The sequence below is a fragment of the Pseudomonas silensiensis genome, from assembly GCF_050434865.1.
GTDB lineage: Bacteria > Pseudomonadota > Gammaproteobacteria > Pseudomonadales > Pseudomonadaceae > Aquipseudomonas > Aquipseudomonas fluorescens_W.
The window spans coordinates 1-44,214 of sequence record NZ_JBNDJH010000039.1 but is presented as its reverse complement, the minus strand read 5'-3'; the positions used below and the strand labels follow the sequence as shown (position 1 = coordinate 44,214).

The window sequence follows — 44,214 nt, the reverse complement described above, 5'->3', positions numbered from 1 at the left end:
CCCCGGCTCCCCGCGGCGCGCCGCCTCATTTTTCTCCACTCCAAGCTTTTTGTGGGCGCCCCGTGGGGGGCGCGCGCCCCCCCCCACCCCCCCCCCCCCCCCCCCACGCCTGGCTCCTACAGTTAGTAGATGGTGTCAGATACGGAACTGACCCACCAGTTTGCCCAGGCGCTGACCGAGGTCGGCGAGGCTGCGGGAGGTCTGTGCACCGAGTTGGGTTTCGTCGGCAACGCTGTCCACGGCTACGGCGATCTGATGCACGCTGCGGTTGATCTCTTCGGCCACGGCGGTCTGCTCTTCGGCGGCGCTGGCGATCTGCGCGTTCATCGAGTTGATGGTGCCGATCAGCTGGGCCATGGTATCGAGCGAAGCGCCGGCCTCGTTGGCCTGAGCGGAAGTCCCATCGCCGGCCTCGCTGGAACGGCGCATTGCTTCCACCGCCGACTGAGTGCCGGCCTGCAGGCGATCGATCATGCCCTGGATTTCCTGAGTGCTGATTTGCGTGCGGCTGGCCAGCGCTCGAACTTCATCGGCCACCACCGCAAAACCACGACCGGCTTCACCGGCACGGGCGGCTTCGATGGCGGCATTGAGCGCCAGCAGGTTGGTCTGCTCGGCAATCGAACGGATCACGCCGAGCACGCTGACAATCGACGACACGTCTTTTTGCAGACTGTCGAGAGACACGCCACTGCTGCGGATATCGTCCACCAACGCATGAATCTTCACGATGCTGCCAGCCACCACACGCTTGGCAGCCTGGCCTTCTTCGTCGGTCTGCTGGGCAGCCACTGCGGCGTTTTGTGCGCTTTTCGCCACTTCCTGAGCAGCGGCGGACATTTGGTTGATCGCCGTGGCGACCTGATCGGTCTCGTGACGCTGACGCTCCATGGCCTGATCCGAGCGCTGCGCCTGATCGGAGACCTGATTCACCAGCCCGGTCAGTTGCGAGGTCATTTCGGTGATCTGGCGCACCAGGCCGTGGATCTTGTCGACGAAGCGGTTGAACGAGCCGGCCAGTTCGCCGAGTTCATCCTGGCTGGTGATGGTCAGGCGACGCGTCAGGTCGCCCTCGCCCGCCGCGATGTCATCAAGGTTGGCTTTCATCAGGTTCAGCGGACGCAGGATCGTGTTGGCCAACAGCATCCCGGCGGCGGCGATCACCAACAGCACCACGGCGGCGATTCCGACGATGCTCAGCACCACGCCTTGCATGCGCTCCTGAACCTTGATTTCGACCAGTGCCACTTGGGCTTCGATGCCGTCGAGGTTGACCGAGGTACCGACCGCCATGTCCCACTTCGGCAGGTATTCGGTGTAGCCCAGTTTCGGCACCAGCACTTGGGTGTTGCCGGGCAGCGGTGAGCTGTATTGCAGGTAGTGGGTGCCGTCCTTGGCGACTTTCACCAGGTCGCGGTTGACGTAGACACCGTTCGGATCGCGGTTGTCCTTGAAGCTCTGGCCCACGCCTTCAGGGCTGTTGGCCTTGAACAGGCGCACGGTGTTGGAGTCGTAGCCGAAGAAGTAGCCGTCCTTGCCGTAGGTGATGCTCGACAGCAACTTGACCACTTGGGCCCGCGCCGCGTCATCACCTGGGGCGGCCGCGTCGTAGAGCGGTTTGATCGTGGTCATGGCCACGGCGACGTAGCTTTGCAGCGTCGCCTTGGCATCGCTGAGCAGGCGCTGGCGAGTTTCCTCGACTTCCTTGCGGGCCTGCTCCTGCAGAATGAACAACGTGGTCAGGCTGATGACCAAGGCAAAGAGCAACACCGGGAGGACGGCAAGGGACAGGACTTTAGCCTTCAGGCTCATGCGCATGACGGTTCACTCTTTTGATTTTATAGGCGTGGTTAAAGGCTTTAACGGCACGCCGGATCAAAAGTTGAATCCGCCCCCTGTACGAGCCTGTGTGGCGAGCGAGCTTGCTCGCGCTTGAGTGCGCAGCACTCACAAAAAGGGCCGCTACGCAGCCCAGCGGGAGCAAGCTCCCTCGCCACAGGCCCGTTCCCACCGGGGGATCATCAGTCAGAGGACCATCGCCGCCACCCAGCCGAACGCCAGCAGCGGGAGGTTGTAGTGCAGGAAGGTCGGGACCACGGTGTCCCAGATATGGTGATGCTGGCCGTCGATGTTCAGACCGGAGGTCGGGCCAAGGGTCGAGTCCGAGGCTGGCGAACCGGCGTCACCCAAGGCGCCGGCAGTGCCGACGATGCACACGATCGCGATCGGGCTGAAACCCAACTGTACGCACAACGGCACAAAAATCGCGGCGAGTATCGGCACCGTGGAAAACGACGAACCGATGCCCATGGTCACCAACAGCCCGACCAGCAACATCAACAACGCGCCAATGCCTTTGCTGTGGTCGATCCACGAGGCCGAGGCTTCGACCAGTGTCTGCACCTGACCGGTGGCTTTCATCACTTCGGCAAAACCTGAGGCAGCGATCATGATGAAACCGATCATCGCCATCATTTTCATGCCTTCGGTGAACAGGTCGTCGGTTTCACGCCACTTCACAATCCCCGACACCGAAAAAATCAGAAAGCCTGTCAGCGCACCGATGATCATCGAATCCAGCAACAGCTGAACGATGAACGCCACCGCGATGGCCAGACCGGCGACCATCAGGCTCAACGGGTTGTACTGCACCGCGACCTGTTCGACTTGCTCGATCTTTTCCAGATCGTAGACGCGCTTCTTGCGGTAGCTGACAAACGCTGCCGCGAGCCCGACGACCATGCCCAATGCCGGAATCCCCATGGCATGAGTGACGTTGATGCCGCTGATGTCCACACCGCTACGGGCGACGTTGGCCAACAGGATTTCATTCAGGAAGATGTTGCCGAAACCCACGGGCAGGAACATGTACGGCGTAATCAGGCCGAAGGTCATGACGCAGGCAATCAGTCGGCGGTCCAGTTGCAGTTTGGTCAGTACATATAAAAGCGGCGGTACCAGCAACGGAATGAAGGCGATATGTATCGGCAGAATGTTCTGCGAAGCGATGGCCACCCCCCACAGCAAACCGATCAACAGCCATTTGACCTGACGGCCACCGCTGGCGTGCTGGCGGTCGACCATCAGCAAGGCTTTGTCGGCCAGGGCGTGTGCCAGGCCGGACTTGGCAATGGCCACTGCGAAAGCACCAAGCAATGCGTAGGACAACGCGACCGTCGCGCCGCCACCGAGGCCGCTGTTGAAGGCTTTTAATGTTGCCTCGATGCCCAGGCCACCGGTCAAACCACCCACCAGGGCGCCCACGATCAGCGCGATCACTACGTGCACGCGGGACAGACTGAGAATCAGCATGACGCCGACCGCGGCAATTACAGCATTAATCATCGTTACCTCAAGGCAAACGGAAAGAGTCCGGCCGACAGTCTGCAAAGAGCCGCCAGCGGATTGAATGAGAGGGTTTTATTAGAGGGCGCGCACTGTGCCGCAGCATCCACGCCTTGTCAAAGCGATCACGATCCCTTGTAGCAGCTGGCGAAGCCTGCGTTCGGCTGCGCAGCAGTCGTGAATTCAGGCGACGGGGTGTGCCAGAAGTACCGTATGCGCAGGTTTTACGACTGCTTCGCAGCCGAACGCAGGCTTCGCCAGCTGCTACAGGTTTGGTGTGATTGCTTATTTAATTGGGAGGATAAAGAAAGCCAAATCGCGGCCGTTACAGTGCAAAGTCTCAGATATTTATCGAATAAAGGACGTCTCCATGTCGCTCAGACAACTTTCCATTCAATGGAAAATCACCCTGCTGGCCGGGCTGTGCCTGGCCGGCATCGTGACCCTGCTGGTGGGTCTTTCGCTGTATCGCATGGAGCACAGCTCCGAGATGGTGAAAGCATCCAGCATGGAGATGCTCACCGAAGCGGCCCAGGCCCGGATCGAATCCCAGGGTGAAAACCAGGCGCTGGTGATTCGCCAGCAGTTCATGGACGCCTATCAATATGGCCACGGTTTTTCGCGCCAGGTGCTGTTCCTGCGCGACCAGGCCGAGAAGCGCTTTCTCGATGCCTTTGACCTGCGTGAAGACCTGACGCGTCAGGTCAAGTCGGCCCTGCAAGCCAACCCGGAATTGCTCGGCCTCTCGCTGGTGTTCGAAGCCAACGCGCTGGACGGCAAGGACGATCTGTTCGCCGGCCAGGCCGAGTTGGGCAGCAACGACAAGGGCCGTTTCGCGCTCTATTGGTCGCAGCCGACACCGGGCAAGGTAACATCGATGGCGCTACCGGAAAGCGACATGGCCGACACCAGCACCGGCCCCAGCGGCGAACCGGCCAACGCCTGGTTCACCTGCCCGCGCACGACGCTCAAGCCCTGCGTGATCGAACCCTACTTCTACGTGATCGATGGCCAGAACGTGTTGATGACCAGCATCGTTTTCCCGCTGATAGTCAACGGCAAGGTCATCGCTTCGCTGTCGGTGGACATCAACCTCAACAGCCTGCAAGCCGTCAGCCAGGGTGCGAGCAAGAAGCTCTATGATGGCCAGACCAACGTCAGCATCATCAGCCCGGTCGGTTTGCTGGCCGGTTACAGCCCGGACGCCAGCAAGCTCAGCCAGCGCCTGGACACCGTGGACAAGACCAACGGTGCCGAGCTGATCCGCATGCTCGCAACCAGCAGCAAGACCGAAAGCCTGCACAACAATCAACAACTCAAAGTGCTGTCGCCGTTCCAACCGATTCCCGGTGGCAAGTCCTGGGGCGTGTTGCTTGATGTGCCGGAGAAAGTCCTGGTCGGCCCCGCTGAAGCGCTGAAAAAACAACTCGATGAAAGCAACACCGCCGGCACCCTGGTAGAACTCAGCCTGGGTGTACTGGCCGCGTTGATTGGCCTGTTGCTGGTGTGGCTGATGGCGCGCAGCGTGACCAAGCCGATCCTGGGTGTGGCGCACATGCTCGAAGACATTGCCAGCGGCGAAGGCGATCTGACCCGCCGCCTGGCCTATGACAAAAAGGACGAACTCGGCCAATTGGCCGGCTGGTTCAACCGCTTCCTCGACAAGCTGCAACCGATCATCGCCGAGGTCAAACGCTCGGTGCAGGACGCGCGCAGCACGGCCGATCAGTCGTCCGCCATCGCCACCCAGACCAGCGCCGGCATGGAACAGCAATACCGCCAGGTGGATCAGGTCGCCACCGCTTCCCACGAAATGAGCGCCACCGCCCAGGACGTTGCTCGCAGTGCAGCGCAAGCGGCACAGGCGGCGCGGGATGCGGATCAGGCCACCCGTCGCGGTTTGACCGTGATCGACCGCACCACCGCCAGCATCGACAACCTCGCCGCTGACATGAGCGCGGCAATGGTTCAAGTCGAAGGCCTGGCGGCCAACAGCGAGAAGATCGGTTCGGTGCTGGAAGTGATTCGGGCCATCGCCGAACAGACCAACCTGCTGGCGCTTAACGCCGCCATCGAGGCCGCTCGTGCCGGTGAAGCCGGACGCGGTTTTGCCGTGGTGGCCGATGAAGTGCGCAACCTGGCACGCCGAACGCAGGAGTCTGTCGAAGAAACCCGTCTGGTGATCGAGCAACTGCAAAGTGGCACTCAGGACGTGGTCGGCTCGATGAACAACAGCCATCGTCAGGCTCAGGGCAGTGTCGAACAGGTGGGTCAGGCGGTGACAGCGCTACGGCAGATTGGTGAAGCGGTGACGGTGATCAGCGACATGAACTTGCAGATCGCCAGTGCCGCTGAAGAACAAAGCGCCGTGGCCGAGGAGATCAACAACAACGTGGCGACGATTCGAGATGTGACGGAGTCGTTGTCGGGGCAGGCGAATGAGTCGGCGCGGGTGAGTCAGTCGCTCAATAGCCTGGCGAATCAGCAGCAGAGTTTGATGGATCAGTTTCGGGTTTGAGAACCACCCCTCACCCTAACCCTCCCGAAACGTCGGACCGCCCCAAGGGGTAGAGGGGACTGACCGAGTTGTTCTTAGAGCTACATCGACCTGAAATATCGAGTCGAACTCAGGATCTGAAAGCGCTGGAGATCGGCTCCCTTTCCCCCTCTCCCCATTGGGGAGAGGGCTGGGGTGAGGGGGTGGCTTTCAGCCTCAGCGCCGAGGTAGCTCAACAACCACCCTCAACCCACCCCACTTACTCTCCTCCAACCGCAACACCCCGCCCCACGTATCGACGATGTCCCGCACAATCCCCAATCCCAACCCGTGCCCATCCGTTTGTTCATCAAGCCGAGTACCCCGGCTGAACACCTGATCGCGCTGGTGTTCGGGAATCCCCGGCCCATCGTCTTCCACGCTCAACTCAAACCCTTCGGGCGTCTCGACCACGCTGAAACGAACCTCGGCGTCCGCCCACTTGCAGGCGTTGTCCAGCAGGTTACCGAGCAGTTCGAGCAAGTCCTCGCGATCCCAGGGCAGTTGCAAACCGGCCGGTGCTCGGTAGCTGAGGTTCAGATGCTCACCATGAATCATGTTCAACGTCGCCAGTAACCCAGGCAATTCCGCATCGCAATCAAACAACGCCCCCGGCAACGCATCGCCGGATAACCGTGCGCGATTGAGTTCGCGGTTGAGTCGCTGCTGGACCTGTTCCAGTTGCGCCTTGATGACCTTGCGCAGTTCCGGCTGCGCATCGAGCTTCTCGCTTGAAGCCAGGCTCAACAACACCGCCAGCGGGGTTTTCAAGGCATGGCCGAGGTTGCCCAGGGCATTGCGCGAACGCTTGAGGCTGTCTTCGGTGTGCGCCAGCAAATGGTTGATCTGCGCCACCAGCGGTTCAAGCTCTACCGGCACCTGATCATCGAGTTGCGAGCGCTGGCCTTGCTGCAACTGGGCGATCTGCTCACGCGCCTTTTCCAGCGGGCGCAAGGCGCGGCGCACGGTGATCCGTTGCAGCAGCAGAATCAGCAGCAGTCCCGTCAGACCAAGGCCCAATCCGACTTGACGCATGCGCTGGAAACTCTCGCGCACCGGTGTGTAATCCTGGGCCACGCTGATGGAAATCGATTGGCCGAGCCGTCGATAGTCCGAACGCAGCACCAGCAGTTGCTGCCCTTCCGGCCCCAATTGCAGGTTGCTGTGCAGGCCGGCATGGTCGAGGCGCGGCAGTTCCTGATCCCACAGCGAACGGGAGCGCCAATGGCTGTCGGCAAAATCGATGCGGAAGTAATGACCGGAAAACGGTCGCTGATAGGCCGGCGACAGATGCCGCTCATCCAGCTGCAAACCCTGCGGCCCACGCACCAGCGCCACCAGCAGGTTTTCGCTGTCGTCGCGCAACCCGGCTTCGAGGTAGCGTTGCAAACCCATTTCGAACAGCCACAGGCTGGTCTGCGCCAGCACCAGGCCGACGATCACCATCACGCTGATCAACCCCAGGCTCAAGCGGCGCTGGATTGACCTCACCGGGCTTGCCCGCCGAACAGGTAACCCTGGCCGCGACGGGTTTCGATGACGCTGCGCCCGAGTTTGCGCCGCAGGTGGTTGACGTGGACTTCGAGCACGTTGGAGTCGCGCTCGGTTTCACCGTCGTAGAGGTGTTCGGCGAGGTGGCTTTTGGAAAGAATCTGCTCGGGGTGCAGCATGAAATAACGCAGCAGGCGGAATTCCGCGGCGGTGAGCTGGATGTCAGCGCCGCCGCGGGTCACGCATTGGCGGCCTTCGTCCAGGTGCAGTCCGGCAGACTTGAGCGTCGGCTGGTTGGCATGGCCGTGCGAACGGCGCAACAGCGCCTGGACGCGCAAGTGCAGTTCTTCGGGGTGGAAAGGTTTGGTCAGGTAATCGTCGGCGCCAGCCTTGAGGCCTTCGATCCGTTCGGCCCAGGAATCTCGGGCGGTGAGGATCAGCACGGGCGTGGACAGACCACCGGCCCGCCATTGCGTCAGCACCTCGAGCCCCGACAAACCCGGCAGGCCGAGGTCGAGGATGATCAGGTCATAAGGCTCGCTGCTGCCCTGATACACCGCGTCGCGGCCGTCGGCCAGCCAGTCCACGGCGTACCCCTGCCGGTTGAGGCCGGCCATCAGTTCGTCGGCCAGCGGCACATGGTCTTCCACCAGAAGCAAACGCATCGATCAATCTTCCCTGTCTTTCAGTAACTGGCCGGTGGTGGCGTCGAGGTCCAGTTCGCGGACCACACCTTCGGCGGTCAGCAACTCGACTTCATAAACGTAGACGTCGTGTTTCTCTTCAAGCTCGGCTTCCAGCAGTTTGGCCCCGGGATAGCGGTCCAGCGCGTGCTGCAACAGCTGCTCCAGCGGCAGGATCACGCCCTGCTGACGCAGGCGCAGGGCTTCGTCCTGATCCAAGTCGCGAGCCATGACCACCGAGCAAAAAGCCAGGAGCGCCAGCGCCATTCGACCGCTGGTGCATAGATTTACCTTCATTACGTATCCTGATGATCCTTGAGAATCTGCCCGCTGACAGCGTCCAATTCCAGATCCCACTCAATGCCCTGAGGGTCGCGCAATTCCACCTGATAGATGTACTTGCCGTACTCTTCTTCCAGCTCGGTTTGGGTGACGGTAGAACCAGGGTGTTTGGCCAGAGCGGTGGCGTTGAGCTTCTCGAAAGACACAATGGTACCAGCGTCACGCAGTCTCAGGGCTTCGTCGGGGCCGAGGTCGCGAGCGTGGGCGATGCTGGCGGTCATGCCGATGATGGACGCGGTGAACAGGGCAGTCAGGGTTCTCATGGGGTGTCTCCGTATTTTTTTATGTGTTGCCTACGGGGGCCACCTTAGTGATCCGAACTTAACTGAAACTGAATTGCCATCATTGGATATAACAACTCCCCCAGGGGATTCATGCACTTATAATCCCCCGCTTGCCCGCATTCGAGACCGGTATGACCGCTATCCACATCAAGTTCCCCTCGCTGACGCTCAAGGCCGGCCCTCGCGCCTTGGCGCGCATCCGTGCAAACGGTTTGAGCGCCGCCGATGTCGGCACACTGCCGGGTGCTGCCGGTGGTCCCAAGGCGTTGGGGATTCAAGGTCTGGACTTGGCGTTGTTCGGTGAATGGCTGCCGGCGGCACCGCGGGAGCGCTCGTTGATCGGCGCGTCGGTGGGTTCCTGGCGCTTCGCCAGCGCGTGTCTGCCGGATGCCGCCGAAGGTATCCGCCGTCTCGGTCACCTCTACACCGAGCAGAACTTCGCCAAGGGCGTGACCATGGCGCAGATCAGCCAGAGCTCCCGGCGCATGCTCGAGGAGCTGCTTGATGGCCGCGATGCCTCGATTCTGGACAACGCTCATTACCGACTGAACATCATGGTGGTCAAAAGCCACGGCCTGCTGGCGGACGATCATCGCGGTCGACTGGGGCTGGGCCTGTCATCGGTGATCGCCGACAACCTGCGCGGCCGGGCGCGGCTGTCGCGGCATTTCGAGCGACTGATCATTCACGATCCGCGTCTGGCACCGCCGGTCAATGCACTCAACGATTTCCCCTCGCGCTTCGTTGCGCTGAATGCCGGCAACCTGCGCCAGGCCTTGCTCGCGTCAGGCTCTATCCCGATGGTGATGGAAGGCGTGCGTGACCTGCCGGGTGCCGGTGCCGGGACGTTTCGCGATGGCGGTCTGCTGGACTATCACCTCGACCTGCCCTACAGCGGCAACGACATCGTGCTCTACCCGCATTTCACCGACCGGGTCATTCCCGGCTGGTTCGACAAAACCCTGCCGTGGCGCCGCGCATGTTCTGCGCGTTTGCAGGATGTCCTGTTGCTGGCGCCATCGAAGGATTACCTGGCGCGCCTGCCCTACGGCAAACTTCCGGACCGCAACGACTTCAAACGCTTCATGGGTGATGCCCCGAGCCGGCAGAAATACTGGCGCATGACGATGGATGAAAGCCGTCGCATGGGCGATGAGTTCCTCGAACTGGCCGCCAGCGGTCGCCTCGGGGAGCGCTTGCTGACCCTTTAGTCAGTGTTTTCCCGCAACGCCAAACACAAACTGTTAAACTCGCCGCCTGCCCACATCGCCGCGGCGATCGCCACCTGACAGAGCTGAAACCACTGTGGAAATCTTCAAAGAATTTACCTTCGAATCCGCCCACCGCCTGCCTCACGTGCCGGAAGGCCACAAGTGCGGCCGCCTGCACGGTCACTCGTTCAAAGTGGCGATCCACCTGAGCGGCGACCTCGATCCGCACACGGGCTGGATCCGCGATTTCTCGGAAATCAAAGCGATCTTCAAGCCGCTCTACGAGCGTCTGGACCATAACTACCTGAACGACATTCCCGGTCTGGAAAATCCGACCAGTGAAGTCCTGGCCAAATTCATCTGGAAAGAATTGAAGCCTCTGCTGCCGGAGCTCAGCGCGATCCGTATTCACGAGACGTGCACCAGCGGTTGCATCTATCACGGTGAGTAAACCGATCTAAAAGACAATGCAAAATCCCACAGGGGGTAATGCGTTTCGTCAGCGAATATAAAAACAGCCTTCAATGGCTGTTTTTTTATGCCTATGCTTTTTGGCTCCCCCACGCCAAGAGGACACCCCCAATGACTGACTGGCCGCTGCCTCAGACCTATCGCTTCAACGGGCGCTCCGTTCGCTACGCCGTACGGGGTGACGGTCCACCGTTGGTGTTCGTGCATGGCACGCCCTTCTCTTCTTACGTGTGGCACCGGATTGCGCCGCACTTCATCACCACCCATCGGGTGCATTACTTTGATCTGTTGGGGTATGGGCTATCGGAGAAAATCGAGGGCGATGTGTCGCTGGGTGTGCAGAACGACCTGTTGGCTCACTTGCTCGATCACTGGGGTCTGGAGCGACCAGATATCGTCGCTCACGACTTCGGCGGCGCCACCGCTCTGCGTGCTCATCTGCTGAACGGCAAGGATTACCGCAGCCTGACGCTGATTGACCCGGTAGCGCTGACACCCTGGGGTTCGCCGTTTGTGCAGCATGTGCGTCAGCATGAGGCGGCATTCAGTGGCCTGCCCGATTACATTCAGCGGGCGATTGTGCCGACCTATATTCGCGGGGCGATCAAGCGTGAAATCCCGGACGACGAACTCGCGCCTTACGTGCAGCCGTGGCTCGGCGATCCGGGGCAAGCGGCGTTCTATCGGCAGATTGCGCAGATGGACGAGCGTTATACCCGTGAGGCCGAAGGGCTGTACCCGACGATTCGTTGCCCGGTGCAGATTCTGTGGGGGGAAGACGATCAGTGGATTCCCATTGAGCGCGGGCAGGCGTTGCATCAGATGATTCCGGGGTCGCGGTTTCAGGCGATTCCGAATGCCGGGCATCTGGTTCAGGAAGATGCGCCGGAAGCGATTGTCGCGGCGTTGCTGCGGTTTCTGCCACCACACAAATCCCCCTGAAGAAACCAACACCCCCTGTAGGAGCGAGCCTGCTCGCGAAAGCGCCGGGTCAGTCGACCTCAGTGTTGAATGTTCAACCGCTTTCGCGAGCAAGCTCGCTCCCACATGGGGTTTGTGTTCCTTCAGGTGCACTGCTTTCGAGCCCCTCCCCGCGCCAAATCTCCCCGCTCGGCTATAAATAACTACACCACCCCACGCTTGGCACGACCACTGCAACACGCCCCCGCGTCACTCATTCAGCAAGGAACGCCCCATGACGCAGAACGATCCCGGCAACGATTACCCCCTCAGCGAAGTCCCGATGCATGCCCGCAAAGGCCTGGCCTCTACGGCCATGGTGCTGCTGGGTTTCACCTTTTTTACTGCAACCATGTTTGCCGGCGGCAAGCTGGGGGTGGCGTTCAGTTTCGGCGAAATGATGGCGGTGATTATCGTCGGCAATCTGCTGCTGGGGATCTACGCCGCAGGCCTTGGCTACATCGCCTTCAAGAGCGGCCTGAACTCGGTGTTGATGGGGCGCTTTTGTTTCGGTGAAGTGGGCAGCAAGCTCAGCGACCTGATCCTCGGTTTTACCCAGATCGGCTGGTACGCCTGGGGCACCGCCACTGCCGCCGTGGTGCTGGGCAAGTATTTCGAATTGAGCGAGGGCACCGTTCTCGGGCTGATGGTGCTGTTCGGCCTGGTGTTTTGCGCGACCGCGTATGTCGGTTATCGCGGTCTGGAGATTCTGTCGTACATCGCCGTACCGGCAATGATGTTGCTGCTGATGCTGTCGATGTGGGTCGCCACGGTGAAGGTCGGCGGGCTCGACGGTTTGCTCGCGGTAGTCCCGACGGGAACACTGGACTGGTCGACCGCCATTACCCTGGTATTCGGCACCTTTGTCAGCGGCGCAACCCAGGCGACCAACTGGACGCGTTTCTCCCGTTCAGCACGCGTCGCGGTGCTGGCGAGCCTGATCGGTTTCTTCATCGGCAACGGCCTGATGGTGTTGATCGGTGCTTACGGTGCCATCGTCTACCAGCAACCGGACGTAGTTGAAGTGTTGCTGTTGCAAGGCTTCGCCATGGCGGCGATGGCGATGTTGCTGCTCAATATCTGGAGCACCCAGGACAACACCATCTACAACTTCGCCGTCGCCGGTTGCAACCTGCTGCGCACCGGCCGTCGCAAAACCGTAACCCTGGCGGGCGCGGTGATCGGCACGTTGCTGGCACTGCTGGGCATGTACGACATGCTGGTGCCCTACCTGATTTTGCTGGGCACTGTGATTCCGCCGATTGGCGGCGTGATCATGGCGGACTTCTTTTACCGCTATCGTGGTCAATATCCACGTCTGGCCGATGCCCGCTTGCCGGCGTTCAACTGGTCCGGCCTGGGCGCCTACGCGGTCGGCACCGTTGCGGCATTCAGTTCACCGTGGGTCGCGCCGCTGGTAGGGATTGCTGCTGCCGCGCTAACGTATGTGTTACTGACCGGCGTGCTGGGTGCCCGTACTGCCAACGCACCATTACAAGATCTATAAAAGGATTCGCCTGATGCACATCATCAACGCCCGCCTGCGCAACCAAGATGGCCTGCACGAGTTGCACCTGGAAAACGGCCTGATCAGCAGCATCGCCCGCCAGACCGAAGCGCCGACCCTGGGCCCCGATGATCTGGACGCCGGCGGCAACCTGGTGGTGCCACCCTTCGTCGAGCCACACATTCACCTCGACGCCACGCTCACCGCCGGCGAGCCGCGCTGGAACATGAGCGGCACGCTGTTTGAAGGCATCGAGTGCTGGGGCGAGCGCAAGGTGACGATCACCGAAGAGGACACCAAAACCCGCGCCAGGAAAACCATCCAGACCCTCGCCGCCCACGGCATCCAGCACGTGCGCACCCACGTCGACGTCACCGACCCGCAGCTCACCGCGCTCAAGGCGATGCTCGAAGTGCGCGAAGAAAGCCGTCACCTGATCGACATGCAGATCGTTGCGTTCCCGCAGGAAGGCATCGAGTCGTACCGCGACGGTCGCGAGCTGATGGAAGAAGCGATCCGCATGGGCGCCGATGTGGTGGGCGGTATTCCGCATTTCGAGTACACCCGCGATCAAGGCGTGAGCTCAGTGAAATTCCTGATGGACCTGGCCGAGCGCACCGGTTGCCTGGTGGACGTGCATTGCGATGAAACCGACGACCCGCACTCACGCTTTCTTGAGGTGCTGGCCGAAGAAGCCCGAAGCCGCGACATGGGCTCGCGAGTCACCGCCAGCCACACCACGGCCATGGGCTCTTACGACAACGCTTACTGCGCCAAATTGTTCCGCCTGCTTGGGCACTCGGGGATCAGTTTTGTCTCCTGCCCCACCGAAAGCATTCACCTGCAAGGGCGCTTCGACAACTTCCCGAAACGCCGTGGCGTGACCCGCGTCAACGAGCTGCTCGAAGCCGGGATGAACGTGTGTTTTGGCCAGGACTCGATCGTCGACCCTTGGTATCCGCTGGGCAACGGCAATATCTTGCGGGTGCTCGAAGCCGGCCTGCACATCTGCCACATGCTCGGTTACCGCAACCTGCAAAGCGCGCTGGACCTGGTCACCGACAACAGCGCCAAGGCGATGAACCTGGGTGATCGATATGGACTGGAACGCGGGCGGCCAGCGAATTTGCTGATTCTGTCGGCGGACAGCGATTACGAAGTGATCCGCAGCCAGGGCCTGCCGCTGTATTCGGTGCGCGATGGCAAGTTGTTGATGAAACGGCAGATGCCGGTGGTGGAGTTCTTCGGCGATCAGCGCTGAGATTTGCGTTGATTTGGCCATCGCGGGCGACGCTTGCCCGCGAAGGCAATCTCAAAATCACTCCATCAACCGCGCTGTGCCGAACAACCTGACCCGACTCAACTCCCCCGACTCTTCCTCCAGAAGAATCGGCGCCGTACCGCCGGGCATGACCACTTTCACCTCCCCTGCACTGACCCAACCCACCCGCCATGCGGCGCAGGCCACCGCACTGGCGCTGGTGCCCGACGACGCCGTCGGCCCTTCTCCACGCTCGAATACCCGCGCGTCGACTCGCCCTTCTGACTCAAGCATCGCCCATTGCAGATTCACACCCGCAGCACACGGCTCCCCTGCCCCGGTCGGCACGGCGTAAGCGACACGCGTCAGCCCTTCGGACAGCCCCGGTTCGCGCATCTGCTCATTGCCCGGCAATGCATCGGCGCTTTCTAAAAGCGTCACACAATGTGGATTGCCGATGCGCACGAACTGGCTTCGAGACCAGGCGGGATCGAGCGCCGACAACGGCTGCACATGGCTGACGTCGCGACCGTTCAACAACACACCTTCAACCCCTTTAGCCCCCACCGCGTCCGGTCCGAACGAAGGTTTGCCCAAATCCAGCCAGAACCCTTTCACACCCTCGACCTCGGCCGGTTTCACCGACGTGTCCACCGGTGAAACCGCATCAGCCTTGTCGTGATGAACCCGGAGCAAACAAGCCTCGGTCCCCGGCAGCAGCCCTTGCTCATTCAGGGCCTGAGAGAAAATCGTCAACCCGTTGCCACTGCGCTCGGCCAGGGTGCCGTCGGTGTTGACGATCAGCAGGTCAAACGGTGGCGAGTCTTGAAACGGTCCGATCAGCAAGCCATCGCAGCGATGCGACTTGGCATTCGCCGGCCGCGAATGCGACGGCCATTCGCAGAATGCATCCACCGCTTGCCGGCTCCAGACCGCCCGGGACGACGCAGCCTGCCCGGCCGTTGTCGGCAAGTCGACACCGGCGCGACGCACCGCTGCGGGAGATACCACGCCATAAATATTGCCGCGTGCATCGTAGAACTGCGCCATGTACCGGTCCTTTTTTATCTCTTGGGGCGGTGCCCACTCTAATGCTTCAGCAGGCCTGCAATCACGCTTCATGTCTGAAAAAGCATCCTTTTCAGGGAGAAAGTGTCGGGCCAGGGTTCGCGCCGACACACCACTGACTGCCGCGCTCGCGATGGAGGGTCAGGCTGTGCAAGGATGTCACCCTGCCTCACCGCGAACTGGGCGGACGCTGATCGAACCCTCACCGGTGAGTCACTGTCCCTTGGGTACGCGACGTTTTTTGCCAAGGACTGATATGACCAACCTCAACACTCAAACCGCATTTGTTCCCGGACGCCTGGAACAGATGTCCACGCGCATCGCCTTTTTCATTGCCGGATTCGGTATCGCTGCGTGGGCGCCGCTGGTGCCCTACGCCAAGGCTCGGGCCGGGCTGGATGAAGGGACGCTCGGTTTGCTGCTGTTGTGCCTGGGGGTGGGGTCGATTCTGGCGATGCCGATGGCGGGGCTTCTGGCCACGCGTTTCGGTTGTCGCCGGGTGGTGAGCGCCGGGGTGTTGCTGATCTGTGCGGCCCTGCCGCTGCTGGCGACGGTGTCGTCGATTCCGGCGTTGATGGCTGCGTTGTTCATGTTCGGCGCGGGCCTTGGCACGGTGGATTCGACGGTGAACCTGCAAGCGGTGATCGTCGAACGGGCCAGCGGCAAGACTATGATGTCGGGTTTCCATGGGCTGTTCAGCCTCGGCGGGATTGTCGGTGCGGCGGGCGTCAGCGCCCTGCTCGGCTTCGGGGTTTCACCGCTGGGGGCGACGCTGGTGGTGATCGTGATGCTGCTGATCGCACTGGCCAAGGCCGCGCCGCACCTCTTGCCTTACGGCAGCGAAAGTTCGGGGCCGGCGTTTGCCGTTCCCCATGGCATCGTGCTGTTCATCGGCGGGATGTGCTTCATCGTGTTCCTCGCCGAAGGCGCGGCGCTCGACTGGAGCGCGGTGTTCCTGGCGCAGGAACGCGGGATCGATACCGCTTATGCCGGGCTGGGTTACGCGGCGTTTGCGCTGACCATGACCGTCGGCCGTTTGACCGGTGATTCGATCGTGCGTCGTCTCGGCGCTACTCGGGTGATTGTGTTCGGTGGGTTGACGGCCGCAGCGGGCCTGTTTGTGGCGACTTTCGCCCCGAGTTGGGAAGCGGCGCTGGTGGGATATGCATTGTTGGGAGTGGGCTGTTCGAACATTGTGCCGGTGCTGTACACCGCAGTGGGCAAACAGACGGTGATGCCCGAAAGCGTCGCCGTGCCGGCCATTACCACGCTCGGTTATGCCGGCATTCTTGCGGGACCTGCGTTGATCGGATTTATCGCCCACGGCAGCAGTTTGAGTTTTGCCTTCGGGTTGATGGCGGTGTTGCTGGTGGCGGTGGCCATTGGCGGGAAGGTGTTGAAAGTCTGAATTGTGGCGAGGGGGCAACCCCCCTCGCCACGTGTTTGTTAGAACCCGACGCTGGCCTGCACAAAGAACGTGCGCGGTGCGCCAATGTACATCCCCGAGTTGTTGTCGCTGGAGCGGGTGAAGTATTGCTTGTCGAAAATGTTCTTCACCCCGGCGCCGACTTTCAGGTTCGAAAGCGTCGCGCCGAAGTCATAGCCGCCGCGTACGTTCCAGGTGACGTAGCCCGGGATGTCGCCGTACTGGCCGTCGGCGGTGCCTTCAGTGATGTAGTTGTTGGTGAAGCTGCCGTCGGCGTTCACGGCAACGCCCGGCGAACGCTGCTTGGACTGGGCAAACGCATCGAGGTTGTAGGTCCAGCGGTTGATGTCGTAACGCAAACCGGCAGTCGCCACCTGACGCGAGTAGAACGGCAGGTCACGGCCCTTGAATCCCGGGATCTCGCCTTCATAAACGGCACGCGTGTAGGTGAAACCAGCGTTGGCGGTCAGGCCGTCGAGCCGTGGGTCCAGTGCCGCCATGTCGTAGTGCACCGAGGCTTCGAGGCCCTGGTGCGTGGTCGCGCCGAGGTTGGTCCAGCCCGCATCGTTGCTGATGTATTGCAGCTCTTTATCGAAGTCGATGTAGAACAGCGTCACTTCCCCGCCCCACACATCATTGTTGTAGCGCGTGCCGATCTCGTAGGTCTTGGCCTTTTCCGGTTCCAGGCCATTGGCAGGCTCGTCACCCGAGCCACCCTGGCCGAGCTGGAAATACTGCAGGCTGCCAAACGAGGTTTCGTAGTTGGCGAACAGCTTCCACTCTTCCGACACGTGATACATCACGCTCAGGGCCGGCAGCGGCTCGTTGCTTTCGATGCTGCGGTTCTTTTCCAGCACCGGTTTGCCAGCGGTGTCGAGCACCGGGCGGTCGTGCCAATCGGTGCTGATGTGTTCAAAACGGATGCCAGGGGTGATGGTCCAGTTGCCGACGTCGATTTTGTTATCGACGTACACCGAGTTGGCTTCAGTGCCGCCGGTGCGGTCCTGATACACATGGCCGTCCGAGCTCTTTGTCGCGACCGGCTCGTTGTTGACCAGCGCCAGGCGGCTCGCCTCTTCGTGCATGCCTTCCTTGAGGTAGCGATAACCGACACTGACTTCCTGGGTAGTCGGGCCGACGTCGAACACACGGGACACTCGCGGTTCAATCCCGAAGGTGTAGTAAGTACGCGGGAACGAGCCGAGGGTTTTCTGATCGCGAGCGGCGATGTTGCTGCCACGGAAGCTGTCGGAATAGTAAGTCAGCACTTCGGCCTGGGTGCGGTCGTCGATCTGCCGCGCCCACTTGAACGAGACGTCCTTGCGGCGTCCGCTGAAGTTGTCGTTGTTGCGGTCGGACTGGAACGGATCGGCGTCGTACTGCGCCTGGGTCAGGCCGCCGGGCATGTCGGCGCTGGCGTCGTAGTAGTGAAAGTTGAGGCTGAAATCGTCCACATCGGTGGGTGCCCAGTGGGTCTTGAGGATCACGTCGTCGATGTCGTTACCGTTGTTGCGCTCACGGTAACCGTTGCCGTTCACGCCCGAGTACAGCAGCGCCATGCCGAGACCGTTGTCCGCGGTGCCGCCGAGAAACGCCGTGTCGATGTGCTTCCAGCCACCGTGCTGGGAGGTTTCCAGGGTCGAGCCGATTTCACCGGTGGCTTTCTCCGGAATCGCGCGAGTGACGAAGTTGATCACGCCACCGACGTTCTGTGGCCCGTAACGCACGGAGCCGGCGCCGCGAACCACGTCGATGCTGTCGAGGTTGCCGGAAGAAATCGGAGCCATGGACAATTGCGGCTGGCCGTACGGGGCGAACGCTGCCGGTACGCCGTCAATCAACACGGTGGAGCGTGGCGACAAGCGCGAAGTCAGGCCGCGCACGCCGACGTTCAGGGAGATGTCGCTGCCGCCGGTGCCGTTGGCGTCCTGCACTTGAACACCGGGCACGCGCTTCAGTACGTCGCCGACGTTCATTGCGCCCTGCTCGATCATTGCCTCGCGGCGAATCACCGTACGCGCGCCGGGGTGGTTCTGCACCACGGCGGCATCGGCATCGCCGAGCCAGTTGCCGACCACCTTGATGTCGGTCACGCCCAGCTCCAGCGGGCCGTTGGCAGCCGACGTCGGTGCCGGCATCAACGTGACCGAACCTTCGTCGATCTGGTATTGCAGACCGCTGCCTTGCAGCAACTGGCGCAACGCGTCTTCTGGAGAAAGATTGCCGTCCACCGCCGGGGCCTGTTTGCCGGCGACCAGCTCAGGGCTGAAGAACACCTGCAGCGAGGTTTGCTGGCCCAGTTCACTCAAGGCCTGACCCAGGGGTTGCGCCGGGATGTGAATCGCGTCGGCGGCGAACGCCTGGGGCAGCGCCGTGCTGACGGCCAGGGCGAGAGCGAGGCGCAACCAAGGTGATTTGTTGTTTTTAGCGGTGGATTTCTTCACGTCGAACGTAGTCCTGTGGATCGCAAGAGTGTGCGCCTGTTAATGCAAACCAGTTGCAGTTGGACAGGAAGACGATCAACTGGAAAAAAACCTGAATTTATTTTGAAATTATTTCCTGACTGCCGTCATCGAGGGTGCGCACGGCCACCGGCAGAATGCTCGGCAAGGCCTTGAGCAGTGCGTCGGTGTTGTCGGACTTGAACACGCTGGTCAGGCGCAAATTGCCCACTTTGTCGTTGCCGACGGTGAGCGGTTTCTCCCGATAGCGCGACACTTCCTCGGCGACGTCGCTGAGTCTGGCGTTGGTGAACACCAGTTTTCCGCTGCGCCAGGCGGTCAGCTCGGCAGGGTTGACCGCATAGGCAGCGGCCACTTTGCCGTCGGCATCAATGTGCGTACCGAGGCCGGCCGTGAGGCTGATGAAATCGCTGTCCGCCGCTGAATGCCCCTGAACCTTGACGGTGCCCTGCTCCACCACGACCCGGGTTTGGGCGGTGTCGCGGCGCACATCAAAACGGGTGCCGGTAACCGTGACCTTGCCGCTGCCCGCCTCGACCACGAAGGGCCGGCGGGTGTCGTGCTCGACGCTGAACATCGCTTCGCCCTGCGTCAGCTCGATGCTGCGGCGGTCGTTTTCATAGCGCACCTGAACGCGGCTGCGGCTGTTCAGGTCGATCACCGAACCGTCCGGCAACGCCACATGACGTCGCTCGCCCAGGGCCGTAGAAAATTCGGCGGTGTAGATCGCCGGGTGATTCAAACCGCTGAACAATCCCAACACGAGTGCGACGGCCAACACACTGGCGGCCACCGCATAACGCACCAGCGGGCGACGTTTGCTGCACGCAGGCGCGGTTTCACACAAGGCTTGCAGACGCGCCGCCGGCAGCAAATCCGCCGCCGCCCACAAGCCCTGGAGCAACTGGAATTCGTCGCGGTGTTGAGGGTGCTCGTTCAGCCAGGCTTCGAAATGTCGATGCTCTTCAACTTTCACCGCAGGTTCCTGCAAACGCACAAACCACCGCGCAGCCTCGTCGCGAACCGTTGTTTGCCCGCACGCACAATCACGAGTATCCATCATGGAAGTTCCTGTTTGGCTGGGGATGAGAAGGCACCGCCGATCATGGCTGCAATCCGTCAAGGCGGTCGCGCAGATGCCGCAGCGTGCGGATCATATACTTTTCCACCATGTTCTTGGACAGTCCCAGGCGTTCGGCGATTTCCGCCTGGGTCAGGCCTTCGATCTTCTGCCAGACAAACACCTTGCGGCAGTTGACCGGCAACTCAGTGAGCGCCCGTTCGATGGAGTCAGCCAACTGGATCGCATGCATGAAATGCTCCGGGTCGCCCGACGACGACACACTGTGATCAACCGCCTCCGACTCCATGGCGCCCCGCCGATCCTCCCGCCGATACCCATCCACCGCGATGTTGCGCGCGGTCTGGTGCAAATACGCCCGAGGTTGTGCAACCGTCGCCGAATCGGACTCAAGCACCCTCACGAAGGTGTCGTGGGCCAGGTCCTCGGCCTGCTGACGATTTCTCAGGCGACGGGTCCAGGTCCCGACCAACTCTTCGTAATGCTCGAAAAAGCCGTGTCTGCGGGGCAGCTTGGGGGTCATTGCGGTGTGCTGTGAAGACGGAGCGTGAATAGTAATGCTTCCTATTAACTTGAAGCAATGGATTCCAGACCGCCGCTATACAGGTTTTTGCGCCCCTGCCAATCCGCGGTGACCCTGTTTGTAAAGGGGCGCCCAAAGGCGCCCTTTTTTCTACGCTGAAACCTGCCCCTGCAATCGTCGTCCGACTACATCCATCAAATCACAGCCATCGCGTAGCGAAGTCACCAACACCCGCGCCAGTTCACTGTGGACGCCCTCGCCAAACGCAATGCTCTCCAGCAGTTGCGTTGCAGTACGAATGCGATAGGCCGCGGTTTCATGTAACACGTCCAGTGGCGCTTCAGTGTCGATCAGCAATGATGGGATGTTGCAGTCGATGCCAGTGATAGGCATGTATCGATCCATGATGAAAAACCTCCATTGGGTAAAGACACACGATTATTCAGCGTTGGCAGTTGGACGGCGCTTCAGACGATCCCCGGGGTGGCTCCAGGTTGTCCAGCGCTCGATTGACCAGCAATTCGCCCAGCGCGGACAGTTGCTGAATACCCACAATGACATGGCGACGAGGGCCTTCCAGTTCCCGGGCGAGATCGGTGGCCATGACACTGAGGGAGGCGAGGGTTTCAGAGGCGTGACAGAGGAGGGATTCAGTGTCGACATCCGGAATGACGGTGAAGAAATAGCTGGCAGATGTGGGACGTGTGTGAGTGCGCAGGGGCACGCTGACGAGTTGTTCGGTGACTTTGGCGGGACTGGATGAATCGACGGTGTCATTGAGGGAATCGTTTGGTGATGCCGCGGATTTGGTGGCGAATTTTTTCATAACAGAGCTCCTTGCAAAGTTGAAAAATGCAAGTCCCACGCTGTTGACCGGGACTAGGTTGGCTACTGTACGCGTGTTATCGGAGAGGTAAAATTATTAATAATAAATTTAACTTTGTTAATCAAACAAATGAACATCTGTGCAGGAAAATGATTATAAGTGGTTAATATTCGTACATTCCGAAAGATTCGATAGCTACAAAAAAATAGACGATATCTTCCGCTGCTAACGGTGCCCCACATGAAACCCCCATTACTTCCTAATTTCTGTAAGAAATTTCGGTGATGCTCCCCCTGCGCCCCCGCCGCGAAACATTATCTAACGTTTGCCAACGTGCTTACGACATTATTTTGCACATAATTCAGGCATGCAGGATGTAGGGCTCTCTGAAAACAAACCACCATCGTTACTCAGCTGTATCGGGGAGATTTTCTCTAGCAAAAAAAAAAAAAACAAACGGTGATTTTTAATGCACAGAAAAGAAAAAACAGAAACATTGAAAAACAATATTAAATACTTGATAAAGAGTCGCGGCGAAACTCAACTATCACTGTGCAACTCCATTGGCTTAACCAGAACTACGATATACAACATTTTGGAGGGCAAGGTTGTAAACGTCCAACAGTCTACAATTCGCAAGATCTCTGATTTTTTCGGAGTATCCTATAAAGAAATAGAAAGCATAGATTTTGAGAAGAAAGAGATAATAGAAAGTAGTATTTCCCTTCACGGAAACATGAATCCAGCCGCAGTCCCCATAATCAAAGAAAGTTTGCTTATTCAGAGTTTGGACAAAAGAATCGGTGAGCTAGCGACACTTCACCCCTTGACATATTATTTCGGTGCTGCGTGCAATTTAATCGGAGTGCTTCTTGAGAGCGAAATCAGTGGGACCAATGAACCTGGAGACCTGTTAATAATAAATAAGGGACTTCTGAATAGCGAGAGAGAAAAATTAATATATAACAAGACTACAAAAAAGTTATTTATAGCTAATGGCTGCATTCCTGCTTCTGATGTTTTTTGTGTAGTTGGGGAAATCGTTGAGGAAAGGTTTAATGGTTAACATGGGCGAGATCGAGAACAACAAATACAAATTATTAGGATTTGAAAACGATAAAAATTTGGCGATAATCATGATTCTCCCCACAGGGAAAATTATAAAAATAACGCTGAGCGAGCTTTTAAAAAGCGAGATACTGGACAATTTAAACAAAGCAGAAATAAAAAGCGTGTATAGGAAGTTTTATTCTCGTGGAACGGCACTGACCGCATACGAAGTAAATGATCGCCACGAAGGAGCGTGGATTATTTTTGTCATATTAAATCTAATACTTTTTACGCTATACATCTTTACGAACTTCGCCACGGCAAAATTGTTTTATCTAGAGCAATTTAACGTTGTTGTCACCCCAGGTGTCTTCCTGTACCCATTGACATTTTTAATAGTCGACTTATTGAACGAATTTTATGGATTCAGACTTGCAAGAAAAGCTATTTTGTTTGCATTCATAAGTAACGCTTTTATTTTTATTCTGCTAAGCGCCACTAGCTATCTTCCTGGACTGCCGAGTTGGAAGCTTGATACTTCCTATGGCGAACTCATTAGCCATGTTTCATCCGTATTAGTGGCATCGTCCGTCTCATTTCTTTTTTCCGAGTACGTAAACTCTTATTTGCTATGCAAAATAAAAGAGCTTACAAACTCCAAACTTCTTTTTCTGCGAGTATTTTTCAGTACTTTCTTCGCAGTGATAATCGACAGCTTCCTTTTTTGCTTTATTGCGTTTTATGGAACCATGCAAAATAGCGAGATACTACACATAGTCTATGTCCAAATAGCGATAAAAATGTGTTTTGCTATTTTTAATATTCTACCTGCCTACGGCGCAAGATCACTATTTAAAAGGTACACAGCTCGAATCCAACCTGCATAAAACCAAGGGGAGTTAGCAGCTAATACCTCCCCTCCCAAATCAGCAAGCTTCACTTCATAAGCCTAGTTTGATTTTCAGACTGCTTGTGATTTCTGCTCTGCCCTCCAGAAACTCACTCAATCCTTTTGCACGAAGACCACAAGCATCACAGTCGCCGCACCCACTTCCCATTATCCCGTTATAGCAAGTCAACGTATGGTAACGAATCAAATCCAGCTGCTTATGATAATCAGCCAAGGCCCAAGTCTCAGCTTTATTAAGCCGCATAAGCGGCGTCTCGATTCGAATCTTATAATCCATCCCCAACTCAATGGCACTGTTCAACACCTTAACAAACTCATCACCACAATCCGGATAACCAGAGCTCTCAGTTTCACAAACACCTGTGATGACCGCTTCAGCACCCACTTGATAGGCATAAATAGAAGCCAACGTTAAAAACAGAATATTCCTGCCAGGCACGAACGTATCAGGCACACCGTCCCCCGTACTCCTCGCAATTGGAATGTGGTCGCGCGTCAAACTGCTAATGGCCAGTTCGTTTAGTAATGAAGTGTCTAATACTTTGTGCACCTTCACGCCAAGCTGTTTTGAAAGCTGTTGCGCCACTTCGATTTCCGCACGATGGCGCTGGCCATAATCGAAGGTAATGCAGTGAATTTCATCGTACATCGGCAATGCGTGGATCAAGCAAGTGGTTGAGTCTTGTCCACCGCTGAAAACGATAACGGCCTTTCTGGTCATGGTTCGTTCTTCCTTGGGGGGCTCGGCAGGGTGCCGGGGCCGTTGACCCTACCGGGAAGCTCAAACTCTGGGTGTGGGAGGTTTCCGAAATGACCGTCTCCGGTTTCCGTTTGTGTCGGTTCTTTGCTGGATTTCGAGGATTTTTCCAACGAGTCATCACCGATGACCCGATTCAAACGCTTGATGATTTCTCCCATCAACTGGTCGCAATCCATCAATCCCACCGCCTCCCCCGCGCCCTAGATTAACTCCCAGAACAAGCAGCCGTGGCGTGCGGCCAATCACTGTGGAGATCACCCCCCATGCAAAGTTTCCAAACCCGCAAACAGCAAAGCCCCGTTGACGGCTGGGACCATCAGGACCCGAAAGAGGCCTTCACCTTGCCCTCGCGTTATTTCTTCGACGAGCCCCTGTTGAAGGCCGAACGCGACAACATTTTCATGCGCGCCTGTCACGTGGCCGGGGCTGTCGATAAAGTGCCTTCCCATTCAATGCCAGGCACTTTTTTCATGTGTAGTTTAAAAGGCACAGAAAACTGGAAATCCCTCATCACAATGCTTTGAGCATATGCTGGATGGCTTTGTGACCGGACCTGGGGGCTTCGGTAAAAAAGTCCGCGATAAGTGACGCGAACTTTTGGGTATTCAGGAAAGACTCATTCATTGTCAAAGCTGTGTCGTTGATCGACACCATGACATAAGCACTCTGACCGCTGCCAACGAAACCGATAGAAGCGTGATCATTGCCATGATGCAAAATCACTAAAAGAGAGTCCTTTGCGATCGGGCACTTTTCGACTTCCCATTCCGGCGGCTCGTTCCTGTCAAAAACCTGCGCAAGCCTGGATAAAAATGAAGTGCGACGAGTCGCCTCGTTCTGCAACTTCTGTTTCGCTAAAATCAGCACTTGGCTCCAGGCATCAACATCGTAAGAAATATGATCCGGACACCTCTGACATTCATACGAGCGTGGTTCGGCCGCCAAATAGGTGCCACAGGTCGACGGGGGAGACTCGTACCTAAAACCATTGGAAGCGCACATTTCCTCTTTGTACTTACTCAGGAATTTTCTGACAGTAGCGACAGAAGAGCCCGATATCAGACCCGCATCTTCAGCCCCGGTTGGAAGATCAAGGTAAAGGTCATCCAGGACCAATGATCTTGAGGACAGGTCAAAAGGCGAACCATCATTTATCCAGTTAACATCCGATCGTTCTGCCCCGCCCTCATCAAACTGCTCCAGCAATGCTACGAGTTGATCTCGCTGAACGGGGTCAGCCATTATTTCAGAGAGCAACACCGCGGATGCTGCGTAACCACTTTGCGTTTCCAGATCGGCATCGAGCCCCTTCATCTCGCGAAGCGCGTAGGCAAGCTCGGCCTTTGAAATTTTAGGTCTGGCATCATTCATAAAATTTACTCTACCTCCCGGTAGTCTGTAGCGCAAAGCAGGACCATGACCGCCTATCGCCGTGCGTCATAGCGAGCAGAAAACGCCTGAGCATCTGCCCCGTTGAAATGGAAATATTCATCTGGGCGACTCCTGCGCCATACCACCGTGACGCAGCCGTTGTTGGTCGAGAGGCGGCGCATTTTGCATCCGGCTTCGTAAAAATCGATGAGTTTCCTACCTCCTTTGGGATCTGCATGTAACAGCATTTCTCCGTCGTCGCCTTCGTCCAACGCAGCTTGAATCGTGCAATCAATCAGCACCTTGGCAACACCACGAACCGCTGGCTGCCCCAAAAACTGCTCATAAGCTTCTGACGGCGCATCGGAAAGGTACCAAGTGAAAGCGCGCTGCCGCTCCACTCCCTCGACGTTGCAATGCAATTTCGGAACGATGGATAGCATTCCTATCGGAAACTTTTGCTCACCTTTCGACACGACAACACACATTGCCTTTCCCTTTTCGGAGGAATTACCCGGCAACTTGGTGAGGTAGTTATGGATCGCCACAAGTTTTAGATACGCTGGCCAGCGCCATCCAACGTCAGCACGAACTTTCCTGTTCGTTGCGCCATCATGTGAATAATTGCTATTGACGAGAGGCTGAACCTTTTCGTGCCATTGCTTCGCCAACGCGATTGTCATTGGGACGACGCAGATTTTCACCTGAAAGGGTTTCCCAAAAGTGTCATAGGCTGGCAGAGAGGAAATGGGCCGTTGTAGCGGCATAATCGAGCTTCCTTGCAAGTTCGGTTTTCGAAATCCCTGAAAATCGATTTGAACCACATTGGCAAAATTCCTGTTTTGCGCATGATTCAAACCTGCGAATAAAGCTAGCACAGGCGGCGAAAGCTCACGTTCATACGCATTTTTTCCAGATGTTTCGTACGCCCTGGCCTCCGCACACGTAATAGCGAATGATCATCCACAGGGTGTTTACTTCATCCTTGTCAGCAGCCATGCCAACGCGCCACACAGCACCAAGGTTTCACCCAACGCCTGCCCCCTCGCGGCCGGGCTGAACATTGGCTACAGCGCCTTCGACCTGGGGTTTGCCAGTGACAGCGCGTCCATCGCCTTCTTCAAGGACATGACCGGCATCCCCCCGGGCAGCTGGTTCAAATAAGCACCTGACGACCGGCACAAAAAATCATTTGCCACAAAATATTACCTGCGTCATATTACACGCGTAATAAAGACCCGTTTCCCACAGGTAATCTCCATGACCAGCATGCCCAGCCTTGAACCCGACCTTGCTGTCCCGGTGAGCACACCCAAGCCTCCCCTGCTCAAACGGTTGATCTTGCTCGCTGCGGTCATCGCTGCCCTGGTATTCGCCGGGCTGTACGCGACTCACTGGTGGACCGCCGGCCGTTTCATCGAAGAGACCGACGACGCCTACATCGGCGGCGATGTGACGGTGATCGGGCCGAAAGTCGCTGGGTACATCGAAGAAGTCTTGGTCACCGATAACCAGAAGGTGAAGGCCGGCGATGTGTTGATTCGCCTCGACTCCCGCGATTACCGCGCCAACCTGGCCAAGGCCGAAGGTGCGGTGGCCGCCGAAGAAGCGCTGCTCGCCAACCTCGATGCCACCGAACAATTGCAACACGCGGTGATCGGCCAGGCCCGCGCCGGGATCGATGCCGCCGGTGCTGAAACCGCCCGTTCACGGGATGACGATGCTCGCTATAAAAAACTGGTCGGCAGCAATGCCGTCTCGGTGGAAAGCGCCCAACGCGCCAACGCCACCTTCAAGACCGCCCAAGCCCTCAGCGCCCGGGCCCAAGCTGAACTGCTGGCAGCGCAACGTCAGCTGAACGTGATCGAAACCCAGAAACAGCAAGCCCGCGCCGCGCTGATGCAGGCCCGTGCCGAACGTGATCTGGCGCAATTGAACGTGGGTTACACCGAACTGAAAGCCCCGGTAGACGGTGTGATCGGCAATCGTCGGGCGCGAGTCGGCGCGTATGCCCAGGCCGGTTCGCAACTGCTGTCGGTGGTACCGGCCAGCGGGCTGTGGGTCGATGCCAACTTTAAGGAAGATCAACTGGCGAGGATGACGCCGGGGCAACGGGTGATCATTCATGCCGACGTGCTCTCGGGGCAGGAATTCCATGGTCATCTGGACAGCCTCGCGCCGGCCAGCGGCTCGCAGTTCAGCGTGCTGCCGCCGGAAAACGCCACCGGCAACTTCACCAAAATCGTCCAGCGGGTGCCGGTGCGCATCGTGCTTGATCCGGCCGATGGCGTGCTCGGCCATCTGCGTCCAGGCCTGTCGGTCACCGCTGAAGTGGACACTCGCCAGGAACCTGCAACCCCGGCCGTGGCCAGCGCACCATGAGCCGCGCCCTCACCGTCCCCGCGCAACCGTTCAATGCCGCCGACATGGCGACGGCGACCAAGGTGTTCGCCTTCGCCACCATGTGCATCGGCATGTTCATTGCGCTGCTGGATATCCAGATCGTCTCGGCGTCGTTGCGTGACATTGGCGGCGGACTCTCGGCCGGCACCGACGAAACGGCGTGGGTGCAAACCAGTTACCTGATCGCCGAAATCATCGTGATTCCGCTGTCTGGCTGGCTGTCCCGAGTGTTCTCGACTCGCTGGCTGTTCTGCGCATCAGCAGTGGGTTTCACCTTGGCCAGCCTGCTCTGCGGCGCGGCCTGGAACATTCAGAGCATGATCGCCTTCCGCGCCCTGCAAGGGTTTCTCGGCGGTTCGATGATCCCGCTGGTGTTCACCACCGCGTTCTTTTTCTTCACCGGCAAACAACGGGTGATCGCGGCTGCAACCATTGGCGCGGTGGCCTCTTTGGCCCCGACTCTGGGGCCGGTAATCGGCGGCTGGATCACCGATGTTTCTTCCTGGCACTGGCTGTTCTACATCAACCTGGTGCCGGGGATTTTCGTCGCGGTGGCGGTGCCGATGCTGGTGAAAATCGACCAGCCGGAATTGTCCCTGCTCAAAGGTGCTGACTACTTGAGCATGGTGTTCATGGCGCTGTTTCTCGGCTGCCTGGAATACACCCTCGAAGAAGGCCCGCGCTGGAACTGGTTCAGCGACAGCACCATTCTGACCACGGCATGGATCAGCGGACTGGCCGGCCTGGCGTTCATCGGTAGAACCCTGCACGTCGCCAATCCGATCGTCGATTTACGCGCCTTGAAAGACCGTAACTTCGCCCTTGGCTGCTTCTTTTCGTTTGTCACCGGGATCGGCCTGTTCGCCACCATTTACCTGACGCCGCTGTTTCTCGGCCGGGTGCGTGGCTATGGCGCACTGGACATTGGTCTGGCGGTTTTCTCCACCGGGGTGTTCCAGATCATGGCGATTCCGCTGTACGCCTTTCTGGCCAACCGCATCGATCTGCGCTGGATCATGATGACCGGCCTTGGGTTGTTCGCGTTGTCGATGTGGGATTTCAGCCCGATCACCCATGACTGGGGGGCTAAGGAATTGATGCTGCCGCAAGCGCTGCGCGGGATTGCCCAGCAATTGGCGGTGCCGCCAGCGGTAACGTTGACCTTGGGTGGTCTGGCACCGGCGCGGCTCAAACATGCTTCGGGGTTGTTCAATCTGATGCGAAACCTGGGGGGCGCCATTGGCATCGCCGCGTGCGCGACCATTCTGAATGACCGTACCAACCTGCACTTCACCCGGTTGGCGGAAAACCTCAACAGCACCAACGAAGCACTGAATCAGTGGCTGTCCCAGGTCGGCAACAACTTCGCCGCCCTTGGCCAGAGCGGCGATGCCGGCGTCACCGCCAGCCTGCATCAACTCTGGCTGCTGACCTATCGTGAAGCCCAGACACAGACCTACGGCGACGCGTTTCTGATGATCATGGTCTGCTTCATCATCGCCACGGCGATGGTGCCCTTGATGCGCAAGGTGCAACCACCGGCCGCGCCGTCAGCAGACGCTCATTGATCAGGCTTGAGGCATTTTGCGAAAGCCCACCGCCAAGCGGTTCCAGGCGTTAATGGTAGTAATGGCGACGGTCAGGTCGACCAGCTCCTTCGGGCTGAACTCGGACGCCGCCAGTTCGTAGTCTTCATCCGGCGCATGAGTCTGGCTCAGCAGGGTCAAGGATTCAGTCCACGCCAGCGCCGCACGTTCACGCGGTGTGAAGAACGGCGTCTCACGCCAGGCCGACAGTGTGTACAGACGGCGCTCGTCTTCACCGCCCTTGCGGGCATCGGCGCTGTGCATATCCAGGCAGAAAGCGCAGCCGTTGATTTGCGAGGTGCGCAGTTTGACCAGTTCGATCAGGTTCTTTTCCAGCGGCAGCTTCGAAACAGCGGTTTCCAGCGCGATCATGGCTTTGAGGGCGTCGGGGGAAGCGGTGTAGAAATCGATGCGAGGTTTCATGACGGGCTCCAGCTACAAAAGTGGGTGTGGAGCTACGTTAATCCCGCGCCGGCCTGCGGCAAATAGCCAATTATTGGGAAGTTGGGGAAGCCAATGACCGCTTGAAAATAATCTAGATGGGTAATTGCCATCACCGCACCGACACCACTAGAATGCGATTAATTCCTGATAACGCAGCCGGGACGCCGGAAACGAGTACCTCCTCCTCATGTCGTCCTCTTCCGAAATGCCTTTGCCACCGACTACTTCGCCGAATTCCGAATCGCGTTGGCAGCTGGAATCCTTATTGTGGGAAATGCCGGAACAGGCGCGCGAAGCCTTTCTGCTCGCCCAGATTCATGGACATGGCCGCGCCCGGATCGCAGCGCGGCGGTCGGCGCACAAAAAACCGCTGACGCGTCGACAAACCCTGGCTTATCTGGCCTTGCTGTTGATCGCCGGCCCCGTCGGCATGATTTGGCAACACGCGCCGTTCGAGTACTGGAACAGTCATGACCGTACCCTGGTCGGCGCACCGCTCGTTCGCCAGGCGCCTGCCGCCGACTCACTCGATTGCACCCGCGCCCATGACCTTCAAGCCCCTACGCTCGATTGCGCAGCCACTGCAAAAATCCCTTCTTCGCCACAACCTTAGGCACTTCCTGGGTCAACGTCTGAGCCTTGTTCAGCCGGAAGTCCAGCAATGCCTTCATCGCTTCGCTGATGTCATGTCGCGCATCCAGGCACGGTTTGAGGTATTCCTTCTCGATCCGGTACAAGCTGCAGAACGTCTTGGCACTGAAGTCCGCCGGCATCGCCGTATCCGACAAAATCCCGCCCTCGCCGATCACCTCCCCCGGCCCCATGCGCCCGGTTTCGAACTTGACCCCGCCACGGCTCAGCTCCACCGACACCACACCTGATTCGATGATGAACAAATGATCGCTGACCTCCCCCGCCGGCAGGATCATTTCACCCGCGCGGAAGTTTTGCAGGGTCATGTTCTGGCTGAAGGTGTCTTTCTCTTCCTGACGCAGGGTCGAGAAAATGCTCGACGCATCCAGCAATGCCCGTGGCCGTGAGAGGTTGGCAGGTGCAGTCGGTTCGACGCTCGACAACAGGCTGACGCCGCTGGCCTGCAAGTGCCGGTACGCCAGGTCGAACAGCAGATTACGGACCATGCGTTTCTGGTCCATGGAGACCACGAAACCACTGATTTCGTACTCCACGCCGGTGGCGCTGGAACCTTTTAACGCGACACACGGCGCCGGTTTGTTCAGCAGATAACGACAGCCCTGCATCGCCCGTTCCAGCGCGTCGATCACTGTTTGCGGGCGCGCATGCGGGCTCAGTTGCAGGCTGATGGATACGCCGAAAATGTCACTGGGCCGGCTGAAGTTGATGATCTTGGCCTTGGCCGCCAGGGAGTTGGGAATCACCGCCATGCTGCCTTGGGACGTTTGCAGGCGTGTCGCGCGCCAGTCGATATCGATGACCCGACCTTCGGTGCCGTCGATCGAGATCCAGTCATCCAGTTGATAGGGCTTGGTGGTGTTGAGGACGATCCCGGAGAACACGTCGCTGAGGGTACTTTGCAAGGCCAGGCCGACGATGATCGCCAACGCGCCGGAGGTCGCCAATACGCCTTTGACCGGCAGATCGAGGACATACGCGAGGGCGGCGATGATCGCGATCAGGAAAATCACCGCGCCGAGCAAATCCTGGAGCAAGCGCCCGGTGTGCCCGACCCGTTGCATCATCACCGCGCCGATCAGCACCGTCAGGGTGCGCGCGCCGAACAGCCACCAGCCGATCTGCAATCCTGTCGCCGCCAGGTGCAGCGGGACGTTGTCGGCCCATGGCGCCGTCTCCATGGGGTTCAGGCCTTCGTTGAACAGCAGGACACTGAACAACGAAAAAATCACCAGCCGCACAAACAGTTTCCAGTTGCTGCCATTGGCACTGAGCAGGCGCCACAGCCCCAGGTCGATAAGGATCAAAGCCATCGCGCAGATCAATGGGTGATCGGTAAGCAGTGACAGCATCAAGCAACTCCAGCCATGTACGGATGGGCACAGTGTAGGAGCAATTGGTGGCCTGAGAACAACACAAAACACTGTGGGAGCGGGCTTGCCCGCGATGGCGGCCTTTCAGTCAACATTGCAGTGACTGATCGGTCGCTATCGCGGGCAAGCCCGCTCCCACAGGTGATGTGTGTTGTCAGGGTTACTTGCTGTTAGTCAGCGCGTTGTAGCTGGTAAACAGGTTGCGGTAGTCCGGGATGTGGTTGGAGAACAAGGTGCCCAAGCCTTCCACATCGTTGCGCCAGTCGCGATGCAGCTCACAGGCCAGGCCGAACCAGGTCATCAACTGTGCGCCGGAGGCCGACATGCGGTCCCAGGCCGATTGACGGGTCAGTTCGTTGAAGGTGCCGGAAGCGTCTGTCACCACGAACACCTCGAAGCCTTCAGCCAGTGCCGACAGCGCCGGGAACGCCACGCACACTTCGGTTACCACGCCGGCGATGATCAGTTGTTTCTTGCCGGTGGCCTTGATCGCCTTGACGAAATCTTCGTTGTCCCAGGCATTGATCTGGCCAGGACGAGCGATGTACGGCGCGTCCGGGAATAGCGCCTTGAGCTCGGGCACCAGCGGACCGTTAGGGCCGGTTTCGAAACTGGTGGTGAGGATGGTCGGCAACTTGAAGTACTTGGCCAGGTCAGCCAGGGCCAACACGTTGTTCTTGAAACGGTCCGGCTCGATGTCGCGCACCAGAGAAAGCAGACCCGCCTGGTGATCAACCAACAGAACGGCGGCGTTATCCTTGTCGAGACGTTTGTAAGAGGTAGTCATGGGAGTAATCCTCGCTTTTTATCGATGCCGAACGGGCCGGCGTGAGAGAAACCTGATAGTTCGTTAAAACGCGGCCAAGCAAGGGTAGTCGCCCACGCCCGACACGCCACAGCGTTACAACAATGAGTTCATCAGCTCATCCGACCGAACCGGCCTGACTGGAAGTCAGCGAAGGCCTGGTGGATTTCCTGCTCGGTGTTCATTACGAACGGACCGTGACCGACGATGGGTTCGTCGATCGGCTCGCCACTGAGCAGCAACACGACGGCATCGTTATTGGCTTCCAGGCTGAGCTGCTGGCCAGTGCGTTCGAACAACGCCAACTGCCCTTCGCGCACCAGTTCCACACCGTTGACCTGAACCGTGCCACGCAACACTACCAGTGCCGTGTTACGACCTTCGTGCAGGTCCAGGGTCAGCAACTTGCCGCCGTTGAGGCGCAGGTCCCAGACGTCAATCGGGGTAAACGTACGCGCCGGGCCGGTGTGGCCGTCGAACTCACCGGCGATCAAGCGCAGGCTGCCGGCCTGGTCCTTGAGCGGGATGCTCGGGATGTCGCCATCGAGAATCGTCTGGTAACCGGCGTCGGCCATTTTGTCCTTGGCCGGCAGGTTGACCCACAGCTGCACCATTTCCAGGGTGCCGCCGGTTTTGGCGAAACCTTCCGAGTGGAACTCTTCGTGGAGAATCCCGGAGGCTGCGGTCATCCATTGCACGTCGCCTGGGCCGATCTTGCCGCCGCTGCCGGTGGAGTCGCGGTGCTCCAGTTCGCCCTTATAAACGATAGTCACGGTTTCGAAACCGCGGTGTGGATGCTGACCAACGCCACGACGCTCGGTGGTCGGGGTGAATTCAGCGGGACCAGCGTGATCGAGCAGCAAAAACGGGCTGATGTGCTTGCCCAGGTTGTCGTAGGAAAACAGCGTGCGAACCGGAAAACCGTCGCCGACCCAATGGGTCCGCGGGCTGGTGTAGATACCGATGATGTTTTTCATTCCGCCTCCGAATCTGGTGAGTGACGCGATGGACAAAGCTTAAAACTGAACCCTTTGATGCACTAGACTGCAAAAATCAGCCTTAGCGTTCTATATGGAGAACGATGGTGGAAGACCTCAACACCCTCTACTACTTCACCCAAGTGGTGGAGCACCACGGTTTCGCCCCGGCCGGTCGGGCGCTGGACATGCCCAAATCGAAGCTCAGCCGGCGGATTGCCGAGCTCGAAGAGCGCCTCGGTGTACGCCTGCTGCACCGCACCAGTCGGCATTGTTCACTGACGGAGATCGGCCAGGCCTATTACCAGCGTTGCCTGGCGATGCGCGTGGAAGCGGAAAGCGCTGCCGAACTGATCGAACGCAACCGCTCCGAACCCCAGGGCCTGGTGCGCATCAGTTGCCCGACCGCGCTGCTCAACTCCTGGGTCGGGCCGATGCTGACCCGCTACATGCTCAAGTACCCGCTGGTGGAGTTGTTCATCGAGAGCACCAACCGCCGGGTCGACCTGATCCACGAGGGGTTCGACATCGCCCTGCGGGTGCGCTTTCCGCCACTGGAAAACACCGACATGGTGATGAAGGTACTGGGCAACAGCACCCAGTGCCTGGTGGGCAGTCCGGCCTTCGTGTCGCGCCTGTCATCACCGGCCTCCCCGGCCGACCTCAGCGGGTTGCCGAGCCTGCATTGGGGCGCGGCGCAGCGTGAATATCAGTGGGAATTGTTTGGGGCCGATGGCGCCAGCGCGGTGATCCGGCATGCGCCACGAATGGTCACCGATGACCTGTTGGCGTTGCGTCACGCCGTGGTGGCCGGAATCGGCATCGCTCACCTGCCCAGCGTGGTGGTGCGCGATGACATTGCCGCGGGCCGGCTGGTGGAACTGGTACCGGGCTGGGCACCGAAATGCGGGATCGTGCATGCCATCTTCCCGTCACGCCGTGGGCTGCTGCCGTCGGTGCGCGCATTGATCGACTTTCTGGGTGAGGAATTCAGCCACAGCGATATTGCTTGAGGGACACGACACGCGGGGCTGGCGGAGTTTTTATTTCGGACATAATATCGACCTGGATTACAACCATAATATCCATTCCAGCCCGAGGACATGCCCATGCAAAGCCCGAACCGCGAAGCCACGCTCGCCCAATGGATCGCCCAGGAACAAGCCATGCGCGATCGCCTCGCCGGCCCGGGCAGTCTGTCCATGGCCGAGGTCAGCGCCCTGTCACCCGCCGAGTTTTTCGAAGGCATCGGCAACGGTGAACTGCCCTCCCCACCTATCGGCACGCTGATGGACTTCATACCGATCGAATGGTCCGCCGGAATGTTCATCTTTCAGGGCACGCCGGATTCGCGGCATTACAACCCGTTGGGCAGCGTGCATGGCGGCTATGCCGCGACTTTGCTGGATTCGTGCATGGGCTGTGCGATTCATACGCAACTGAAAAAGGGTCAGGGTTACACGACGCTGGATTTGCGGATCAGCTATGTTCGTGCGTTGAACCATGCCAGCGGACCGGTGCGGGCCGAGGGCAAGATTATTCATCTGGGGCGTTCGACGGCGTTGGCCGAGGGGCGGATTTATGACGTGGATGGGCGGTTGTATGCGACGGGGTCGACCACCTGCATGATTCTTGAGAATCGGGGATAGCGCTCAAGATCACAAAATCGCAGCCTCGTTTCACTCGACAGCTGCTACAGGGGATTGCGTACGCTGTAGCAGCTGTCGAGTGAAACGAGGCTGCGATCTTTCGATTCATGACTTGCGGTAAACATTGCTTTGCCGATCCAGCGGTTTTTCTCATGGGTGCGGGCGCGGATACTCCTGCCCATTCCCACTGCAACCCCTGGAGTCATTGATGTCTATTCCCGCATTCGGCCTTGGTACGTTTCGCTTGCAAGGCCAGGTGGTCATCGATTCGGTGAGCACTGGCCTGGAACTGGGCTATCGAGTCATCGATACCGCGCAAATCTACGAGAACGAAGCCGAGGTCGGCGAGGCCATTGCCGCCAGCGGCATTGCCCGTGACGAGCTGTTCATCACCAGCAAGATCTGGGTCGCCAACTTCGCCGGGGACCGCCTGATCGACAGCCTCAAGGAAAGCCTGCAAAAGTTGCAAACCGACTACCTGGACCTGACGCTGATCCATTGGCCGTCCCCGGAAGATCAGGTGCCGGTCGAGGAATTCATGGGCGCCCTGCTCGAAGCCAAACAACTGGGCCTGACCCGGCAGATCGGTGTGTCCAACTTCACCGTCGACCTGATGAAACAGGCGATCGCCGCGGTCGGTGCCGAACACATCGCAACCAACCAGATCGAATTGCACCCCTACCTGCAAAACCGCAAGGTCGTCGAATTCGCGCAGAGCCAGGGCATCCAGATCACCTCGTACATGACCCTCGCGTACGGCGAAGTGCTGAAAGACCCGGTGATCCAGCAGATCGCCGATCGCCTTCAAGCGACACCGGCACACGTCACCCTGGCCTGGGCCATGCAACTGGGTTACGCCGTGATCCCTTCATCGACCAAACGCGCCAACCTCGCCAGCAACCTGAAAGCTTGCGCCATGACCTTGAGCGACACCGACATGGCGCTGATCGCGGGTCTTGATCGTGGCCATCGTCTGACCAGCCCCAAAGGCATCGCGCCCCGCTGGGATTAAGCTTCGCCTTTCTGGAGGAGCAGATCCAGGCGTGCCATGGCGTGCTGCAATTGATCGACGGCCTCGTCGATCAACGCCGCGCGCCCCTCGGCGCAGGCACGCTCCAGATGTTCGCAGCACTCGATCAAACGTTTTGCACGAACCATCCGCGCCCCCCCTTTGATGCGGTGCGCCAGGTCTTGCAGCCGGTGGCGATTGCCACTGATGTGCGCTGCAAGCAGATCATCGCGATCGTAGAGGTTGGTTACGGCCAGTTCGCGCAACAACTGATTGATCAGCGTCCGGTCTTCACCGACGTAGAGCTCCAGGCCGGTCAAGTCGATCTCGGACGTTGCTTGCTCTTCAACCGGCGCTGGCGGCTCATTCACAAATCGGGACGCCAGCCAGGCACTCAGATCTGCCAACCGGATCGGTTTGAACAGACAGTCGTCCATGCCCGCTTCAAGGCAACGGATCTTTTCCTCCGGCTGCGCATTGGCGCTAAACCCAAGAATCAGCGTGGGTGGCAAGCCATTAGCGCGCTCTTCATCGCGTATCGCACCCGCCAATTCATAACCATTGACCACCGGCATGTTGCAATCGGTGATGACCAGATCGAGCTCATGCTCGCGCCACGTCACAAGACCACGCTCACCATTCTCAACCTCGAGCACCTGGTGCCCCAGGTAGCTCAGCTGCCGTGAGAGCAACAATCGATTGGCCGGGTAATCGTCGACCACCAGAATCGTCAGCAGCCGAGTGGCCACCGGCAATCCGCTATCGGCCCACTCGCCGCAGGTCAACGGTTGCAACGCAATCAGATCAAAGCTGATGTCGACCTGCGTACCCAGTCCGAGAACGCTGTCGAACTGCAATCGCCCGCCCATCATTTCGCACAGCGTGCGGCTGATCACCAGTCCCAGACCGGAGCCAGTGTGGCCTGACTGCTGGCTGTTACCGGCCTGCACGAACGGGCTGAACAGTCGTTGCTGATCGGCCACACTGACACCGATGCCACTGTCCTCAATGCGCACACTGACGGCCAGATGCCCCGACACACCGGGCTCTACTCGCAGTGTCAGACTCACTTCACCTTCGCGGGTGAACTTGATCGCGTTGCTCAGCAGATTGGACAGCACCTGCTTGAAGCGCGTGGGGTCGACTAACACGTCACGATCGCTGTGTTCGGCCAATTCGACCCGCCAGTGCAAGTTCTTCTGCCGTGCCAGGCCTTCGAAAACCCGGCACACCGACTCCACCAGCGTGCGTAGATTGGCCCGCTCAGGGGTCAGCGACAAATGCCCGGACTCGATGCGCGCGATGTCCAGGATGTCGCCGATCAACGCCAGCAATTGCTGCGCGGCATTGGAGGCCACTTCGATGGCGGAGCGATCAGTGAAGCCCTCTTCCGCTCGCTTCAGCGCCAGTTCGAGCATGCCGATCAGGGCATTCATCGGTGTGCGGATTTCATGGCTCATGGTCGCCAGAAAGGTGGTTTTGGCACGGTTGGCATCGTCGGCGGCGTTCTTGGCCTCCTGCAATTGCCCGAGCAGTTGTTGGCGTTGAGTGATCTGCCGACGTTGCCAGGCAATCCAGGCCAGTGCGAGCAACAGCAAAGCGCCCGCAGCGGCAAACGCCTGGAGAATGCCTTGGCGATGACGCAGCCAGTAGCTGTCATCGACCACCACATCGTTGCTCCAACGGGCTAACAGCTCATCCATCTCCCGGGGCGAAATGCTCAGCAGCGCCTTGTTCAGAATCGAGTGCAACTCCAGCGCACCACGGCTGGTGGCCAGAGCGATACGCGCCGGTTCATCGCCCACGGTGCTGCTGATCCGCAGACGCTCGCGGTATTGCCGGGTGATCAGATACCGAGCCACGATCAATGAACTGACGGCCCCATCGGCCTGGCCCTTGATCACCCATTCCATACCCTGCGCCGGACTCTGCACTTCGACCAGACGTACATTGGGTGCCCGAGCGCGGATGAACCCGAGCAACGGATGACCGCGATAAATCGCCAGGCGTTTACCGGCCATGTCATCCAGGGTCCTGGGGCTTCCCGGGGTGGTCGCACTGACCAGTACAAACGGATTGTTCAAGTAGGCCCGAGTGAAACGCAGATCGACTTCGCGTTCGATACCGGGCGTGACCACAGGTAACACGTCGATCTTGCCGTCCTTGAGTTGCTGGATCTGCTGATCGAGGGAGTGACCCCGCTGTACCTTGAAGGCCAAGCCGCTGCGCTGGCTGATCAGCGTCAGCAATTGCGCGGTCAACCCGCTGAGTTGTCCCTGTGCATCGTAAAAAGTCAGCGGTGCAAAGCTCTCGACAACACCCACGTCCACCGTCGGATGTTGATCCAGCCAACGTTGTTCACTGGCGCTCAAACGTACTCGCTCTTGACCCGCCATGTTGGCTCTTCCGGCACTCCAGCGCTGCTCGATGGCCGTGCGCTGATCCATGGAAATTGCCGTCAGAGCCTTATCGACAATGCTCTTCAGACGAGGGTTGCCCCGGCTGAAGGCAAAGCCGAACGGATTGGCGTCCAGGCCGGATGGCCCCACCAGGCGTACGTTACTGAGGTAGTTGTTATTGATGAGGTAATTGGCGCTGATGAAGTCCCCGAGGTACACATCATCCTGCCCGAATGCCACCGCCCCGATCGCATCGAGTGCCGAGGGGTAGCGTTGCAAGCTCGCATCGGGATAGAAGGCTTCGACCGTCTGCGCCTGCAGGTAGTCATCGACCATGGCGATGCGCTTGCCCGCGAGATCGACGGGCATCCCGTCGTCCAGGCGGGTCACCAGCATCGGCTGATCTTCGGCATAGGCACTGGATCGGGTCAGTTCGGGGTCAGCCGCCTCGAAGTTGTTGGACGTGCCGAGCAGGTCCAGATCATCGCGTTTGAGCGCATCCATGGCCGCCTCGCGCGTGCGATAACGAAGCACGTCGATTTTCACGTGCAGCAGTTGCTCCAGCAGTGCGGCATAGTCGGCGGTGATGCCTTCCAGCTCATCAACGTTGCGCGTGATCTCGAACGGCGGGTAGTCCGGCCCCGATACCCCGAGGCGCAAGACTCGTTTGTCACGCAACCACTGCCAGTCTTTTTCATCCAGCTGGACCTGATAACCCTCCACCGCGGAATGCCCCAGCACATGCAAACGCTTTGGTTCATCGGCCGCCGTCACCGGTCCTCCCAGTACCCAGAACAGCAACAGAACCCACAAACAATCGCGCATGACCGGGCTCACTCAGATCAGATGATTACGCTTGGCAAAATCCCTCAGGTACACCGCTGATTCCACGTTGAGTTTTCCAACCAGACGGGTCTTGTAGGTGCTGACGGTCTTGTGACTCAAGTGCATGACTTCAGCGATCGCCTTGTTGCTGATGCCCCGGGCCAGATGCTGAAAGATCGTCAGTTCCCGGTCGGAGAGTTTATCGATCATCTGTTTTTCACTCAGTTGTATCGAGTTCAGCGACACCGACGCAGAGGGTAGCTGGGCGAAATAGGTGTAACCGGCCATCACGGCGTGCACGGCTCTGTGCAAGTGCTGCAGGTCATTGGACTTGGCGACATAGCCTGCGGCGCCGGCGTGCATGCAACGATCCTGATAAAACATGGGTTCCTGGGACGTGAAGACCAGTACTCGGCAGGGCACCCCACTGGTCTTGATCCGCGCCAGTACATCCAGCCCGTCGAGCGAGGGCATCACCAGGTCCAGTACCACCAGATCAGGCTTGTGTTCGCGGATCTTCGGCAAAACCTCACTACCACTCGCCGCTTCGTGTACTCGCTTGAAACCCTCCTGCACCAGTACGATTTTGACTGCGGCGCGAACCACCGGATGATCGTCCACAATCAGCACTGACTTCATGGCAACTCCCTGCAAAAAACACGACGATTGAGCAATCAATACCCATGAGCCCGGCCCGGTTGAACGCAGCGACTGCGCAAAGACTTTTGCATGGAAAACCGGACGCAACTACCTGACAGAAATGACAGCGCCGACGAACGGTAGACGAGGGTCGATGATCGCCATCAACCGCTGAATGGACGCCAGATCAGGCAGTATTGCGTGGCTCACCTCAACCGTCTGTTGAACGCAGGCAGGAATGGGCGGCAGTTGCGCCTGCTGACCGTCATAGATCAAGGCGTGATGAACCTGTTGGTTATCAATAAAAAAATCGAACAGGTTCAACGCCCCGCCCGCCAGCGAGGCATTGATGACCACCAGATCAAAGGGCTCGCAACCGTATTCGATCAGGGTCAACAGCTCTTCAAGGCTGTGCACCGGTGCTATCCGGTAGTAGTCGAGTTGATTGAACAGTCGCTCGACCTTCATGCGGTGAAAATGCAACTCGTCGGCGATCAGGATACGTAAGGCTTTGTTCGACAACGTGGGCCCCCAGGAGAGTGTCAGATTCGTGAGGGCGCAAGGCTACGGAAGACCCGTCGAGCTTTCTGTAGGACTTTTCCTAAATATGCACGCTTTATTGCCAGCCAAACCGGCGGATATAGAACCCTTTCACCGCCTGAGTCAGCGCCATGTATGCCAGCAAAATCACCGGCAGGAACACGAAGTACAGCGACGGCAGCGCCTGTAATTTGAAGTAGTGCGCCAGCGGTCCCATCGGCAGGAAGATGCCGACGGCCATGATGATTCCGGTCATCACCATCAGCGGCATCGCTGCGCGGCTTTGCAGGAACGGGATTTTCGGTGTGCGGATCATGTGCACGATCAGCGTCTGGGTCAGCAACCCGACCACGAACCAGCCGGACTGGAACAGGGTTTGATGGTCCGGGGTATTGGCGTCGAAGACGTACCACATCAAGGCAAACGTGGTGATGTCGAAGATCGAGCTGATCGGTCCGAAAAACAGCATGAAACGCCCGACGTCCGCCGGCTGCCAGCGTTGTGGTGTTTTCAGCATGTCCTCGTCGACGTTATCGAACGGGATGGCGATCTGCGAAATGTCATAGAGCAGGTTCTGCACCAGCAGGTGCATCGGCAGCATTGGCAGGAACGGGATGAACGCACTGGCCACCAGCACCGAGAACACGTTGCCGAAGTTCGAGCTGGCGGTCATTTTGATGTACTTGAGCATGTTGGCGAAGGTCCGACGCCCTTCCAGCACGCCCTCCTCCAGTACCATCAGGCTTTTCTCCAGCAGGATGATGTCCGCCGCTTCCTTGGCGATGTCGACGGCGCTGTCCACCGAAATGCCGATGTCGGCGGTGCGCAGCGCGGGCGCGTCGTTGATGCCGTCGCCCATGAAACCGACCACATGGCCGTTGCCCTTGAGCAAACGCACGATGCGTTCCTTGTGCGACGGGGTGAGTTTGGCGAAGACGTTGGTGGTCTCCACCGCTACCGCCAGTTCGGCGTCGCTCATGCGCTCGATGTCGTTGCCCATCAGCAGGCCTTGTTGCTCCAGGCCGACTTCGCGGCAAATCTTCGCGGTCACCAATTCGTTGTCGCCGGTCAGCACTTTTACGGCCACGCCGTGAGCGGCCAATGCCTTGAGGGCCGGCGCCGTGCTTTCCTTGGGTGGATCGAGAAACGCCACGTAACCGATCAGCGTCAACGCCTGTTCATCCGCCAGGCTGTAGGTATCGCGCCCTTCAATTATCGGCCGCGCTGCAACCGCTACCACGCGCAAGCCTTCGGCATTGAACGTGGCAGTGACCTGACGAATCCGCGCCAGCAATTCATCGCTCAGCGCTTCATCGACCTCGCCGTGACGCACCCGCGTGCACACCGCCAGCACTTCTTCCACCGCGCCTTTGCAGATCAGCAGGTGCGAATGATCACGCTCGGCGACCACCACCGACATCCGCCGACGGGTGAAGTCGAACGGGATCTCGTCGACCTTGCGAAACGCGGTGCCGACTTTCAGTTCACGGTGGATTTCCACGTGTTCGAGCACCGCCACGTCCAGCAGGTTTTTCAGGCCGGTCTGGTAGTAGCTGTTGAGGTAGGCCATTTCCAGAACGTCATCGGAATCGTTGCCCCAGACATCGACATTGCGCGCCAGGAAGATCTTGTCCTGAGTCAGGGTGCCGGTCTTGTCGGTGCACAGCACGTCCATGGCGCCAAAGTTCTGGATCGCGTCGAGGCGTTTGACGATGACTTTTTTACGCGACAGGAACACCGCGCCCTTGGCCAGGGTCGAGGTGACAATCATCGGCAACATTTCCGGGGTCAGGCCAACGGCAATCGACAGCGCGAACAGCAACGCTTCGGTCCAGTCGCCCTTGGTGAAGCCGTTGATGAACAGCACCAACGGCGCCATCACGAACATGAACCGGATGAGCAGCCAGCTGACTTTGTTTACCCCGGTCTGGAACGAGGTGGGTGCGCGATCCGTAGCGCCAACCCGCTGGGCGAGTGCACCGAAATAGGTGTTGTTGCCGGTGGTGAGAATCACCGCCATGGCCGTGCCGGACACCACGTTGGTGCCCATGAACAGAATGTTGTCGAGGTCCAGCGGGTTGCGAGTGTCACTGTCCTGCTGACGAGGGAATTTTTCCACCGGCATCGATTCGCCGGTCATCGCGGCCTGGCTGACGAACAAATCCTTGGCGCCGATCACCCGGCAATCGGCGGGAATCATGTCGCCGGCCGAAAGCACGATCAGGTCGCCTGGCACCAGTTGCTTGATCGGCAGTTCGGTACGTTGCGCATCCCGGCGCAATACCGTGGCGGTGTTGCTGACCATCGCTTTGAGCGCGTCGGCGGCCTGGTTGGATTTGGTTTCCTGCCAGAAGCGCAGCAAGGTCGAGAGCACCACCATGGAGAAAATCACGATGGCGGCTTTCATGTCTTCGGTCAGCCAGGAGATGACCGCGAGCAAGGTCAGCAGCAGGTTGAACGGGTTTTTGTAGCAGTGCCACAAGTGTGTCCACCACGGCAACGGCTGTTCGTGCTCGACTTCGTTGAGGCCGTACTGCACGCGCAGTGCATCGGCTTCGAGTTCACTCAAGCCATCGGTGTGGCTGCCGAGGTTGTTCAGCAGTTGGCCGGTGTCGCTGTTGGCAGCGCTCACCAGGGTTTGCGCCAGGGTGGGCGGCACCTCGCGGCTGACCGTGGTGTCGGTGAAGTTTTCCAGCAGCGCCAGGCGACGGAAGTGTCGGGCGATGTGGCGGGTGCGCAGGAATCCGGCGAAGAATTCTTTGAGCAGGGTCAGGTTCATGGCAGTTCCCCCAGGGTCAGCCGGGAAACCGTCGAGCAGGCGTGTCGATACGCCGCGATGACGACACAAAGTCGAACATCACGCACGGTTCAGCGTCGATGAGAGGGACGTCGGGACACGGACCAGGACTGGCCGCGATCGGGATGCCGCTGCTCGCTTTTCGGCGAGACAACGGCACAAACAGTGGCGCGTTATCTTGCCGGGAAGGTGCCGGTTATCGAAACCGGCCGACTACTGTCACTCGAACAAGTACCCACTGTGGGTCTCCGCTATTGATTGAAAACGCGCAAAGCTTACGCCCCGATTTCTGCAGAGTAAACGAAGCAAAGGCGTGTGACGGGGGAATCGCGGGGTTCTTCAGGAAGGGTTCAGCTTTCAACATTTGTGGTGCCTGTGAGGGCCCTATCGCGAGCAGGCTCGCTCCCACCTTTGGTCTCTGTCATACACAAAATCTGTGTTCACTGAAGATCCACTGTGGGAGATTCTATGTTGCCCCGCAACCCTGAATTCTCAGGCTGACAAGTATTCGCTCTGATTTTTCATCAGGGCGAATGCCACCCGACAGAG

General features: G+C 58.8%; 38 protein-coding genes and 3 pseudogenes. 17 read left to right on the top strand and 24 right to left on the bottom strand.

Translation table 11 applies throughout. The features are described 5' to 3' along the window. Positions 1-135: 135 nt before the first annotated feature. From QF010_RS32905 to QF010_RS32895, 3 genes and pseudogenes are all read right to left on the bottom strand, one after another. A pseudogene (locus QF010_RS32905) lies at positions 136-723 on the bottom strand (methyl-accepting chemotaxis protein); the annotation flags it as partial. 318 nt (positions 724-1,041) lie between these two features. Continuing rightward, positions 1,042-1,812: pseudogene (locus tag QF010_RS32900) on the bottom strand (cache domain-containing protein); the annotation flags it as partial. A 213-nt stretch (positions 1,813-2,025) separates the two neighbouring features. Beyond that, a complete protein-coding gene (locus QF010_RS32895) occupies positions 2,026-3,342 on the bottom strand; it encodes a Na+/H+ antiporter family protein (protein ID WP_197281699.1) in 1,317 nt (438 codons plus the stop codon). Between the two features lie 373 nt (positions 3,343-3,715). Between QF010_RS32895 and QF010_RS33995 the strand changes: the two genes are divergently transcribed. Further along, a complete protein-coding gene (locus tag QF010_RS33995; RefSeq protein ID WP_488169049.1) occupies positions 3,716-5,863 on the top strand; it encodes a methyl-accepting chemotaxis protein in 2,148 nt (715 codons plus the stop codon). Between the two features lie 195 nt (positions 5,864-6,058). On the opposite strand, the gene QF010_RS32880 is transcribed toward QF010_RS33995, so the two are convergent. Genes QF010_RS32880 through QF010_RS32865 form a run of 4 tightly spaced genes read right to left on the bottom strand, consistent with a single transcriptional unit; the run spans position 6,059 to position 8,660 of the window. Next, a complete protein-coding gene (locus QF010_RS32880) occupies positions 6,059-7,372 on the bottom strand; it encodes a sensor histidine kinase (RefSeq protein ID WP_429534759.1) in 1,314 nt (437 codons plus the stop codon). After that, positions 7,369-8,037 (bottom strand): response regulator transcription factor, encoded by a 669-nt coding sequence (locus QF010_RS32875; RefSeq protein WP_429534758.1) that lies wholly within the window; start codon positions 8,035-8,037, stop codon positions 7,369-7,371. Before QF010_RS32875 ends, QF010_RS32880 begins: the two co-directional genes overlap by 4 nt. Before the next feature lie 3 nt (positions 8,038-8,040). After that, on the bottom strand, positions 8,041-8,322 hold the full coding sequence (locus tag QF010_RS32870) for a PepSY domain-containing protein (protein ID WP_429534760.1): 282 nt from the start codon (positions 8,320-8,322) through the stop codon (positions 8,041-8,043). A gap of 29 nt (positions 8,323-8,351) precedes the next feature. After that, on the bottom strand, positions 8,352-8,660 hold the full coding sequence (locus QF010_RS32865; RefSeq protein ID WP_033061084.1) for a PepSY domain-containing protein: 309 nt from the start codon (positions 8,658-8,660) through the stop codon (positions 8,352-8,354). 152 nt (positions 8,661-8,812) lie between these two features. On the opposite strand from QF010_RS32865, the gene QF010_RS32860 reads away from it, so the two are divergent. From QF010_RS32860 to codA, 5 genes are all read left to right on the top strand, one after another. Further along, positions 8,813-9,892 carry a patatin-like phospholipase family protein gene (locus tag QF010_RS32860; RefSeq protein ID WP_429534757.1) on the top strand — a complete coding sequence of 360 codons (1,080 nt, stop codon included), beginning with the start codon at positions 8,813-8,815 and terminating at the stop codon, positions 9,890-9,892. A gap of 94 nt (positions 9,893-9,986) precedes the next feature. Then, positions 9,987-10,343, top strand: a complete 357-nt coding sequence (queD, locus tag QF010_RS32855; RefSeq protein ID WP_008152165.1) for a 6-carboxytetrahydropterin synthase QueD — start codon at positions 9,987-9,989, stop codon at positions 10,341-10,343. Positions 10,344-10,474: 131 nt separating this feature from the next. After that, the gene (locus QF010_RS32850) at positions 10,475-11,305 is read left to right on the top strand and encodes an alpha/beta fold hydrolase (RefSeq protein WP_429534756.1); all 831 of its coding nucleotides are present in this window, start codon (positions 10,475-10,477) and stop codon (positions 11,303-11,305) included. A 253-nt stretch (positions 11,306-11,558) separates the two neighbouring features. Beyond that, positions 11,559-12,830, top strand: coding sequence for a cytosine permease (gene codB / locus QF010_RS32845; protein WP_033061089.1), 1,272 nt, complete (start codon positions 11,559-11,561; stop codon positions 12,828-12,830). A gap of 13 nt (positions 12,831-12,843) precedes the next feature. Further along, positions 12,844-14,091, top strand: a complete 1,248-nt coding sequence (gene codA / locus QF010_RS32840; protein WP_033061091.1) for a cytosine deaminase — start codon at positions 12,844-12,846, stop codon at positions 14,089-14,091. A gap of 57 nt (positions 14,092-14,148) precedes the next feature. On the opposite strand, the gene QF010_RS32835 is transcribed toward codA, so the two are convergent. After that, positions 14,149-15,141 carry a diaminopimelate epimerase gene (locus QF010_RS32835; protein ID WP_429534755.1) on the bottom strand — a complete coding sequence of 331 codons (993 nt, stop codon included), beginning with the start codon at positions 15,139-15,141 and terminating at the stop codon, positions 14,149-14,151. A 274-nt stretch (positions 15,142-15,415) separates the two neighbouring features. On the opposite strand from QF010_RS32835, the gene QF010_RS32830 reads away from it, so the two are divergent. Continuing rightward, the gene (locus tag QF010_RS32830) at positions 15,416-16,567 is read left to right on the top strand and encodes an MFS transporter (protein WP_429534754.1); all 1,152 of its coding nucleotides are present in this window, start codon (positions 15,416-15,418) and stop codon (positions 16,565-16,567) included. 38 nt (positions 16,568-16,605) lie between these two features. On the opposite strand, the gene QF010_RS32825 is transcribed toward QF010_RS32830, so the two are convergent. The 5 genes from QF010_RS32825 to QF010_RS32805 form a co-directional block, all read right to left on the bottom strand. Then, on the bottom strand, positions 16,606-19,029 hold the full coding sequence (locus tag QF010_RS32825; RefSeq protein ID WP_429534753.1) for a TonB-dependent siderophore receptor: 2,424 nt from the start codon (positions 19,027-19,029) through the stop codon (positions 16,606-16,608). A 97-nt stretch (positions 19,030-19,126) separates the two neighbouring features. Then, complete coding sequence (locus QF010_RS32820; protein ID WP_429534752.1) at positions 19,127-20,110, bottom strand: FecR family protein; 984 nt, start codon at positions 20,108-20,110, stop codon at positions 19,127-19,129. Between the two features lie 40 nt (positions 20,111-20,150). Continuing rightward, positions 20,151-20,651, bottom strand: a complete 501-nt coding sequence (locus QF010_RS32815; protein WP_033061101.1) for a sigma-70 family RNA polymerase sigma factor — start codon at positions 20,649-20,651, stop codon at positions 20,151-20,153. A gap of 150 nt (positions 20,652-20,801) precedes the next feature. Then, positions 20,802-21,056: a hypothetical protein gene (locus tag QF010_RS32810; RefSeq protein WP_033061103.1), complete on the bottom strand. Its 255-nt coding sequence runs from the start codon at positions 21,054-21,056 to the stop codon at positions 20,802-20,804. A 37-nt stretch (positions 21,057-21,093) separates the two neighbouring features. Further along, the gene (locus QF010_RS32805; protein ID WP_429534751.1) at positions 21,094-21,477 is read right to left on the bottom strand and encodes a DUF6124 family protein; all 384 of its coding nucleotides are present in this window, start codon (positions 21,475-21,477) and stop codon (positions 21,094-21,096) included. A 469-nt stretch (positions 21,478-21,946) separates the two neighbouring features. Here QF010_RS32805 and QF010_RS32800 point away from each other — a divergent pair, with 469 nt between their 5' ends. Together QF010_RS32800 and QF010_RS32795 are read left to right on the top strand one after the other, a co-directional pair. Next, positions 21,947-22,543, top strand: a complete 597-nt coding sequence (locus QF010_RS32800; RefSeq protein ID WP_429534750.1) for a helix-turn-helix transcriptional regulator — start codon at positions 21,947-21,949, stop codon at positions 22,541-22,543. Next, on the top strand, positions 22,536-23,414 hold the full coding sequence (locus QF010_RS32795; protein WP_429534749.1) for a queuosine precursor transporter: 879 nt from the start codon (positions 22,536-22,538) through the stop codon (positions 23,412-23,414). The genes QF010_RS32800 and QF010_RS32795 overlap by 8 nt, the downstream gene beginning before the upstream one ends. Before the next feature lie 54 nt (positions 23,415-23,468). On the opposite strand, the gene queC is transcribed toward QF010_RS32795, so the two are convergent. After that, on the bottom strand, positions 23,469-24,158 hold the full coding sequence (gene queC / locus QF010_RS32790; protein WP_429534748.1) for a 7-cyano-7-deazaguanine synthase QueC: 690 nt from the start codon (positions 24,156-24,158) through the stop codon (positions 23,469-23,471). Positions 24,159-24,460: 302 nt separating this feature from the next. Between queC and QF010_RS32785 the strand changes: the two genes are divergently transcribed. Further along, positions 24,461-24,721, top strand: coding sequence for a hypothetical protein (locus QF010_RS32785; RefSeq protein ID WP_429534747.1), 261 nt, complete (start codon positions 24,461-24,463; stop codon positions 24,719-24,721). On the opposite strand, the gene QF010_RS32780 is transcribed toward QF010_RS32785, so the two are convergent. Together QF010_RS32780 and QF010_RS32775 are read right to left on the bottom strand one after the other, a co-directional pair. Beyond that, positions 24,708-25,568 carry a hypothetical protein gene (locus tag QF010_RS32780; RefSeq protein WP_429534746.1) on the bottom strand — a complete coding sequence of 287 codons (861 nt, stop codon included), beginning with the start codon at positions 25,566-25,568 and terminating at the stop codon, positions 24,708-24,710. The genes QF010_RS32785 and QF010_RS32780 overlap by 14 nt on opposite strands. Before the next feature lie 53 nt (positions 25,569-25,621). Beyond that, positions 25,622-26,392: a hypothetical protein gene (locus QF010_RS32775; RefSeq protein WP_429534745.1), complete on the bottom strand. Its 771-nt coding sequence runs from the start codon at positions 26,390-26,392 to the stop codon at positions 25,622-25,624. Positions 26,393-26,612: 220 nt separating this feature from the next. Between QF010_RS32775 and QF010_RS32770 the strand changes: the two are divergent. The 3 genes and pseudogenes from QF010_RS32770 to QF010_RS32760 all read left to right on the top strand — a co-directional run. Continuing rightward, positions 26,613-26,732 (top strand): annotated as a pseudogene (locus QF010_RS32770) (helix-turn-helix domain-containing protein); the annotation flags it as partial. 96 nt (positions 26,733-26,828) lie between these two features. After that, entirely contained in the window at positions 26,829-27,950 is a 1,122-nt protein-coding gene (locus QF010_RS32765) for an HlyD family secretion protein (RefSeq protein ID WP_033061111.1), read from the top strand. After that, positions 27,947-29,539: a DHA2 family efflux MFS transporter permease subunit gene (locus QF010_RS32760; protein ID WP_429534744.1), complete on the top strand. Its 1,593-nt coding sequence runs from the start codon at positions 27,947-27,949 to the stop codon at positions 29,537-29,539. The genes QF010_RS32765 and QF010_RS32760 overlap by 4 nt, the downstream gene beginning before the upstream one ends. Here QF010_RS32760 and QF010_RS32755 read toward each other — a convergent pair whose 3' ends face one another. Next, on the bottom strand, positions 29,540-29,980 hold the full coding sequence (locus QF010_RS32755; RefSeq protein ID WP_033061114.1) for a carboxymuconolactone decarboxylase family protein: 441 nt from the start codon (positions 29,978-29,980) through the stop codon (positions 29,540-29,542). Positions 29,981-30,188: 208 nt separating this feature from the next. Between QF010_RS32755 and QF010_RS32750 the strand changes: the two genes are divergently transcribed. Further along, a complete protein-coding gene (locus tag QF010_RS32750; protein ID WP_429534743.1) occupies positions 30,189-30,614 on the top strand; it encodes a hypothetical protein in 426 nt (141 codons plus the stop codon). Here the strand turns inward: QF010_RS32750 and QF010_RS32745 are convergent. The 3 genes from QF010_RS32745 to QF010_RS32735 form a co-directional block, all read right to left on the bottom strand. Next, positions 30,562-32,004 carry a mechanosensitive ion channel domain-containing protein gene (locus QF010_RS32745; RefSeq protein WP_429534742.1) on the bottom strand — a complete coding sequence of 481 codons (1,443 nt, stop codon included), beginning with the start codon at positions 32,002-32,004 and terminating at the stop codon, positions 30,562-30,564. The genes QF010_RS32750 and QF010_RS32745 overlap by 53 nt on opposite strands. A 181-nt stretch (positions 32,005-32,185) precedes the next feature. Next, positions 32,186-32,812, bottom strand: a complete 627-nt coding sequence (gene ycaC, locus QF010_RS32740; RefSeq protein WP_033061120.1) for an isochorismate family cysteine hydrolase YcaC — start codon at positions 32,810-32,812, stop codon at positions 32,186-32,188. Positions 32,813-32,943: 131 nt separating this feature from the next. Continuing rightward, a complete protein-coding gene (locus QF010_RS32735; protein WP_429534741.1) occupies positions 32,944-33,807 on the bottom strand; it encodes a pirin family protein in 864 nt (287 codons plus the stop codon). Between the two features lie 104 nt (positions 33,808-33,911). Here QF010_RS32735 and QF010_RS32730 point away from each other — a divergent pair, with 104 nt between their 5' ends. The 3 genes from QF010_RS32730 (at position 33,912) to dkgB (ending at position 36,468) form a co-directional block, all read left to right on the top strand. Continuing rightward, complete coding sequence (locus tag QF010_RS32730; RefSeq protein WP_129437126.1) at positions 33,912-34,820, top strand: LysR substrate-binding domain-containing protein; 909 nt, start codon at positions 33,912-33,914, stop codon at positions 34,818-34,820. Between the two features lie 96 nt (positions 34,821-34,916). Then, positions 34,917-35,456: a PaaI family thioesterase gene (locus QF010_RS32725; RefSeq protein WP_033061124.1), complete on the top strand. Its 540-nt coding sequence runs from the start codon at positions 34,917-34,919 to the stop codon at positions 35,454-35,456. Between the two features lie 208 nt (positions 35,457-35,664). Continuing rightward, on the top strand, positions 35,665-36,468 hold the full coding sequence (gene dkgB / locus QF010_RS32720) for a 2,5-didehydrogluconate reductase DkgB (protein ID WP_033061127.1): 804 nt from the start codon (positions 35,665-35,667) through the stop codon (positions 36,466-36,468). Here dkgB and QF010_RS32715 read toward each other — a convergent pair. The 4 genes from QF010_RS32715 to mgtA form a co-directional block, all read right to left on the bottom strand. Next, positions 36,465-39,689 carry a transporter substrate-binding domain-containing protein gene (locus QF010_RS32715; RefSeq protein ID WP_429534740.1) on the bottom strand — a complete coding sequence of 1,075 codons (3,225 nt, stop codon included), beginning with the start codon at positions 39,687-39,689 and terminating at the stop codon, positions 36,465-36,467. The genes dkgB and QF010_RS32715 overlap by 4 nt on opposite strands. Before the next feature lie 12 nt (positions 39,690-39,701). Beyond that, positions 39,702-40,328: a response regulator transcription factor gene (locus QF010_RS32710; RefSeq protein ID WP_033061130.1), complete on the bottom strand. Its 627-nt coding sequence runs from the start codon at positions 40,326-40,328 to the stop codon at positions 39,702-39,704. A 108-nt stretch (positions 40,329-40,436) separates the two neighbouring features. After that, positions 40,437-40,850, bottom strand: coding sequence for a response regulator (locus QF010_RS32705; protein WP_429534739.1), 414 nt, complete (start codon positions 40,848-40,850; stop codon positions 40,437-40,439). A gap of 94 nt (positions 40,851-40,944) precedes the next feature. After that, positions 40,945-43,647, bottom strand: a complete 2,703-nt coding sequence (mgtA, locus tag QF010_RS32700) for a magnesium-translocating P-type ATPase (protein ID WP_429534738.1) — start codon at positions 43,645-43,647, stop codon at positions 40,945-40,947. Positions 43,648-44,214 lie beyond the last annotated feature (567 nt).

Coding starts and splice junctions, on each gene's coding strand:
- QF010_RS32810 (WP_033061103.1), bottom strand. CDS start 21,056: ATGGATCGATACATGCCTATCACTGGCATCGACTGCAACATCCCATCA.
- QF010_RS32780 (WP_429534746.1), bottom strand. CDS start 25,568: ATGAATGATGCCAGACCTAAAATTTCAAAGGCCGAGCTTGCCTACGCG.
- QF010_RS32730 (WP_129437126.1), top strand. CDS start 33,912: ATGGTGGAAGACCTCAACACCCTCTACTACTTCACCCAAGTGGTGGAG.
- QF010_RS32785 (WP_429534747.1), top strand. CDS start 24,461: ATGCAAAGTTTCCAAACCCGCAAACAGCAAAGCCCCGTTGACGGCTGG.
- mgtA (WP_429534738.1), bottom strand. CDS start 43,647: ATGAACCTGACCCTGCTCAAAGAATTCTTCGCCGGATTCCTGCGCACC.
- QF010_RS32765 (WP_033061111.1), top strand. CDS start 26,829: ATGACCAGCATGCCCAGCCTTGAACCCGACCTTGCTGTCCCGGTGAGC.
- codA (WP_033061091.1), top strand. CDS start 12,844: ATGCACATCATCAACGCCCGCCTGCGCAACCAAGATGGCCTGCACGAG.
- QF010_RS32745 (WP_429534742.1), bottom strand. CDS start 32,004: ATGCTGTCACTGCTTACCGATCACCCATTGATCTGCGCGATGGCTTTG.
- QF010_RS33995 (WP_488169049.1), top strand. CDS start 3,716: ATGTCGCTCAGACAACTTTCCATTCAATGGAAAATCACCCTGCTGGCC.
- QF010_RS32735 (WP_429534741.1), bottom strand. CDS start 33,807: ATGAAAAACATCATCGGTATCTACACCAGCCCGCGGACCCATTGGGTC.
- QF010_RS32820 (WP_429534752.1), bottom strand. CDS start 20,110: ATGATGGATACTCGTGATTGTGCGTGCGGGCAAACAACGGTTCGCGAC.
- QF010_RS32860 (WP_429534757.1), top strand. CDS start 8,813: ATGACCGCTATCCACATCAAGTTCCCCTCGCTGACGCTCAAGGCCGGC.
- QF010_RS32875 (WP_429534758.1), bottom strand. CDS start 8,037: ATGCGTTTGCTTCTGGTGGAAGACCATGTGCCGCTGGCCGACGAACTG.
- QF010_RS32815 (WP_033061101.1), bottom strand. CDS start 20,651: ATGACCCCCAAGCTGCCCCGCAGACACGGCTTTTTCGAGCATTACGAA.
- QF010_RS32805 (WP_429534751.1), bottom strand. CDS start 21,477: ATGAAAAAATTCGCCACCAAATCCGCGGCATCACCAAACGATTCCCTC.
- QF010_RS32865 (WP_033061084.1), bottom strand. CDS start 8,660: ATGAGAACCCTGACTGCCCTGTTCACCGCGTCCATCATCGGCATGACC.
- QF010_RS32830 (WP_429534754.1), top strand. CDS start 15,416: ATGACCAACCTCAACACTCAAACCGCATTTGTTCCCGGACGCCTGGAA.
- dkgB (WP_033061127.1), top strand. CDS start 35,665: ATGTCTATTCCCGCATTCGGCCTTGGTACGTTTCGCTTGCAAGGCCAG.
- QF010_RS32715 (WP_429534740.1), bottom strand. CDS start 39,689: ATGCGCGATTGTTTGTGGGTTCTGTTGCTGTTCTGGGTACTGGGAGGA.
- QF010_RS32850 (WP_429534756.1), top strand. CDS start 10,475: ATGACTGACTGGCCGCTGCCTCAGACCTATCGCTTCAACGGGCGCTCC.
- QF010_RS32750 (WP_429534743.1), top strand. CDS start 30,189: ATGTCGTCCTCTTCCGAAATGCCTTTGCCACCGACTACTTCGCCGAAT.
- QF010_RS32795 (WP_429534749.1), top strand. CDS start 22,536: ATGGTTAACATGGGCGAGATCGAGAACAACAAATACAAATTATTAGGA.
- codB (WP_033061089.1), top strand. CDS start 11,559: ATGACGCAGAACGATCCCGGCAACGATTACCCCCTCAGCGAAGTCCCG.
- queC (WP_429534748.1), bottom strand. CDS start 24,158: ATGACCAGAAAGGCCGTTATCGTTTTCAGCGGTGGACAAGACTCAACC.
- ycaC (WP_033061120.1), bottom strand. CDS start 32,812: ATGACTACCTCTTACAAACGTCTCGACAAGGATAACGCCGCCGTTCTG.
- QF010_RS32725 (WP_033061124.1), top strand. CDS start 34,917: ATGCAAAGCCCGAACCGCGAAGCCACGCTCGCCCAATGGATCGCCCAG.
- QF010_RS32710 (WP_033061130.1), bottom strand. CDS start 40,328: ATGAAGTCAGTGCTGATTGTGGACGATCATCCGGTGGTTCGCGCCGCA.
- QF010_RS32755 (WP_033061114.1), bottom strand. CDS start 29,980: ATGAAACCTCGCATCGATTTCTACACCGCTTCCCCCGACGCCCTCAAA.
- QF010_RS32870 (WP_429534760.1), bottom strand. CDS start 8,322: ATGGCGCTGGCGCTCCTGGCTTTTTGCTCGGTGGTCATGGCTCGCGAC.
- QF010_RS32760 (WP_429534744.1), top strand. CDS start 27,947: ATGAGCCGCGCCCTCACCGTCCCCGCGCAACCGTTCAATGCCGCCGAC.
- QF010_RS32835 (WP_429534755.1), bottom strand. CDS start 15,141: ATGGCGCAGTTCTACGATGCACGCGGCAATATTTATGGCGTGGTATCT.
- QF010_RS32800 (WP_429534750.1), top strand. CDS start 21,947: ATGCACAGAAAAGAAAAAACAGAAACATTGAAAAACAATATTAAATAC.